Origin of the sequence: Saprospira grandis DSM 2844, from assembly GCF_000275825.1 — a bacterium.
Taxonomy (GTDB): Bacteria; Bacteroidota; Bacteroidia; order Chitinophagales; family Saprospiraceae; genus Saprospira; species Saprospira grandis_A.
Genome location: NZ_JH719942.1, coordinates 1428575 through 1486245 on the forward strand (window position 1 = coordinate 1428575; position 57671 = coordinate 1486245).

Annotated in this window: 44 protein-coding genes (1 of these 44 cut by a window edge); 15 read left to right on the plus strand and 29 right to left on the minus strand. The window is 47.1% G+C overall.

Annotated elements, in window-relative coordinates; genetic code table 11:
• A partial coding sequence (locus tag SAPGRDRAFT_RS06525) for a transposase (protein WP_002658151.1) occupies positions 1-670 on the plus strand: 670 nt, incomplete at its 5' end.
• Positions 671-884: 214 nt separating this feature from the next.
• On the opposite strand, the gene SAPGRDRAFT_RS06530 is transcribed toward SAPGRDRAFT_RS06525, so the two are convergent.
• Positions 885-1334, minus strand: a complete 450-nt coding sequence (locus tag SAPGRDRAFT_RS06530; RefSeq protein WP_002658154.1) for a T9SS type A sorting domain-containing protein — start codon at positions 1332-1334, stop codon at positions 885-887.
• Positions 1335-1545: 211 nt separating this feature from the next.
• A complete protein-coding gene (locus SAPGRDRAFT_RS06535; protein WP_002658156.1) occupies positions 1546-3132 on the minus strand; it encodes a hypothetical protein in 1587 nt (528 codons plus the stop codon).
• 499 nt (positions 3133-3631) lie between these two features.
• Between SAPGRDRAFT_RS06535 and SAPGRDRAFT_RS06540 the strand changes: the two genes are divergently transcribed.
• Positions 3632-4258 carry a hypothetical protein gene (locus tag SAPGRDRAFT_RS06540; protein WP_002658158.1) on the plus strand — a complete coding sequence of 209 codons (627 nt, stop codon included), beginning with the start codon at positions 3632-3634 and terminating at the stop codon, positions 4256-4258.
• On the opposite strand, the gene SAPGRDRAFT_RS06545 is transcribed toward SAPGRDRAFT_RS06540, so the two are convergent.
• Complete coding sequence (locus tag SAPGRDRAFT_RS06545) at positions 4255-5541, minus strand: 1-acyl-sn-glycerol-3-phosphate acyltransferase (protein ID WP_002658160.1); 1287 nt, start codon at positions 5539-5541, stop codon at positions 4255-4257. The genes SAPGRDRAFT_RS06540 and SAPGRDRAFT_RS06545 overlap by 4 nt on opposite strands.
• Positions 5542-5630: 89 nt before the next feature.
• On the opposite strand from SAPGRDRAFT_RS06545, the gene SAPGRDRAFT_RS06550 reads away from it, so the two are divergent.
• The 4 genes from SAPGRDRAFT_RS06550 to SAPGRDRAFT_RS06565 all read left to right on the plus strand — a co-directional run bounded on the left by SAPGRDRAFT_RS06550 (position 5631) and on the right by SAPGRDRAFT_RS06565 (position 8970).
• Complete coding sequence (locus SAPGRDRAFT_RS06550) at positions 5631-6656, plus strand: M90 family metallopeptidase (RefSeq protein WP_002658162.1); 1026 nt, start codon at positions 5631-5633, stop codon at positions 6654-6656.
• 255 nt (positions 6657-6911) lie between these two features.
• On the plus strand, positions 6912-7319 hold the full coding sequence (gene rbfA, locus SAPGRDRAFT_RS06555; RefSeq protein ID WP_002658163.1) for a 30S ribosome-binding factor RbfA: 408 nt from the start codon (positions 6912-6914) through the stop codon (positions 7317-7319).
• A 12-nt stretch (positions 7320-7331) separates the two neighbouring features.
• On the plus strand, positions 7332-8582 hold the full coding sequence (locus SAPGRDRAFT_RS06560; protein ID WP_002658165.1) for an ABC transporter permease: 1251 nt from the start codon (positions 7332-7334) through the stop codon (positions 8580-8582).
• Between the two features lies 1 nt (position 8583).
• Positions 8584-8970 carry an SET domain-containing protein gene (locus SAPGRDRAFT_RS06565; RefSeq protein ID WP_002658166.1) on the plus strand — a complete coding sequence of 129 codons (387 nt, stop codon included), beginning with the start codon at positions 8584-8586 and terminating at the stop codon, positions 8968-8970.
• Between the two features lie 190 nt (positions 8971-9160).
• On the opposite strand, the gene SAPGRDRAFT_RS06570 is transcribed toward SAPGRDRAFT_RS06565, so the two are convergent.
• The 14 genes from SAPGRDRAFT_RS06570 to SAPGRDRAFT_RS06645 form a co-directional block, all read right to left on the minus strand.
• Positions 9161-10105: a hypothetical protein gene (locus SAPGRDRAFT_RS06570; RefSeq protein ID WP_002658167.1), complete on the minus strand. Its 945-nt coding sequence runs from the start codon at positions 10103-10105 to the stop codon at positions 9161-9163.
• A 201-nt stretch (positions 10106-10306) separates the two neighbouring features.
• Positions 10307-10921, minus strand: coding sequence for a hypothetical protein (locus tag SAPGRDRAFT_RS06575; RefSeq protein ID WP_002658170.1), 615 nt, complete (start codon positions 10919-10921; stop codon positions 10307-10309).
• Positions 10921-11664, minus strand: a complete 744-nt coding sequence (locus SAPGRDRAFT_RS06580; RefSeq protein ID WP_253271282.1) for a redoxin — start codon at positions 11662-11664, stop codon at positions 10921-10923. Before SAPGRDRAFT_RS06580 ends, SAPGRDRAFT_RS06575 begins: the two co-directional genes overlap by 1 nt.
• Positions 11665-11995: 331 nt before the next feature.
• Positions 11996-14008 carry a hypothetical protein gene (locus SAPGRDRAFT_RS06585; RefSeq protein WP_002658174.1) on the minus strand — a complete coding sequence of 671 codons (2013 nt, stop codon included), beginning with the start codon at positions 14006-14008 and terminating at the stop codon, positions 11996-11998.
• 202 nt (positions 14009-14210) lie between these two features.
• A complete protein-coding gene (locus SAPGRDRAFT_RS06595) occupies positions 14211-18683 on the minus strand; it encodes a CHAT domain-containing protein (protein WP_002658176.1) in 4473 nt (1490 codons plus the stop codon).
• A 204-nt stretch (positions 18684-18887) separates the two neighbouring features.
• On the minus strand, positions 18888-21755 hold the full coding sequence (locus SAPGRDRAFT_RS06600) for a TonB-dependent receptor (protein WP_002658178.1): 2868 nt from the start codon (positions 21753-21755) through the stop codon (positions 18888-18890).
• 534 nt (positions 21756-22289) lie between these two features.
• On the minus strand, positions 22290-23501 hold the full coding sequence (gene hflX / locus SAPGRDRAFT_RS06610) for a GTPase HflX (protein ID WP_002658182.1): 1212 nt from the start codon (positions 23499-23501) through the stop codon (positions 22290-22292).
• Between the two features lie 28 nt (positions 23502-23529).
• Positions 23530-24741 carry a murein hydrolase activator EnvC family protein gene (locus SAPGRDRAFT_RS06615; protein WP_002658183.1) on the minus strand — a complete coding sequence of 404 codons (1212 nt, stop codon included), beginning with the start codon at positions 24739-24741 and terminating at the stop codon, positions 23530-23532.
• Entirely contained in the window at positions 24710-25654 is a 945-nt protein-coding gene (locus tag SAPGRDRAFT_RS06620; protein ID WP_002658185.1) for a DUF4292 domain-containing protein, read from the minus strand. The genes SAPGRDRAFT_RS06615 and SAPGRDRAFT_RS06620 overlap by 32 nt, the downstream gene beginning before the upstream one ends.
• Positions 25647-27362: a tetratricopeptide repeat protein gene (locus SAPGRDRAFT_RS06625; protein ID WP_002658187.1), complete on the minus strand. Its 1716-nt coding sequence runs from the start codon at positions 27360-27362 to the stop codon at positions 25647-25649. Before SAPGRDRAFT_RS06625 ends, SAPGRDRAFT_RS06620 begins: the two co-directional genes overlap by 8 nt.
• Before the next feature lie 30 nt (positions 27363-27392).
• The gene (locus SAPGRDRAFT_RS06630; protein ID WP_002658189.1) at positions 27393-27791 is read right to left on the minus strand and encodes a (deoxy)nucleoside triphosphate pyrophosphohydrolase; all 399 of its coding nucleotides are present in this window, start codon (positions 27789-27791) and stop codon (positions 27393-27395) included.
• Between the two features lie 10 nt (positions 27792-27801).
• Positions 27802-29592 carry a translation elongation factor 4 gene (lepA, locus tag SAPGRDRAFT_RS06635; protein WP_002658191.1) on the minus strand — a complete coding sequence of 597 codons (1791 nt, stop codon included), beginning with the start codon at positions 29590-29592 and terminating at the stop codon, positions 27802-27804.
• A 414-nt stretch (positions 29593-30006) separates the two neighbouring features.
• Positions 30007-31071, minus strand: coding sequence for a glycosyltransferase family 4 protein (locus SAPGRDRAFT_RS06640; protein ID WP_002658193.1), 1065 nt, complete (start codon positions 31069-31071; stop codon positions 30007-30009).
• A gap of 85 nt (positions 31072-31156) precedes the next feature.
• Positions 31157-33055: an OmpA family protein gene (locus SAPGRDRAFT_RS06645; RefSeq protein WP_002658195.1), complete on the minus strand. Its 1899-nt coding sequence runs from the start codon at positions 33053-33055 to the stop codon at positions 31157-31159.
• Between the two features lie 670 nt (positions 33056-33725).
• Between SAPGRDRAFT_RS06645 and SAPGRDRAFT_RS06650 the strand changes: the two genes are divergently transcribed.
• Positions 33726-36692, plus strand: coding sequence for a M16 family metallopeptidase (locus SAPGRDRAFT_RS06650; RefSeq protein WP_002658197.1), 2967 nt, complete (start codon positions 33726-33728; stop codon positions 36690-36692).
• Between the two features lie 305 nt (positions 36693-36997).
• Here SAPGRDRAFT_RS06650 and SAPGRDRAFT_RS06655 read toward each other — a convergent pair whose 3' ends face one another.
• The 4 genes from SAPGRDRAFT_RS06655 to SAPGRDRAFT_RS06675 form a co-directional block, all read right to left on the minus strand.
• Complete coding sequence (locus tag SAPGRDRAFT_RS06655; protein WP_002658198.1) at positions 36998-37759, minus strand: HNH endonuclease; 762 nt, start codon at positions 37757-37759, stop codon at positions 36998-37000.
• A gap of 1 nt (position 37760) precedes the next feature.
• Positions 37761-38438, minus strand: coding sequence for a leucine-rich repeat domain-containing protein (locus tag SAPGRDRAFT_RS06660; RefSeq protein ID WP_002658200.1), 678 nt, complete (start codon positions 38436-38438; stop codon positions 37761-37763).
• A 330-nt stretch (positions 38439-38768) separates the two neighbouring features.
• Positions 38769-40850 (minus strand): hypothetical protein, encoded by a 2082-nt coding sequence (locus SAPGRDRAFT_RS06670; RefSeq protein WP_002658202.1) that lies wholly within the window; start codon positions 40848-40850, stop codon positions 38769-38771.
• 146 nt (positions 40851-40996) lie between these two features.
• A complete protein-coding gene (locus SAPGRDRAFT_RS06675; RefSeq protein ID WP_002658203.1) occupies positions 40997-41560 on the minus strand; it encodes a hypothetical protein in 564 nt (187 codons plus the stop codon).
• Between the two features lie 115 nt (positions 41561-41675).
• On the opposite strand from SAPGRDRAFT_RS06675, the gene SAPGRDRAFT_RS20330 reads away from it, so the two are divergent.
• The gene (locus SAPGRDRAFT_RS20330; protein WP_002658205.1) at positions 41676-41849 is read left to right on the plus strand and encodes a FeoB-associated Cys-rich membrane protein; all 174 of its coding nucleotides are present in this window, start codon (positions 41676-41678) and stop codon (positions 41847-41849) included.
• A 160-nt stretch (positions 41850-42009) separates the two neighbouring features.
• Here the strand turns inward: SAPGRDRAFT_RS20330 and SAPGRDRAFT_RS06680 are convergent, their stop codons facing one another.
• The 5 genes from SAPGRDRAFT_RS06680 to SAPGRDRAFT_RS06710 all read right to left on the minus strand — a co-directional run bounded on the left by SAPGRDRAFT_RS06680 (position 42010) and on the right by SAPGRDRAFT_RS06710 (position 48132).
• Positions 42010-43365, minus strand: a complete 1356-nt coding sequence (locus SAPGRDRAFT_RS06680) for a M20/M25/M40 family metallo-hydrolase (protein WP_002658206.1) — start codon at positions 43363-43365, stop codon at positions 42010-42012.
• A 21-nt stretch (positions 43366-43386) separates the two neighbouring features.
• Positions 43387-45048, minus strand: a complete 1662-nt coding sequence (locus SAPGRDRAFT_RS06685) for an ABC transporter permease (RefSeq protein ID WP_002658208.1) — start codon at positions 45046-45048, stop codon at positions 43387-43389.
• A gap of 1091 nt (positions 45049-46139) precedes the next feature.
• Positions 46140-46457, minus strand: coding sequence for an SCP2 sterol-binding domain-containing protein (locus tag SAPGRDRAFT_RS06700; protein WP_002658209.1), 318 nt, complete (start codon positions 46455-46457; stop codon positions 46140-46142).
• A 51-nt stretch (positions 46458-46508) separates the two neighbouring features.
• Positions 46509-47342: an alpha/beta hydrolase gene (locus SAPGRDRAFT_RS06705; protein WP_002658210.1), complete on the minus strand. Its 834-nt coding sequence runs from the start codon at positions 47340-47342 to the stop codon at positions 46509-46511.
• A gap of 76 nt (positions 47343-47418) precedes the next feature.
• Positions 47419-48132 (minus strand): S24 family peptidase, encoded by a 714-nt coding sequence (locus SAPGRDRAFT_RS06710; protein ID WP_002658211.1) that lies wholly within the window; start codon positions 48130-48132, stop codon positions 47419-47421.
• 152 nt (positions 48133-48284) lie between these two features.
• Between SAPGRDRAFT_RS06710 and SAPGRDRAFT_RS06715 the strand changes: the two genes are divergently transcribed.
• The 3 genes from SAPGRDRAFT_RS06715 to SAPGRDRAFT_RS06730 all read left to right on the plus strand — a co-directional run bounded on the left by SAPGRDRAFT_RS06715 (position 48285) and on the right by SAPGRDRAFT_RS06730 (position 49797).
• A complete protein-coding gene (locus SAPGRDRAFT_RS06715) occupies positions 48285-48602 on the plus strand; it encodes a helix-turn-helix domain-containing protein (protein ID WP_002658213.1) in 318 nt (105 codons plus the stop codon).
• Positions 48603-48639: 37 nt separating this feature from the next.
• On the plus strand, positions 48640-49095 hold the full coding sequence (locus SAPGRDRAFT_RS06720; protein WP_002658214.1) for a MarR family winged helix-turn-helix transcriptional regulator: 456 nt from the start codon (positions 48640-48642) through the stop codon (positions 49093-49095).
• A gap of 351 nt (positions 49096-49446) precedes the next feature.
• Positions 49447-49797, plus strand: coding sequence for a DUF3276 family protein (locus tag SAPGRDRAFT_RS06730; RefSeq protein ID WP_002658216.1), 351 nt, complete (start codon positions 49447-49449; stop codon positions 49795-49797).
• Between the two features lie 219 nt (positions 49798-50016).
• Here the strand turns inward: SAPGRDRAFT_RS06730 and uvrA are convergent, their stop codons facing one another.
• On the minus strand, positions 50017-52809 hold the full coding sequence (gene uvrA, locus SAPGRDRAFT_RS06735) for an excinuclease ABC subunit UvrA (RefSeq protein ID WP_002658218.1): 2793 nt from the start codon (positions 52807-52809) through the stop codon (positions 50017-50019).
• 386 nt (positions 52810-53195) lie between these two features.
• Between uvrA and SAPGRDRAFT_RS06740 the strand changes: the two genes are divergently transcribed.
• On the plus strand, positions 53196-53777 hold the full coding sequence (locus SAPGRDRAFT_RS06740; RefSeq protein ID WP_002658221.1) for a sigma-70 family RNA polymerase sigma factor: 582 nt from the start codon (positions 53196-53198) through the stop codon (positions 53775-53777).
• 317 nt (positions 53778-54094) lie between these two features.
• On the opposite strand, the gene SAPGRDRAFT_RS06745 is transcribed toward SAPGRDRAFT_RS06740, so the two are convergent.
• Positions 54095-54712: a Maf family nucleotide pyrophosphatase gene (locus SAPGRDRAFT_RS06745; protein WP_002658222.1), complete on the minus strand. Its 618-nt coding sequence runs from the start codon at positions 54710-54712 to the stop codon at positions 54095-54097.
• A gap of 299 nt (positions 54713-55011) precedes the next feature.
• Here SAPGRDRAFT_RS06745 and SAPGRDRAFT_RS06750 point away from each other — a divergent pair, with 299 nt between their 5' ends.
• The 3 genes from SAPGRDRAFT_RS06750 (at position 55012) to SAPGRDRAFT_RS06760 (ending at position 57340) form a co-directional block, all read left to right on the plus strand.
• Positions 55012-55470, plus strand: a complete 459-nt coding sequence (locus tag SAPGRDRAFT_RS06750) for an SRPBCC family protein (RefSeq protein WP_002658225.1) — start codon at positions 55012-55014, stop codon at positions 55468-55470.
• Positions 55471-55560: 90 nt separating this feature from the next.
• A complete protein-coding gene (locus SAPGRDRAFT_RS06755) occupies positions 55561-56343 on the plus strand; it encodes a lipoprotein signal peptidase (protein WP_002658227.1) in 783 nt (260 codons plus the stop codon).
• A gap of 151 nt (positions 56344-56494) precedes the next feature.
• A complete protein-coding gene (locus tag SAPGRDRAFT_RS06760; RefSeq protein ID WP_002658228.1) occupies positions 56495-57340 on the plus strand; it encodes a carbonic anhydrase in 846 nt (281 codons plus the stop codon).
• A 187-nt stretch (positions 57341-57527) separates the two neighbouring features.
• Here SAPGRDRAFT_RS06760 and ftsY read toward each other — a convergent pair whose 3' ends face one another.
• Positions 57528-57671, minus strand: the final stretch of a protein-coding gene (gene ftsY, locus SAPGRDRAFT_RS06765) for a signal recognition particle-docking protein FtsY (RefSeq protein ID WP_002658230.1). 825 nt of this gene lie beyond the right edge of the window; only the last 144 of its 969 coding nucleotides appear in the window; the start codon falls outside the window, past its right edge — the gene reads right to left on this strand; its stop codon occupies positions 57528-57530.

Here is a 57671-nt window from a genome sequence, read left to right on the forward strand (position 1 = left end):
GACCCTATTAAAGGTTCCAAAATCTTCAAAATATATAATTGGCGAACCTCGACCAGAGCCAATGTATATAAATGTTATAGAGGCTTTTGACCCTACTAAAGCTTTCCCTAATCCCTATCTAAAAAAAGAAGATCGAGAAGAAGAAGGAATCTATTGGCGGCTGTTTACCAACGAGTCTGTAGACACAGAAGAAGAGCTTTTAGATTTACTTAACTGCTATCAACAGCGGTGGAGAATTGAAACATACTTTAAATATTTAAAATCAGATGGCTTTGATATTGAAAACATATGTTTAAGAGATGGAGGCGCCATCCGCAAAATGATACTTATGGCAATTAGTGCATCAGACAAGATCCTTAGGCTACGAGAGGCCGGATTAAACCAAGATAATGAGACTTCAGCGCTTACTATTTTTACTAAGAAAGAGGTTGATTTTCTCGAGACTATTTTTGTAGAACATCTAGACGGAGAAAAAAGAAGCCCTTACAATAGTAATCCATTTAACTCTAAATCAATGGCTTGGGCCTACTGGGTCATAGCCTCGCTCGGAGGCTTTGATGGTATTGTAAAGAAAATAAAACATGCGGCTTCCATTAAAAAAGTAGAGAAAGGACTTGAGCGTTTTTACATTATGTATGACACGGCCAAAATGCTTGGACAGATCACATAAAATAAAAGTGGGTAATAGAAAGGCTTTGGGGCTCGCAGGTCTGCTCGGCCCTGCGGCGGCTGCGCCGCCTTGGTCTGGCGCTCCGCGCCACCCCGCCGCATCGCTAGGCCTGCGGCCCTTCGGGCCTGCAAAACCGCAAAAGGACCAAGTATGAGCACAAAAAAAGGGCAGCAGAACAAACTGCTACCCCTTATACATTTCAGACGACAGGAGATTACTGACGCTTGATAGTTACTTTGCGGTTAAGCTCAGCACCAGACTCATCAGTGATCTGGAACATGTAAGTTCCGTCATCAAGAGTTTCTACATTAAGTGCATTGTAGTTGCTACCTTCATTAAGGTCCATCACACGGTGGGCAGCCAACTCATAACCTTCTTCATCGAACATTTTCATGGTTACGTCCTTCTGCTCTTCAGATTTTAGAGAGAAAACGAAAACATCATTTTCAACGGGATCATCAGAAGCGATCATCTCGATGTTCATTACTTTGGCTACTTTTTCAGCGGCCATAAGGCTAGTGTAGATAGTAGCTACAACTTCTTTGTCATCACCATTGTCCATAAGTAGAACAACAGCTACCATTTTGTCCTCATTTTGAGGTGCAGCAAATGCGAAGCTATTAAAAGCGAGCACAAATGCAAGTACAGCGGTTAGGATTCTCATAATGCATTAGTTTAAGAATGATAAAAATAGAATTCTACATTAAATGTAGGGGGCAAAAGTCAGATTTCCAAATATTTAGGTCACCTTAACCCATAATTAATTTCTATTCATCTATCAATAACGGCATTTAGCCTAAAATATTGGCCTTTCTGACGTAATTCTACTTAAAAGAATGCAAATCAGGCTATTTATCTATATAAAGTTTTGAATTTTAACCTTCTGATGAATCGCTAGGCAAATTGCGCAGGGCAAAGTTTCGTCCATTTTCGTACATAAATTTGCGTATAATTTCTTCTGGACTGAGGTCAAACATCAGGGCCTCTACTTCTTCTTTAGTAAAGAGATCAAAGATAGCTTCTGGTTCTTGCAAAAAGGCATAAAGGTCTTGGGCCAAAAGGGGCATATCGGCGGAGCTAGCATAGCATTCAAAGGGGGCAATCATGCCGTCAAAGTCAGAGCCTAGGGCCAATATATCCCAGGCCGAGGGTTCGTTTACGGCCTTTACGGTAGCAAAAACATTGGCCATAATGACCTGTACATAGAGTTTTCTTCTTTGGGCAGAGCCTTCTACGGTTTCTTCTACGGCCTTTTTGGCCTTATTGCCCATCAGGCGGTATTTATCGAGCATGATGCCTACAATACCCTTAGACTGATGAATTTGGCGAATATCCTCATCCGCTAGGCTGATGGTCCAGCGATTGAGGTAGGCATGTTTATTTTTGGCCTTATTGTCTTTGCGCTTAAAGGCCTTATCATGAATAGAGCAGCCAGCTACAGTAGAATGCGAGCTAATGATGCCTACGGTATCTCCTTGGCTGCGGAGTTCTTCTAGATAGCTATAATACCAAAGGCGGGCATCTAGGCTCATATGTTTTACATCGACTAAAATGCGGCGACCATTTTCTTGGTCTAGCATTTTCTTGATCACTTTTTTGCCCAAGGGGGTCAGCCCATCTCCTACTCCTTTTTTGCCTCCAAAAACAAAGGTTTGTAGTCCGCTAAAGGTTTTGGCATGCCCCGAAAGGCCATTCCAGAAAAAGTGATTGATGTTCATACTCAGAATAGGCTGCTCCAAATAATCTTCCTGTCCTTCTGTTAAGGGCAAAACCCCTTTCATGCGGTCTACATTCTTTAAGTAGAACTGGGCATACTCTTCTGTTTGAGAAATGTCATTTTCTTCTAAGGAAAGACCCAAACTATGCCCCCCTTCTATATTTAATACAATGGCCAATTTATGTTCATCGGCCAAGAGTTCTTGCAGATGCTCCCGGCTTTTGGCCACCTCATATTGCTTGGGTATGGCGTGCATATAGTAATTTTGGCCCTCTGCTTCTAGCACATACTCAATATTGGCCCGCAAATCTTCATAGTAGTTAATCTGGGCCTTACGGCAAGGCATATCCTCTATCTCTACTCCTGAGACACAGGCCATGGTCCCCTTGCCCTTTTTCTTTTCATTCAACAAACGCACATGCATCATTCCCTTCTCTAAAGGCGTAAGCGATAAAAAGCCTAGACCCACATTTCCCTGCATCAAGCCCTCAAAATGGCATTGGGAATAGCGCGGAACCTCCTTAGAGCTACTCACAAATAATTTAGATAATTTGCCCTCACAATTATGATTGATCGGCTCCCAAATACTATAACTGCAAACATCCAGAGAGTTGAACGGCTTGAGCGCAGAATGTAAGTGCACATCCGTATAAGGAAAATCTAAAAGGCTAAAAGATGCCGCCTTTTGCGCCGATAAAGAAAGCCCTAGCAGTAAAAAAAGGGGGAGAAAAAAGACTTTTTTCATTTTTTGATTGTACGTTTATTTAATTTATAAAATTGTATAAAAAAATAGTAGTGCTTTTGGCGCTACTAGTTGTTTCTAATATAGGCATTTTTATTGGGTAATCAACTAATTGTCAAAATTTTGTTATCGTATACAGCTCTATTTTGCGCACTACAAAGGGCCGAAGGCCCGCGGCTGAGGGATAGATAGCAGTGGCCCGAAGGGCCAGACCCAGCTTTTTGAGCAAAGCGAAAAAAGCGCAGGGCCGAGCGAGTAGCGAGCTGCGACATAGCCCGACCCGCCCGAAGGGCGGGGCAGCCCCAAATAAAAATAAGGAATAAGCAGGTTTTATCGAACCTATCGCCCCCTCTTTTCGTCTATATTAAAAGACTTTGTACGATCGTTTAATTTACTAAAGAAAACTTAACTTTTGGTAAGATATTTGGTCTAAATAAAGACCAGATTGGCCCCTTATTGGGCCTTATTTTTTAGCTGACAAGTAGTTTTACGCCCTAATTTTATGTTCAACCTCAACTATCAAGCGCCCAGGCCTATTCATGTTCCGCTAACGGTTAACCGGCAGCGGGCGGTTTTGGAGCATTATATTCAACCCGAAACCAAGCTAGAGCAGATTCTCTTAATGGATCCGGCTTGGCTGCGTGGTGCCTTTTGGGGTAAGCCTCGACCTGGCCATCCCGAGGGGCAAATTCTTTTTCATATCCAAGATATTTTGGCCAATATCAATGCCGTGAATTTTTCGGCAGATGTGCGCCAAGATCTTCGTTTGGTTGCTATTATTCACGATACTTTTAAGTATTTGGAGGAAAACCAGCGCCCCAGAAGAGATTGGTCTAAGCATCATGCGGCAATTGCTAAGCGCTTTGCCAAAAATTACTTGAGCGATGAGCGGCTTTTACAATTGATTGCGCTGCATGATGAAGCCTATTATGCCTGGAGATTTTGGCAAAAAGGCCGAGAAGATGAAGCCGAGAATAAACTGGCCCAAACCTTTAAGCAGCTTGGAGCAGAAAATAAACAGCTCTTCTACAACTTCTTTAAATGTGATACTTGGACAGGCAATAAGACGCAACAACCCATTGCTTGGTTCGAAAATAAAGTGAAGGATATTGATACTTTTCAGTTCTAAAGATCAAAATCTTGACGCAAGGCCTGCAATAGCGATTTTCCCCGCTCTTGCAGGCTTTCTTTTTGGCTAGCGCCCAATTTCATCCAGCGCAATTTGGCCAAAAATAAAAGGGCCACATCTCGCATCCGAACATAAAATAGGCTTAAGCAAAGGACCAATACAGGCAAAAGCAAACCTAGGCCACCAAAGTAAATCAAGCCCAAAACACTCCAAATTAAGCTGTAGGGCAGCCAACAAACTAAGGCTAAGGCGATGGCCATAGGGCCCCAAAAATGCTGACTTTTGGGCGAGCGAATAAAGTGCGCCCTCAGGGCCCGAATAGCCGTAAATAAGGGCCAAGAAAGTAGCCCGCCCGCCAAATAGAGCGGTAAAAACAATATAAATAAAACGGGGGGAATTGGATTTTTCTGAAAAATGGCCAAGGGCAATTTATGCTCGGCCAAAGCGCCAAAATAAGCTCGACAAGCGGCCAAATGCTGCGCTTTTTTCTCTTTCTCCAAAGCATTCAGTTGCTCGGTTAAGCGCTGATCTTCGGCCAAAGCGCCCGCATCGGCCTGTAGGAAGCCGCTGGCTTGGCCCTGGCCCTGACGGGCAAAACTGTAGAGGTATTCGGCCAGTTCTTCATCCTCTTCTCGCTCTATCCAAATGACTTCTTTGGCCAAAGCCTCTCGCATGGCATAGGTCAATAATTTGGCCCCTCTTTGCGGGTCTTTTTGGTAATCTGCTTCAAAATCTCGGACCGAAAAGCGCTCGCCAATGCTAATTTTGACCTCGGCCCGCCAGTTTTTATGATGGCTAAAATTGACCCCAATGGGCAAAACTTGTACTTCTTGGCCCGCTGGTAGTTGGGCCAAAGTAGAAAGTGCCAAACGTGCCGTGCCCGTCCGAAAATGCCGCAAGCGCTTTTCCATCACGCAATTTCCCTCTGGCGCAATGAGCAGCGCCAAACCCTCTTTTAAATAAGCCTGAGATTGCTGTATGGTCGAGGCATTTTGATCCAACTTCCGCAGCCCTTCCTCGGCCCGCATGATGGGCAAAATGTGAATTTGCCGATAAAACCAACGGGCCCAAGGATTAGTAAAAACCGAAGCCCTGGCCCAATAATAAATAGAGCGGGGCAGAAATGCCCCCAAAATGAGCATTTCCGTAAATGCGGTCGAATGATTGACAATAATCAATAAAGGCCCATTTTTGGGCAAGCTCTGCTTTTGTCGCCAATACATCCGGCGAAAAAAACCAAAGAGCAATAATCGAACAAACTGGCGCAATACGGTATAAATCATAAACTAGATATTGGAGGGCAAAACTAGCAGTTTTTAAGCTAAAAGCGGTATTTTCAAGCCAAACTCCAAGCCTCATCTTAGATTTGCCTATGCTACTCTCTGCCAAAAAAATCCGCATCAATCAATTGCTATCCCTAGCCATTGTACTTATTATTAGCGCGACCTTTCATCTATTTACCTTTGTTAGTGCCGTTACTCCCGAGATCTTAATTATACTCATACTGACCAACTTTGTCGTCAGCTATAATATATATAGCATTCTGACCAAAAAATACCGAGAGCGGAAAAAGCTAGAAAACACGCCTTTTCCCGAAAAATGGCGGGAGATTTTAGAGGAATATGTGGCCTTTTATCGTGCGCTTTCTGAAGTAGATAAGCGACGCTTTGAAACCGAAATCCAAATCTTTTTGCATGAAACCCGAATAACGGGCGTCAAAACAGAGGTAGATGACCTCACTTTGGTCCTTGCTGCCGCCAGCGCCGAAATTCCCGTTTTTAGCTTTCCCGATTGGGAGTATGAAAACCTGGGCGAAATCCTTATTTATCCAGCTGCTTTTGATAAAAATTTTCGCACCCAGGGCCATGGCCGCTCTGTTTGGGGCATGGTGGGCACGGGCGTTATGGAGGGCATGATGATTCTCTCTAAACCGGCCCTAATTTCTGGCTTTCAAAATTCTGGCGATAAGCTCAATGTGGGCATTCATGAGTTTGCTCATTTGCTAGATGCCGCCGATGGCAACTACGATGGGGTGCCCGAGGTCTTTTTGCAAAACCAATATTTGGAGCCTTGGCTAGAGGTCATGCACAAAGAAATTGAGAACATCAAGGCGGGCAAATCGAATATGAATCCTTATGGGGCCACCAATAAGGTAGAATTTTTTGCCGTGGCCAGCGAATATTTCTTTGAGCGGCCCGAAGTTATGCAAAAAAGAGAGCCCGAGCTTTACGAGCTGATGCAAAAGATTTTCCAACAAGATACCAAACAGCATTTTCGCCTAGCGGCCCAAGCCATGATGGGCTATAATGGGCGCAAACTGGGCCGCAACAGCCCTTGTCCCTGCGGCAGTGGCAAAAAGTACAAGCAATGCTGCCTTAAAAATGCTCGTCAGTATTAAGAGCGTTTGGGGCTTTAAGCTTCTGAAGGATAAAATTAAAAAAGCTGCCCGCTCTTTTTTACCTTTGCGTTTGGCCCATTGGCCAGGCGTTTATTGGCCTAGCGCTGTGTAGGGGTGCCCCGCAGGGGCAGACCGAGCTGGCGAAGCCAGCGAAGGGCCGAGCGAGCAGCGAGCCCCGCAACATAGCGGCGGCCAAGGGAGGCCAAAGGCCGCCCTGGCCGCAGGCCCCAAAACCAGCATAAAATAATAATAGAAATGGAACAGCAAACGATAAAACAGCGGCAAGTAGCTGCAATGATTCAAAGAGAATTTTCTGTGGTCCTCCAAAATGAAGGCCGCCTCATTTATGGCGATGCTTTGGTGACCGTTACCCGGGTGCGCATGAGCTCTGATATGGGCATTGCTTATGTTTATCTCAGCGTATATAATAGTGTATACAAGCAGGAAGTCATTAAGGAAATGTGGGAACATTTGGTGCGTTTGCGGACCGAATTGGGCAAGCGCATTCGCAAGCAGGTGCGCCGCATTCCTCGCCTCAAGTTTTTTATTGATGACACCTTGGACCAGGTGGAAGAGATCGATAAGCTCTTTCAGCAAATCAATGGAAAACAAAATACGATGCGTTCGATGAAAGAGGCGCAGCAGGACCGTGAAGAGGACTAAATTCCCCAACTTATGCGTTTAGCCTTTTGGATTGCCCTGCGCTATATTTTTTCTAAGAAATCGACCAATGCCATTCATTTGATCTCTGCCATCTCGGTTTTCGGGATTGGCCTGGGGAGTATGGCCCTATTGGTCATTATGTCGGTCTTTAATGGCTTTGAAGAATTGCTCCAAAGCCTGATGAATAGCTTCAAACCGGAGCTGTTGGTCTCGCCTATAGCGGGCAAAGTTTTTTCTCCAGAAGAAGAGCAAATTTTGCGTTTGCAAGATCATCCCGATATTTTGGCCCTTAGCCAAACCTTAGAAGAAATTGCCCTTTTTGAGTATGAGGGCCGGCAAAATTTGGGCAGTCTAAAGGGGGTGGACCCTAGTTTTTGGCAGGTCTTGAGCTTGGATACCTGCATTGAGCGGGGCAAGCGGCCTTTGCCCAAAGACTTTGCCGATGATAGCCAGCCAGTGGGCTTGCTCGGCGCTACTTTGGAGCATACCTTAGGGGTTCGGGCCCTGCGCGATCGGCCTGTAAAGATTTTTATGCCCAAAAGAGAGCTCAAAAAGTATACAGCCACAACGGGAGAGCCCTTTCGCAAGCGGAACTTTTATCCGGGGGCCATTTATGCAGTTCGGCAAATTGACTATGACAATATGGCCATTTTGCCCCTGGCTTTTGTCCAAGATGTATTGGCTTATAAGGCGGGCGAAATTTCGGCTCTAGAGCTGCGCTTGCGGCCTGGCGCCAATGAGCAGAGCGTTCAAGCTGCCGTTCAGGAGATTATGGGCCCAAAATTTAAGGTCCAAAACCGCTACCAACAAGACGAGGCCTTTTATAAAATCACCAATATGGAAAAATGGGTGGGCTTTCTGATTTTTGCCTTCACCCTCCTTTTGGTCGCCTTCAATATGGTGGGCGCGCTTTGGATGCTGGTCCTAGAAAAAAAGGCCGATATTGCCCATTTGCAGGCCATGGGCGCCCAAAAATCGCTTTTGCGCAATATCTTTTTGGCCGAGGGCTTTTTGCTTTCTGCCTTTGGCCTTGTTGGCGGCTGCCTGATGGCCATTTTGCTTTGTGTTTTGCAGCAAGAGTTTGGCTTGGTGGCTCTAGAAGGGGCCGGCAGCAACTTTGTGGTCCAATCTTACCCTGTGAGCATGCGCCTAAGCGACTTCCTGATTGTCATTATTACCGTTTTAATTATAGGAACTGGGGCCGCTTATTTGCCCGCTTTGCGAGCAAGCCGTATTAGTTCTGGACCAAATCAAGCCGATTAAGATGCAACGATTAGACTTTATCTATTTTAAGGATAGCCCCAAGGGGGGCCGAGGCGTTTTTACCGCCGATTATATTCCCAAAGATACCCTCATCGAGATCTGCCCCGTCCTGGTCCTCTCCAATGACGACCGAGAAAAGATTCATCAGACCTTTTTGCACGATTACTATTTTTTGTGGGACAAAGAAGGCAAACAGGCCGCTATTTCCCTGGGTTACGGCTCTTTGTACAACCATTCCTATCAGCCCAACGCCTATTATCAGATGAATAAAGATGGCCAATCTATTGATGTTTATGCGGGCGAGGATATTGAGCCCGGTCAAGAGATTTGCTTCAATTATAATGGCCAACGCTTTGATGATAGCCCGCTTTGGTTCGAGGCAAAGTAATAGATTAAAGATTTGGGGCCTCAGCAGCTAAAGCTGCTGCGCTATGTTGCACAGCTCGCTACTCGCTCGGCCCTGCAGCCCTTTGGGCTTTGGTCTGCGGCTGCGCCGCACTGCTCCACAGCGCTAGGCCAACAAAAAAGCGAGCTCAGCCAAATGGCTGAGCTCGCTTTGCGTTAATGCGGCTGGGCGTTTAAATTGGACCAGCGGGTAATTCATTGGCTGGGCGCAATTGTATTCGAATCAGGCTATTCACATTTTCGTCTAGCTTCATCTCTTCTTGATAGGGCTCAATGAGCGCTTGAGTCCGAATGCGGCCCAAGGGATAATTTTGTCCATCTTGGCGATAAAAACCCACAATTTGTTGCAGCAAATCGCCCATCAAGAGCGCCTGCTGATGTGACTTTTCGCCGAGGAGCTCTGCCGACTCAAGGCCTCGGTCCAAAGCCACCGCACTAAGATCGACTCTCAACTCACTTTGTTGGATTTTAAGCTGTACATCTTCGGGCAAACTGACCCACCATTGCTGCATGGTTTGCAAATTAGCTTGACGAATGCTAGCCGTAGTCAAATAGACCTCACGATCAAAACTCTTCAAGTCTGTCGATACCTTTTTTAGGATATGAATAGAAGTAGAGCCCTCTGTGCTGGCCAGTTCGGCTGTTTTATTGAGCAAAGTAGTATTTACTTTAAAGGTCATTTCTGGGCTACTGCCAATAATTTCTTCTAGGGCCTCACCGGTTTGCTCAATTTGTGGGTCCGTTTGTTCGGGCTGCATTTTGGCCTCATCGGTAGAGCTTAGCTGCGTGACCAGCTCTAATTCTACCTCTTTTCTTTGGATTTGCTGCTGCACATTTTCGGGCAATTGCTCCCACCAGTTACGCAAAGCGGCCAAGCGCTCTGCCGATAATTTCTTTTGGCCCAACTCTTCTTCCTTCATGGCAATTTCAATAGAGTGCTCCTTCATTTCTAAACGAAGAGAGACACTATCGGCTATAGGGCTAGGCGATAAAATTGGGCGTTCTACCAACTCCTTTTCTGTAGGAATTTGACTAAGTGCTGCTGCATCTTTCATTTCTGGCTGGCAGCTATACAGACAGAGCAAGAGGAGGACAAAAGGTCCGTATATGTACTTCATAGGTGTAGGGCGTTGAGCAGCTAAGGTATAAAAATAAAGCCTCTAGTTATTAGGTATACTACTAGAACGTAGAATTATTCTTAATTGCTTAGTAGATAGGCAATTTCCTTAACATTTTCTTCAAAAATATTGCCATGGCCTTAAGCTTTCCCTTTAGTCAATAGATAATTCCTTTATATTCGACAAAAAGGTAGTTTTCGACTATTTAATAGTTTTTTTTGCCAATAGTGTCAGGAGGTTCAGCATAGCTTTGGCCCATTTCAGGTCCTCTGCATCTAGCAAAATGGCAGAGGCTTCAAATCGGAGTTTATTCGCCTCCCATTCAAAGTGCCCTTTCCACTGCCGCTCTAGGCGCAGGAGTTGATGGATCAGTTCTTCATCGAGTAGTTGGTGGACAAAAGCCTCATTTTCTGAGCGGAGCAAGAACTGTTCATCTAGTTTGGCCTCTCCTATTTGGATATCGATCCAGCCTAATTCTGCTTGAATTTGGCTAAGCAGGGTTTCTTGGCCCAAATAAGTTTTAGGCGCAGTTTGGGGCAGCTCTAGCTCGGCAAAAAACTGATAGCTATCGGCTTTATTGCTGCTACGGCTATACTGTTCCATATAGAGTGGAAAGCCGGCCAGTTGGCCTTTGGCGGCTAGGCGAAAAAAGGCCTCATCTTCCTCTGCGCTTAGGCTTTGGAGGGCATATTCGTCGAGCAGAAACTGCCATTGTATTTGCATGGCCTTTTCTTGTCTTTTGTTCCAGTGGGCTAGCAAAAAATAGCTTCCCAAACCGACCAAAAGCAAACTGGCTAATAAGGCAAACAACAACATTATTGATTCATTTTTTTGGCAGAGCAGGCGTATTCTAGTTGATTGTATCGAATTTTAGCTCGACCAAGGGTATTGGCATCTCTAAGGTCTGCCGAAATATAAACCAGTTCCTTTCCTGTAAAGGCAGAAAGTCTAATTTGGTCCTTTTGGATAGTGCCTTCTAAGTGAATGGGGCTTTTGCTAATGCCTGATTTGAGCTCGGCATAAACCGTATTTTGGTCTGTTTTCAGGCTAAGCTGTCCTGGAATTAGATTTTCTTCTTGGTCCAAAATATCTAAGGCCCAATTTCCATTGATATCATGTGCGGGTTCCATATGCAGATCCTTAAAGCGATGTGGGCGGCTAAACTTAGCATATAGTTTAATGGGGAGGTCCTTACCTTTGGCGGCGGCGCCTTTCACCATATAATTACCTTCCATCAGGTCTACTTCTCGAATAAGGCGGAGGTAGTTTTCGGTTTCTTTGAAGTGTACAAAGAGGGTATCGCCCCAAAAGCGGAGGCTATCGGCATAGACGCTATCGTCTCCATTATAGAAAAGCAGGCGGGGTTTATCGACCTCCTCGCTGCTGATGGCTTTAAAGAGGACAGGCACTCGCTCGGCATCTTCTCCTTCTCCAAACATAAAGACCGCTCGCCAGCCGCCGGGTGCAATTTGCTGAAAGCCTTGGCCATTTTCGATAGCAAAGCAGGCGGTTAATAGAAAGCTGAGCGACAGGCTCCCGAGGGCCCATATTTTAGACATATTTTTCATCGGATAGTTTATTTTTTGATTTTAACATCAAACTGCCTGCAAAGTTAAAGAACTAGCGCATAGTTTAGGGAGTTTATGCGGCTATTTTATGCCTTTTTGGTCTAGGAAGGCGGCGAAGCCGCCTGCGAGCGCAGCGAGCCATGGCCCAGCGCTGCGGAGCGGGTGGCCGAAGGCCAGACCGAAGGCGAAACGAAGTGGCGCCTGAAGGGCCGAGCAGACCTGCGAGCCCCGCAGCATAGCGGCGGCCGCCCGCCCTATTTGGGGCGGCCGCGGGCCCCAAAAAAAAGAGAAGCACTTAGTGAAGTACTTCTCTTTGAGTTATCTATTGGTTACAGCTTTTGCAGCATTTTTTATAGTATTTATTGGAGCTATAAAGGCTCACAATGGGAATATCGACGGCGATAAATGCGCCCCAGCGCCAGCCGCTAGTTTTATCGATATTGAGGCTAGCATTGGTTACCTCTCTGAGGTTGGGGCCCAACTGAGCGCCCACCCCAATAGAGAGTGGATATTTGGGTACTCCATAAATGAGGTAAGCGCCGGGAGCAAAGACATTTTCCATCTTTAGCTCGGGTAATTCGCTCACATTATCTTCGCCTTCGCCCTCAAAGCGGAAGGTAGTCAGGGCGCCAAGGTCGATAGCCGAGGCCAAAATACTGATCGAGCCAGCGCCTTTGAAGCCCCAGTTGAAGCTTACGCCAACGGGAGTGGCCAAAGAGTAAAAGCTGCTTGCTCCGATACCGTCTAAGTGTTCTTGGCCGGCAGAAAGGCCCACATAGGCATTGATGGCCACGCTAAAACGAGAGTATTTCTTGATCGCAGAGCCGCCGGGAGGCAAGGCAAAGGCTGAAATAGCCTGGCTCACTTCCTTAGAGGATTTGGCCTGTACCGCCGTAGCGATAAAGCTACCGTACTTCATCAAATTTTTGCGTTCGCAAGCATAATCGTCTTGGGGCAAGAGTTTTTCGATAATGACCAAAGTGTTAATCACGGCAGAAGTATAATGCTTCTTGCGGATATTGAGGCCCAGGGTATTGAGGTCGCCCACAATGCCCAAATAGCGGTCTACAATACTATCTTGCTCGGTAGTGGCGCCCACCAGCTGCTTCTTAAAGTTATAGCCTTCATGCAGCATATTCGAGACTCCCTGAGTAAAATGGTAGTAGTCATCAAACTCCAGTTCCTTCTGGCTTTCGTCTAGGGTAGCGCCTCCTTTGGCACGGCGGCGGGCATTTTTTCTGGCGCGAATATCCTTAGCAATGCGTTGTACATTTTTGCCTTCATCGACAAAGCGCTTGAGGTTATTGACCAGCGAGCGCATCTTAAGGTTATCGCCACGGAGGTCCAAAAGGCTTTCGCCCAATGTTTTCTCCTCATCAATTTGATAATCTTTTCCTTTTTGGTAGAGTAGGCCAAAGAAAATATCATTGAAAGTAGTATCGCGAACAAGGTCCACCACCTCATTGGGCGTCACCCAATAGCCCGATTGGTCTTTTTGCTCCAAGGCCTTAGAGAACAAGCCCAATAGCTTGAGGTTGCGTTGCATCACGGGCACAAAAGCGGCGCTATCATCCTCTGGGGTAAGGACGTGCAAATAGGCATCTTCAGCCATATAGCTCACAATTTGAGCGGGAGGAGTTTGCTCTTGTAAGAGCTCGCCCACCTTAAAAAAGTCGCTCATCATATGGCGCTGCATGGGGCTTTTGATGCGAGAAGAATTTTGCACAAAATCATCTAGGTGGTAGCCTAGGTCATTGAGGTCGGTCAAAAAGCTCTCTCTCAAGACCTCCCAAAAGGCATTAAAGCGGTAAATGTCCTTATCAATTTGGAGCAAAACGGCTGAAGTAGTGGGAAAGAGGTAGCGCATCTCCTCAGATTCTTCCACTTTTTTCTGAAAATCCTTAAAAAAGGCGATCGTCAATTCTTGTTTGGTCCGATTGACCAAAAAATCGGTTAGGCCCATAATAAAGGTAGAGCCAGGCATGCCCAAACCGCTAGCGGCTCCGGCCAAACCACCAAGTGCTCGCTGTCCGTCACCCTCTACGCCTCGGTCTTCCTCGGCCATCACTAGGTCCAAATAGGGCGAAATAAAGGGGTTGTCTTCATAGGCTTCTAGTACATCGGCCTGGCTAGCCGACTTAGCTAGGGGGCGGTCCAAGTTATAGGCCAACAACTTAATGAGTTCTGATTGTGTTGATTTTGTCGTCATCAACATCCCGTCTTCATCAATCATTTCCCGAATTTTTCGGGCGTCATGAATCATCTGGGCTTCAAGGGAAGGGCTTAGGGTAAAGAGCAGCAAAAGGGCTGCAAAATAATGGAGATAGGGTTTCATACAATTGAAATTAAATATGATGAATGTTTGTTTTGGATGTACTTTTGGGGCCTGCGGCCAGCTAGGCTTTGCCTAGCTTGGCCGCCGCTATGCTACGGGGCTCGCAGGTCTGCTCGGCCCTTCGTTTTTTTTCGCTTTGCTCAAAAAAACTCGGTCTGGCCTTTGGCCACCCGCTCCGCAGCGCTAGGCCATGGGGCGCAGCTTACTCGAGCAGAATAAAGGCCGCCCAATAATAGGGGTTTCTATACTGTGCTCTCATTTCGTCTTGGGCCAGTCGGAAGGCTTTATGATAATTGCCTAAGGATAAGTAGTGGCGATAAAAGCGCTGCATTAGCTCAGAGGTCTGGGCATCTGGCACCTTCCAAAGGCTAATGATCAGGCGTTGGGCGCCGGCCATCTTAAATGCCCGTTGGAGGCCCATAATTCCTTCATTGTTATCAATATCGCCTCGGCCTGTTTCACAGGCCGAAAGGACCACCAATTCCGTTTGGAAGAGATTGAGGTTAGAGACTTCATAGGCACTAAAGATCCCATCGGCTAGGCCCTCGATGGGGGCTCGGCCTTTCCAGACATAGTTAATATTGGTGAGGGCCAAGCCCGAGCGGAAGAGCGGATTTTCGATTTCGGCCAAGCGTTCTTCAAAGGTTTTTTCTTGCTTCTTTTGGGCTAGCGCCTTGCGTAGGTCTGTTTCTACTTTTTGTGCGGGGAAAAAATAGCCATGTGTGGCTACATGCAAAATATTGGGCTCTTCTCGGTTGATATGCTCTACTACAGTTTCTTCTAGGGCATTGAGGCCCATAATTTTATTCACGCCCCAGCTTTCGGTCTGAAACTGTTGGGCAATTTGGTTCACCTCTTTTTCTGTTCCTTGCAAATAAAGGAAGTCTTCGCCACGGCTAGCGCCGGCTTTGGGGCTGGGTAAATTGGCGGCTAGGGCCTCTTCATTGAAGGTTCCAAAGTCTGGAATCTCAAAGTCTCCCTCTTTAATTTTATTAAAAGGCAGCTCTACATTTTGTGCTTCGGCTACTACTTCTAGTTCGGCTTGGCTGAGGTCAAATTTCACTCCACCAATCAAAGAGATTTTGGCCTTTTGGCTAGCGGTTTGTTCTCGGAGAAGGTCTCGCATAGCGCTATGATAAATAATATCGTGGCGGTCCATGAGGCGAAGGCGAGAAAAATCATCTACTCGCAGGGTGGCAAAGGCAATTTTGGCCAATAATCCGGTAGGGCAGAGATGGATGGTTTTGGCTCCTTCCAGCTCTTTTTCCATGGGTTCCCAGAGCATAAAATAGAGATTATTGCTCTCTAGATCATCTGTAATATAGTTGAGTCCAGCAGGAGATACTTCATTTTGCAGGCTCATGGCCAATTCGCTTTCTAGACAAAGGGGGATCATTTTGGGTCCTTCCCATTCGGGGCGCATGAGCATTCCATAATACTGGGCGCTAATATTTCCATAATCATCGCTTCGCTCTAGGCGCAAGAAATCGACAGCGGCCTCATTTTCTCCTAATTTCTCTTTGAGTTGGGCCAGATTGAGTTGTTGATTTTCTTGTTCAAAGACCTCTCTTAGGGGTTTAGAGTCTCGGCTAATTCGTTCTTCTAGGTCCTTAATTTCTTTTTCTAGGACCGTTAGTTGTACGCCTTCGGCCTTTCGTTCTTTGGGGCTAAGGCTGAGCAGGCGGGCCACCTCTTTTTTGAGATTTTGCATTTTCTCAAAGTTATTTTGCAGCACCACATTATCGGAAGCATAAATAACTTGGCGGATATTGCTACTCGTTTCTAGGGCCAAGCCCTTTACTCTAAAGTGGGCATTTAGGGCTATTTGGACCAAATTGGGCTGAGGGTTTTGGGCCACAAACAAGAAAAAGGCATTGAGTCGTTTGGCCAAGGGGCGCAAAAACTCTAGGCGTTCCTCTTCGGGCAAATCATTATAGCTATCTTCTAGGCGTTTTAGGTCAATATCCAAAGCTTTTAGATATTGGACCTCTGCTTTTTCTAGCTGTTCTCTTTTTTGGTAAAAACTGGCAATTTGAAGATGAAGGTCGGCCAATTCTGTGGGGTCTTTTAAGCCCTTAAGGGCCATTTTCTGATATTTTTTGGCTTTTTCGTCTTCATACATGAGGTCATAATAAAGGGCCAGCAATTGTTGTAGAGAGGCGTCGTATTTAAAGTCGAGCAAGCTAGACTGTTCCTCATAGGCCATAATTCGTTTAAAGATATCATTGGCTTGTTCATACTCTCCTTCTTCGAGCATAGCCTTCCCTTGGTGGCGAAGGATTTTGATATAATTCAGGGCATCCTTAAATTTTCTGCTGCGGTTAATCTGGCCTTGGCTTTCGAGTTCTAGGAGCAAGACAAGTGCTTGGTCAAAATAATCCTTAGCCTCTTGGTATTCTTCTAGGGCTTGTAGTGTTTGGCCAAAATCATCTAGAATTTGGACCAAAAGGCCGTTAGGCTCGGCTATCTTTTGTTGGGCTGTTTGCAGGGCTTCATAGGCAGCAATATAGCGGCCTGTTTTGCGATAAATACGGCCTAGGCGGTAATAGACTTCGGCTTCATTAACTACTTGTCGGTCAAATTCATCGGCATCGGCTAGGCGGAGCAGCATTTTTTTATAGAGGCCCTCGGCCTTTACATAGCGGTCATTATCATAATGCCAATTGGCAAAATCCTGATAGGCCAACAAGTAGCGGCCCATATAGGCCTCTAAATCTTGCAGTTCGAAGCCTTTTAGGCGGCGTTCAAAAAGTTGTTGGCTACTAGCCACCTCCCAGCGGTCATCCTTAAGGAGCTTATCGGTAATTTTTTCTAGTAGTTCTACATAAAAAATAGATATACCCTCTGTTTTCTCATAAATCATGAGTGCTTGTTCGTAGGTGGTTAGGGCTTCTTCAGCCAGACCGTTCTTTTCGCTATCTTCCTGATCATAGAGATAGCGGGCCTTCATGGCCAAGATATCGGCATACTCATCATTGTAGATACCGCCCTCTTCTTTGCGAATAAACTCTAGGGTGGCGGCGGTTAATGCTCTATTGCTGGCCAAAGATAAATGGGCTACAGCGGTCTTATAAATATCATCATAGAACATTAGTGGGCGTTCTTCTAGAATAGGAATAATGGCCTGAACGAGCGCCTCTTCATCCTTGGGTTTTACTTCTCGGATAGCCTCCTTAATATACTTGAAGCCTTTCTCATAGACCAGAATCCCGGCTTTAATCAGTTGGACTCCTGCGGCTACCTTAGAAAAGGGAAGTTTGGGGTCTTCATCAAAGCCAGCAATGAGAATTTTGGTCTCTTCCTCCATAATAGCGCGCCAGGGTTGTGGGATTTTAGCCAAGTAAATCTCTTCGGTATCGGGGCTATCATCGGGGATATAATCATCGGCCATTATGGCGTCAAAATCGATCTCATCGAAGTCTTTATCTAGGGCGGCAGACATTAGGTCCTGAAAGGACTGAAAAGCGACTTCCTCGTCTAGGTCCTTAACGGCTAGCAGGGCCATTTTTAGGCGGACATCTAGTTCCTCCTCACTAACATCCCCATTATTTTCTTTCTGAATGATTTCTAGCTCCTCGGCTAGGCTGCGGCGTTCTATTTCTCCATCGCTATAGCGCTGGCTATCTTTGATATACTTAAACTGATAATAGAAAGTGGCTTTGCGGCCGCCATGATATTTTTTCAGGTCTGCTAATACGGCATTTACTTCTTCTGTAATATTGACATCGGTAAACTCATAGGCATAGCCTTGGTCACTAGCATCAATGAAGGCCTTAAACTTTTTATAGAAGGTTTCGCTATTGGTTTCATGCTTAGCGAGTAGGGCACGGACCTCCATTTCTTGGGCAAAAAAGCGTTGCATTTCGGAGGGCATTTTTTGTTCAATGCCTCTGGCTTCAGCCGCTAGTCCTTCTTCTTGTAGGCTAAGAATTTGTTCCCTTAGCTGCATATAGGACTGAAACTTACTTCCGTAATAGAGGGCAGACTCACTTTCGATCAAAAGGGCCTTATAGAGTAATAGGCTAATATCTTGTAGAATAAGTCGTTCGGTTTTATTCTGTGCTTTTGTTTCAATCAGGTCTGATAAATCTTCAAAGTTTTCGCCTCTTTGGCGTTCAAAGGAGCGTTGGAGCAGGACCAATTGGCGTAATTTTTTGGGCAGGAAGGCCAAAAACTCGGTTAAATCTTCTTCGGGATGGTTTTCTTCTAATTGTTGGGCGATTACGACGGCCATATCATGTGCGTCATAATCTACAATAGTGAGGTAACATTTCACCTGTTCGCATAAGGCTTTGAGGTGGGCCAGGCTATTTTCTCCATCGGCATATTTGGCCTTTTCGATTTGGTAGTTGCTATAGAGGAAGCAAGCTTTTTCATCTTCTAATTTGGCCAATTGGCTTTGAAACTTGTTGGAGGCTTCGCCATATTCTCGGCCCAAGACTCTTAGGGATTGGGCCACCAAGCTATCGGGTTCATCGCTTAGGTCTTGGCGATAATAGAGCAGGGCCAGTTCCATGGCTTTTTCGGCATAATTGGGATGTTCTTTAGAGTTGAGCAATTCGACTTCTGCCAGGGCTTTTCGGGCTTGCATTACGGAGTCGCCTAGGTTGTTTTGGCCCAAGAGGCTCAGGCTCAACAATAAAAGGGGGAGAGCTAAAAGTATCCGAGAGGTCATAAGGGGGGGGGATTTTATCTAGAGCGATATATGATTTAGCGGGCCAAGGATGGGCGCCAAGAGTTAGCTAATAGTTGAGCGGCCTAGGGATGGGCAGCAGGGCCGCCGAAGGCGGCAGACCAAAGCGGCTTTGCCGCTGCAGGGCCGAGCGAACAGCGAGCTGCGAGACAGCCCGCAGCAGCTTGCTGCTGAGGCCCCAAAAAATTACAGCTTATAATAGAAGCCAAAATTGAAGCTACGGCCCCAATTGAACTGCCGATAAGCGTACTCCCTTGCCTTGAAGGTTTGGGTTTGCAAAAAGGGGCTATCTAAGAGGTTTTGCACTGAAAAACGGAGCTCAAAATGCTGGCCTAGGGGTTTATTCAGATGAACATCTAGGTTGGGGCGAGGCTGCTCGATAATGTCTGGGGTATTGCCATAAATGACATAAGCTAGGCGTTCGCCTTGGACCTGCAGGCCGAGGTTGGCCTCAAAGTTTAACTTTTTATTTTGATATTGCAAGAGAATGCTCAAATTATAGGGTGATTGGCCAAAAAGCGGGCGAAAACTAGGGGCATCGGTTCGTTCTAGGCGCATAAAGTCTAGTTCTTCCTCGGTAATTTTGGCTCGGGCATAGATGTAGCTAAAATTGAACTGCATCCACCAGGCGCTCCCCCATTTGCCCAGCATGCCTAGTTCTTGGCGCAGTTCAATTTCCATGCCTAGCAGATAGCCCCAAGGAGCGGCTCGAAACTGCATTTGGTCGCTAAAGCCAGGCCTGAGGGTAGCCAACTCAATAGGATTTTGTAGGTATTTGGCAAAAAAGCCCCCGGCCAAAAGGCTGCGTTGGCCCTCATAATTCTCCCAGCGGATATCGAGATGTTGTAAATGCGTAGGCTGTTTGGCCAGCTCCAAATTGCCCGTAATTTGGTAGTCGCCCATATAGTCAAAAGAGGTAAAGGCCGAAAGTTCTCGCAAAGAAGGGCGGGCAATTGTGGCCGAATAGGCCAGGCGAAAAAGCATATCTTTGTCTAGTTCGTGCCGAAGTGACAGGGCAGGCAAAAGGACGGGATACATATTGAGCCCATCTACCGAAATGCTATCTTGATCGAAGCCTGTATAGGCGTTGATGACGCCTTCTAGGCGGAAGCCCGCCTCTAGCTGTGTTTTTGGCCCGAGGGTCCAGAGACTAGAAGCATAGCCGCCCAAAAGGAGCTCTAAGGCCACATAATTATTGGTAGAATCATAGGCATTTTCGATGAAGATGCCTGGGACAAGGCTGTTTGTGCTATCGGACCAATTGATGTAGTTGCTGCTTTGAATATAATTGGCTGCTCCCCCGCCCGTATAGGGTAAATAGCGAGTAGAATAGTACAATTGGCGTTCATCAAAGTATTGGTATTTGGCGGTACCTCTAAATCCCCAGCTCAGGCTTTTGAGTCGTTTTTGTTTATACTTTCGCTTAACATTGAGTTGTCCTTCTCCGCTAAAGGCCTGAATCTTTCGGTAAAAACGGCGGGGGTCTCCTCCTGCGCCCTCAATAATGCTGTAGCTTTGTTCTTCTCCGCTAAAGGTATTCACGCTATAGACCTCATTAAAGTAGCGGAGGTCGGGTTGGTTATTATTGGAGAGGCTAGCCGAGAGGGTCCAATCAATTTCTAGGGCTTCATTTTGGCGGAGATGCCGGCCCAAAAGCTGCAAGGCGGCAATATTCTTCTGTTCAAAATCCCAGCTCTTTGTGCGGTAGCGAGTATCTTCACCTAAGCCCGATGCAAACTGATATCTTCCGCCCAGACCTTCTAGTTCCCGATAGCTTTTTTGGGCTCCAAAGTTATCCATAATCACCAAAGAGATGCGGTTGCGGCGGCTCTTATAGGAGAGCGTAAAAAAGAGATTAGCTCGAGTTTGTTCCTGATAAAATTGGTCGCTGAGCTCCAGTTGATTTTCTAGCTCATAGTTGGCGGCATAGTCGCCAACTAGGTGATGCATAGCAGCGTAACCGTCCTCATACATCATAGAAAAGCGCTTGAAGAGTGCCACAAAAGCGTAGCTAATCGAGCGGCCTTTTTTAAGGTCTTTTCGGCGGCTGATAGAGAAATTGAGGCCCAGATTGGGGCCGGGCATATTTGTTTGTGTACTAAAGTTGGCCGGAAAAGTCAGGCTTCTATTGCGCAAGGCTAGGGTGAGGTCTCTAGAAGAGGGATTATCGGGCAGGTTCAAAACATCAGAAGGCAGGCTTCGGCTGCCATCATCCAAGCCGATAAAATCTAAACTGCCCCCCTCATAGCTTATAAAGTTGGGGTTGAAGCTCGATAGCTGATGTAAGCCAAAATGAATTTGTGCCTGCAACTGCTGTTGTTCTGGAAAGCGGCGGGTTTCTATATTGATAATGCCGGTGCCCGAGCTTGCCAGTTGCTCTGCCGAATAGCCTTTTTCCAAAATAATATGGTCTATAATTGTGGTTGGAAAAAGGTCCAGTTGAATTAGGCTATTATTAAGGTCCAAGCTGGGCAGTTCGGCCCCATTGAGTAGGGTTTTCACATAGCGCCCTCCTAGTCCTCGAATAAATAGTTGGTTGTTGTTTTCTACATGAACTTGGGGCAGTTGGCGCAAAGCTTTACTGAGGTCTTCATCGCCAGAGTGAAAGACAGATTCGGCGGCTAGGGTTTCTATAATTTGCTGGCTACTTTTTCTGCGCAAGAGCATACTTTGAGCCGAGTAGCGATTGAGGTTCTGGCTCTGATGGTTCTCCTCGGCCTTACCGCCCAAATCTATATCGGGGTTGCCCAAGCGGAAATAGGCCAAGCGAATGCCGCCCTCCCGAATTGTCATGCCCTTTATTTCTTGTTTGGGCGCCTCCGGATGGGTGCAAATTAAATTATATACGCCCGCAGGTACCGACAAAATGACAAAGTTGCCATCTAAATCGGTTTGTACTTCTTTGAGTTGTTGCCCATTTTGCTCCAATAGCAGTAAAGCCCCAACCAAAGGCTTGGCCGCCTCGGCATCACTAACTTTACCCCGAATAGAGCCCGTTTGGGCCAATAGACAAAAACTCAAAAACTGAAAAAGAAAGAGGAGAGGGTATTTCATCGCAGTTGTAGTTTCCACAAAGGTACATAAGCTATAATATAGTATCCTATTCTATTTCTATTTTTTTGGGGCCTCCGCCTCGCTACGCTCGTCGGCGCTACGTTCCGCAGCTCGCTGTTCGCTCGGCCCTGCGCGGGCTGCGCCCGCTGGGTCTGGCCTGACGGCCACTGCTGCACATCGCTAGGCCTGCGGCCCTTCGGGCCTGTAGAATGGATATATAGACCTGCGGGTTGAAACCCGTAGCCCATCAAAACCTTTTTGAGCCCATACACAAAATTTTAAACAGTCTCCATGGCCCAAAACTGCCAAGCCGCCGGAGAAGACCGCCAAAAGAAAGCCGAAAAGATGAGCGGCCCAGCGCTGCGCAGCCGTGGCCCGCAGGGCCAGACCTAGGAGCGAAGCGACGCAGGGCCGAGCAGACCTGCGAGCGGCGCAGCATAGCGGCGGCCAGCTTTGCTGGCCGCGGGCCCCAAAAAAAATAGCAAGCAGAGCCAATATCTACTTGCTATTTATATGATCCCTTAAAAAAGGCGGTTAATACCAAAAGTTCTTTTTGTGCGGGTAGCGCTCTATGTACAGCTCCCCGATATGTTGAGACAGGCTTTCTTTAAACTCCTCGATGCCCTCCTCTTCGGTAACGGCCATAAAGGTGGCTTTATTTTGGGTTTTCTCCTGCCATTGCTTTCTCAGTTCGCTTTCGAGCTGCTCTCTTTCTTCATCCGTCAAGAAACCATCAAAAACCTCTGAGCGGTAGCGGTCCATTTTATTGAAGACATAGAGGCAGGGAATGCTGCCCGCGCCCAGCTCCTTGAGGGTTTGCTCTACCACCTGAATATGGTCGCGATATTGGGGGTGCGAGATATCGATCACATGGATGAGCAGGTCACTTTCTCGGACCTCATCGAGGGTAGACTTAAAGCTTTCGACCAAATGGTGGGGTAGTTTTCGGATAAAGCCGACCGTATCGGAGAGCAAGAAAGGCATATTGCCCACCACCACCTTACGGACCGTAGTGTCGAGGGTGGCAAAGAGTTTATTTTCGACCAAAACCTCTGATTTTCCGAGGCGGTTCATCAGGGTAGATTTTCCGACATTGGTATAGCCCACCAAAGCGGCCCGGATCATGCCTTGGCGGCTTTTTCTTTGGGTGCTGGCTTGCAGGTCGATTTTGGCCAACTTCTTTTTGAGCAAAGCAATGCGGTCGCGGACAATCCGTCTATCCGTTTCAATTTCCTTTTCTCCAGGTCCCCGCATACCGATACCTCCTCTTTGGCGTTCGAGGTGGGTCCAGAGCCCTCTCAAACGGGGCAAAAGGTATTGCATTTGGGCCAATTCTACCTGCGCTTTGGCTTGGGCGGTTTGGGCATTAGAGGCAAAGATATCGAGGATCAGGCTAGAGCGATCGACAATTTTGCACTTAATTTCCTCTTCCAGAAAGCTAGTTTGCTTACCGGTCAAATCATCATCAAAGATGACCAAATTGATCTCTTTATCTTCTACATAATCTCGGATCTCCTCCATTTTCCCTTTGCGCACAAAGGTTCTACGATCGGGATGATCTAGGCGTTGGGTAAATCGTTTGACGGTTTTTGCCCCGGCGGTTTCGGCCAAAAACTCTAGTTCATCCAAATGCTCATGCACCAATTCCTCGGGCTGATCGGGTAAAATAACGGCCACCAAAACGGCCTTTTCGATGCCCAATTTGGGCTGAAAATTCTTTTCTCCTAAGTTCCACTTCTCTGACATACTATATAACTTCGAGTTCGTTCAAAATCTAAGGGCGTAACCACTGTTGTGGGTTCAGCTTTTTCTTGCCCTCCCATAATTCAAAATGCAGGATATAGGTTCCTGATTGCGGGTCTTTGCTCACTTCGGCCAATTGCTGGCCCGCACTTACTTTTTGTCCAGCTTTTACTTTGGCGTTTTGGATATGGGCGTAAGAGCTGTAATAATTGGCATGTTGGACCAATATTGCTTTTCCGCTGCCGGGTATCTCAAAAAGGCTGACCACTCGTCCATCGGCAATGCTTCGGACGCTGGCCTTGGCCGCTGTTCGATAATCTACTCCATTGTTTTCTAAATATACTTCTTTAAAAAGAGGGTGTCTTCTTCGGCCAAAGGCCGCAATGATGCTACCACTTACGGGGGCCGGAAGTTTCCCTTTTTTAGCTTTAAATTGTTGATTACTACTTGTTTTGTAGCTATTGCTACTGCCTCCATCTTCATAGACTCGGGCTTTCTTTTTGGCGGCGAGCATTTGGGCCTGAATAGCGGCTTCAATGTTTCGGTTGAGCTGTTTTTTCTGCCGTTCTTTGGCTTTTAGGGCCTGCCGCAGGCTGCCTTCTTTGCGCTTAAGCGATTGGAGTAATTGGTCCTTATCGCTCAGTTCTTCTTCTAGATGTAGCTGCTGTTCTTTGGTGGCTATTAGCAGTTGTTCCTGCTCAATGCGCTTCTTTTCCAATTGGGCCAATTCCTCGGCTTCTTTGTCGGCTGTTTTTTGCAAGAGCAGGGCTTGCCGCCGCCGTTTTCCCTCCAGCTCTTTGAGGTAAATGCTTTGGCGATAAGAACGGCTCCAGCCACTAAAACTCAACCAATTTCCCCAATACGAGCTGGTCTTTTTGGTTTTGTAGAGCTCTACCAACACCTTTTTATAACTGGCCTTAAAAGCAACTACTTGGCCTTGCAGTTCGGCCAGTTTATCCTCTCGCTCTTTGGTTTCGGCGGCCAATTGGGCCTGTTCTTTTTCCAAAACCGCCAAGAGTTCTTGCCGCTGCTCCAATTGCTTTTGCAAAGAGGCTAGTTCCTCTACGGTTTGGCTTTTGTTGCTGGCGGTTTGGTCCAATAAAGAGGCCGTTTGCGCAATTTGCTGGCTTAGGCGCTTGCGTTTGGCCAATAGCTCGGCCCGACTCTGCCCGAGCAAGGGCAGGGTCCACAAACATATCAATAAACAAATGCTACTGCTTATAGCCGTTAATCCATTGCTCATAATGATCGGGCACCTTAAAACGCATGCGCTGCGGCTCGTTTAGTTCTACTTTCTTCAAATCAATTTTCAAATATACGGATTTTCCCGCTGCATTTTGGGCCTCCAAGATCTTTGTAAAGGCTAAATATTTACCTCCCAACTCCTGATAGTCCTCAAAAGTAACGGTCATATATTCCGCTTCCGTCCGCTGAATACGGCTTTTCCGAATCCGATAATCGGCATCCAACCAAAGCTCTAGTTGCCCATCCTTTGGCAGAGGGCTCGTCAAATGATAATACTGACTATCCTGCTTTAATTTGAAATCTAAACGCTCCAGTAAAATCGGATTCCCCAAAAGCAAATCTTGTAGTTCTCGCAAACTCAAACTCACCCCCAATTGCTCTTCCAATTGGCCATAAGGCTCTGCCCGATATTCATTGGCCTGCCGATTTAAGGTCTCCAAACGGTCTTTAGAAATCTGCAACCGCAAACCCTCCACACTCACTTTTTTAAAGGTCATCCAAATCAGGCTATCTCGCCGCATCCTCATTTTCAGACTAAAAGAAAGGTTTTCTTCTTCGGTTTTCAGTTTGCCCTTACCCTTGGCCTCCAACCACTCAAAGTCCAGATATTGGGCCTTTAAGCGATTAAGCAGCTCTTTTTTTGTCCGCTCTTCGGTCTTTTTGGCCATGCGCTCACCAGATTTACAAGCGCCCAAACTAACCACTAAAAAGAGGAAAAGTAGGAATTCTAAGTACTTTTTTTTGGGGCCTCCGCAGCAAGCTGCGGCGCTACGCTGCGGGGCTCGCTGCTCGCTCGGCCCTTCGGCGGCTTCGCCGCCTCGGTCTGCCCCTGCGGGGCACCCGCTCCGCATCGCTAGGCCAATGCCGCCCAAGGCGGCTAGGGCCGTTTTTCTTCGCACAGATTTACTCATATAAGCTTTTGCTTTCAATTTTCCGCTCTAAAATGCTAGAGACACTACCCAGTTCTTTGGCTTTTTTCCAAGCCGCAAGGGCGCCCTCCAAATCTCCCATTTTAAACAACAAATCGCCATATTGTTCTTGCAAAAGCGGATTTCGTTCGCCCCCATTGTCAAAGGCTTTTCCAAACTCTTTTTGAGCCCCTCTAAAGTCGTTTTTCAAATAGGCCAAACGAGCCGCAATACCCAAATAAAGCGGATTATAGGCATCTTCTTTCAGTAAACTTTTGCTCATTTCCTCCACCTCATCCAAAGATTTGTTTTGGGCCAATAAGCTTTGGCAATAGCTGGCCATAGGCGCAGGCGCCTTGGGTAAAATGGCCCGAGCTTGCTCAAATTGCTTTTCGGCTTCAGCATATTTCTTTTGTCCAGCCAAAGCTTGCCCCAAGGCCGCCTGCGCATGCGCCTTAAGCTGCTGCTGGTCAAAGGCCCGCTCAATGGCTCTTTTTAGGCTTTTGCCTGCGGCTGTATAATCTTCTAGTTGGTTTTGGGCCAATCCCTGATAGTAATACCCTAGGGCTTGGGCGGGAAACAAACTCACACATTCCTGGGCCGTTTTCAATAAGGCTTGGCTATGCTGTAGACGGTTGTAGCTAGCCATCAATTGCCCCCAAATGGGCAGCTGGTTTTTGTTTTGGACCAAGGCTTCCTCATAAGCTTGGGCGGCTAGACCATATTTTCGCTCTTGGCTCAATAAATCACCATAGAGCAAACTCGCCTGCGCATAGCCCGGATGCTGCTGAAGAATATTTTTGGCCAAACGCTGCAAACTTGCTCCATCAATTTGGCTATTGCCCGACAAATAGGCATTGACCAAGGGTTCTAAGACTTTAATTTTGGCCAAAGGCGGTTGCCCTCCATCCGCAAAAACCTGCTCTAGAGCCTTTAAGTAGCGAGGATAATCCCCCTCGGCCCGAAAAACCTCGGCCATGGCAATATTCGCATCGGCTTGTTTGGGGTCTAGGGCCAAAACTTCTTTATAGCTGGCTCTAGCTTCTTTTTCTAGGCCTAGGCGCTCTTGGTATTGGGCCAAAAGCAAATAATGCCCAGCAGAGGGAGGCAGCTTCTTTTGTAGTTCTTCCAACTCTTTGAGCGCCTTTTTGTCCTTGCCCATTTGAGCATATATCTTATGGCGCTTGAGGTAGTAATCGGCTTTTGGGCCCTTTTCTTTTTCTAGGCGGTCATAGACCTTAAGGGCCATTTTTTGGTCCTTATCTCGGAGCAAATAGAAAATCCAATCATGAAAATAGCGCTCTTCTTTATTCTCTTTGACCAGATCTTCATAGAGTTTGGCCGCCTCCTTATGTTTGCCCTGTTTACTTAGTGCTTTGGCATAGGCCGTCAAATAAATGGGTTCTTTGGGGGCTAACTCATAGCAACGGGCCAGGGCCTTCAGGGCCTCTTCGGGCTGCTTAAGCTCCTTATAGATTTCGGCCATTTGGTAGTAGGGCGCAGTTAATTTAGGCGCCTTTTCTACAATTTCCTTATAGCGGGCTAATGCCTCGCTGCTATTGCCCAAAATCTTTTCTCTAGATGCCTCAATAAATTGTTTTTGCAAAAGTATTTCGGCTTCTTCTGGCCGCTGCTCCTCTGCTTTTTGTGCTTGGCCCAATTGGCTAGCCAAAAGTGCAGAAGACAATAACATATATTTGAGTATAGACATAAGTATAAAGATTTTTAAAGAGAGGACGCCTTAATCCAACTGCTCCAACAAGGCCTTGGCGATGGGAATATCGGCCTGAGAGAGGCTATAGGTTAATAGCTCTTGAGGCAAAACCCAAGCCAGTTGAGCATGCTCCAAAGCTTGGGGCACTCCTTGAGCAGAGTTGATCCAATAGGCCCGCAAACGAATTGTTTTTTGGGGCTTATAAGGGTGTAGGCTTTCCATAAAGAAAGAACCAATTTGGGCTTGAATGCCAAACTCCTCCTCCATTTCTCGGGCCAAAGCTTGGGGCTCAGTTTCTTGGGCCTCTAGCTTTCCGCCTGGAAACTCCCATTGGCCAGCAAATGATTGGCCAGCAGCTCGTTGGGCTAAAAAAAAGCGGCCATCTGCTCTTTGCCAGATGGCCGCCACAACTGTGATGATTTTCATAAACTTAGGCTTAATCTCCTAATTTGAGAACGTCGAGGAAGGCCTTTTGAGGCACCTGAACATTCCCCACCTCTCTCATGCGTTTTTTACCCGCTTTCTGCTTTTCGAGGAGTTTACGCTTACGGCTAATATCTCCACCATAACATTTTGCGGTTACATCCTTACGGAGGGCCGAAATGGTTTCTCGAGCAACAATTTTGGCCCCAACAGCCGCCTGAATAGCAATCTGGAACTGCTGTCTGGGCAAAATCTCTTTGAGGCGTTTACAAAGACGGCGACCAAAAGCAGCGGCCTTATCTCGGTGAATTAAGCTAGAGAAGGCATCTACCGCCTCGCTATTGAGTTTGATATCGAGTTTGACCAAATCAGAAGCCCGATAATCAATGGGGGTATAATCAAAAGAGGCATATCCTCTAGAAATTGTTTTTAGCTTATCGTAGAAATCAAAAACGATTTCTGCCAAGGGCAATTCAAAGGTAAGCTCTACCCGGTTGGTGGTAAGATAGACCTGATTCTTAATCATCCCCCGTTTTTCCATACAAAGGCCCATAATTGGTCCAATATAATCTGGAGACGTAATAATTTGCGCTTGGATATAAGGCTCTTCTACCCGGTCCAAAATAGTCGGTTCGGGCAATTCTGAGGGGTTATTCACGATAATCTCCTCCCCTTTTTTGTTGTAGGCAAAATAGCCTACGTTGGGTACGGTCGTAATGACGTTTTGGTCAAACTCTCGCTCTAGGCGCTCTTGGATAATCTCCAAGTGCAGCATCCCTAAAAAACCGCAGCGGAAACCAAAGCCTAATGCGGCTGAAGTTTCGGGGGTAAAGATGAGAGAAGCATCATTGAGTTGTAGTTTTTCGAGGGCATCGCGAAGGTCCTCAAAATCGTCATTATCAATAGGGAAAATACCGGCAAAGACCATAGGTTTTACTTCCTCAAAGCCCTTTACGGGGCTGAGTGTGGGATTTTCTTGCAAAGTGAGCGTATCTCCCACTTTAATATCGCTAGAATCCTTAGTTCCTGTAATTACATAACCTACCGCCCCTGCAGATAGCTCTTTTTCGGGTTGTTGGATCATTTTGAGTACGCCAATTTCATTGGCTTGCAAGTTCTTTTTATTGCTAAAGAACTGCACCACATCATTTTTGCGAATCTTGCCATTAAAGATGCGGAAATAAGCAATAACGCCTCGGTATTTATCAAATACAGAGTCGAAGATCATAGCTTGTAGGGGGGCATCGGGATCGCCTTTTGGGGCGGGAATGCGGTTGATAATTGCCTCAAAGATTTTGTCTACGCCTTCGCCTGTTTTACCGCTAGCGCTCAAAATATCATCGGGATCGCAGCCCAGCAAATCAATTACCTCTTCTGATACTTCTTCGACCATAGCCGAGGGCATATCAATTTTGTTGAGGACCGGAATAATTTCTAGGTCGTGCTCGATGGCCAAATAGAGGTTAGAGATAGTTTGGGCCTGTACGCCTTGGGTGGCATCTACTAAAAGTAGGGCGCCTTCACAGGCGGCAATAGATCGAGAGACCTCATAAGAGAAATCTACGTGGCCGGGAGTGTCGATGAGGTTGAAGATATAGGTTTCTCCCTCATGTTCATGTTGAATTTGGATAGCGTGGGCCTTGATGGTAATCCCTCTTTCTCTTTCGAGGTCCATATCATCTAGGGCTTGGCTTTGCATTTCACGTTCAGAGATGGCGTTGGTCATCTCGAGCATACGGTCGGCCAAGGTACTTTTTCCGTGGTCGATATGGGCAATAATGCAGAAATTGCGAATATTTTTCATGTAATCTACTTAGTCTCAAAATGGAAAAAACGGGCAAATAGGGCCGTTTTTTTAATGAAAATCATCAAAAGGTGTTGGTCTACAAAAATAGGGGAAAACTATGGCATTGAAGAATTTTAGTCTTGAAATTGCTAGAATTCGGCGATTCTGGCCCTTCTGCGCTTTACAGGCCCGAAGGGCCGCAGGCCACAACAAGCCCTTTAGGGCGCAGTTCGACGACCAAAGGGAGTAACCGATGTGCAGCAGTGCGGCGCAGCCGCAGACCCAGGCCGTCAGGCCGCAGGGCCGAGCAGACCTGCGAGCTGCGACAACCAGCCCCCTATAGGGGCGCCAGTTCGACGACCAAAGGGAGTAAACATAGCGCCGCAAGGCGAAGCCGCAGCGGAGGCCCCAAAAACTACTAAATTTATACCTTTAGAGCTGCTTTTTTTGCTTGCGATTGATCAGATAAAAGGAAAAGCTGGTGAGTAAAACGGCAATTAAAAGCAAGACTAGAAGGAGTTCTAGGCTGCCCAAAAACTGCAACTGAAAGGCGATGCCAATGAAGAGCAGATTGACGAGGGCCAAAATGGCGGTAGCTTGCATATGGCTACAGCCGAGATCGATGAGGATATGATGAATATGTGTTCGGTCGGGTTGGAAGGGGGATTTGCCTCTCATGGCTCTGAGGCTAAAGACCCTGAGGGTATCAAAAAGGGGGATAATCAGGATAGCGATAGCTACGGCTGGCACCGATTCCACATAATAATGCTCATGTGGCAATTTATTGCTTTCGATAAAAGAAACGGCTAAAACAGAGAGGGTGAGGCCCAGCAAAAGCGAGCCTGTATCGCCCATAAAAATCTTGGCGGGGCTTGCATTATAATAGAGAAAAGCGGCCAGCGAGCCCAGCATAGCAAAGGCCAAGATGGCCAAATCGAGGCGGCCAAACTGATAGAACCAAAGGCCCAGCGTTCCGCAACAAATAATGCCAATAGTAGCCGCCAAGCCATTGATGCCATCAATGAGATTGAGGGCATTGATAATGACCAGCATACTGAAGGCCGAAAGCGGGGCCGCCAAGGCATAGGGAATATCATTGATGCCAAAAATACCATAGAGGCTACTGAGATAAATGTCTGCTTTGAAGACCAAAATACAGGCGGCCACAATTTGGCCCAAAAACTTTTTGACGGGACTGAGCGGGATGATATCATCCTTGGCCCCAATCAGGAAAATGATAATATAGGCACAAAGGACATATTGTACATAGCGGTGGGCGGGGTAGGCCGCACTATCGAAGGGAATCCAAAAGGTAATTGAAAAAATAAGGCCTGCAAAAACACCTAAGCCGCCAAGGGTGGGAATGCTTCGGCTATGCGAACGGCGTTCTCCAGGTTCATCGCAAAGATTCTTTTCTATAGCGATTTTAATAATGGAGGGAATCGCAAAAAAGGTAATAATAAAGGCCGTAATGAAGCTCGGGATGAGGTCAAACATAAGTTATTGGTTGGTCCAAAAAAAAGCAGAAGCGCCCGCAAGGGAGATGCTTCTGCTTTGTTCTTTTATCAATTAGATGGCCATTTTAGTAGGCTCTCTGTACGCGAATTTCTGCGCGGCGATTTTTAGATTTGCTGCCCTCTACATTGGGGGCAATGGGGTAACGCTCTCCATAAGCATTAAACTTGAGGCGGCGATCATCTACGCCTGCACCACTGATATAGCGGAGGATAGATTTTGCCCGGCGCTCCGAAAGCTCTAGGTTATAGACTTCTGAGCCATCACCATCGGCATGGCCGGCTACCTGTAGTTCTAAAATGGCACAGCGGCGCATGGCTTCTACAATGCGGTTGAGGGCGCGAAGAGAGTTGGCATCGGCTTGGCCAGCATCATAATCAAAATAGATAGCGGCCCGAAGCTCGCTGAGGTCCAATTGCTGGCAGTAGGCGGCCTCTTGAGGAGTTAGCTGCTTGACAGGTGCATAACCCGTGAGGTTGCTATTGGCAAACTTATCGGAAATGGGATTACCGAGGCTGATGCCTCCTGTACGTGCGCCAGAAGGATCGGGATTAGAGCCCCAAGCCCAGAGGTTGTTTTCGGTATCTACTTTCTGTCCATTGGCATAAAGGAAACCATCATCGCCAATGTTCATGACTTCATCATTCTCATTCAGGATTTGGCCTTTTTCTAGGCGGTAGCCGCCTGTAGTGGTCAATTTTTCTTCTGTTTTGGCATTCATGATGTTTCCATCTACATCAATTTCTAGGACATTGCCAAACTTATCTTGGATCGTTTTCCCCCCATTGGTGGTCGTATAGCCTTTTTCATTGAAGTCGCTTTGCGTGCGTACTGCATCCACCAAAGCCTTGAGGCTATCGAGTTGTTTTTTAGGCATGGGGCAACCTGCATATTCATCGGTGCCATAATAATCGGGGCACATATCTAGGGCATCTTGCACGCCATCACCATCGGCATCGGGGCAGCCATTGGCCGTAAATGAGCCAGACTCATTGGGGCAAAGATCATCCGCATCAGCAATGCCATCGCCATCGGCATCCTCGCCGCCGCCCATACCATCGGGGCAACCATTTTCATTCTCAGAATAGATATCTGGGCAATTATCTTCGGGGTCAATAATGCCATCATAATCGCTATCTGCACAACCTTCTAGGTTGGCAAAACCGGCTTGTTGTGGACATTTATCATCAATATCCTTGATGCCATCGCCATCGCTATCGGGGCAACCCATTGTCTTTTGAGAGCCATAAATATCGGGACAAAGGTCATTTTCATCAGGCACGCCGTCATAGTCGCGGTCGGGCGCTTTGGGTCCATCCTGTTTGGCCAACTCAATAAATTCTGTATTATCCGTTTTCTTTTGCGTTTTGCCCAATTGCACGGTCAAGCCAACAGAATGATGCAAAACACCAATCATTTCTTGGCCATCAGGCAAGAGAAAATGCGGATTGTAATTCGATTGGGCCGTAATGGTTAGGGGCGTTTTGGGCAGATGATAATGAAAACCCAGGCCAACCGGCACATACAGGCTCCAACTGCCAAAATCACCATAACTGCTTCCGCCAACACCCACTTTAAAGAAGGGCACAAAAGCCGAGTTTTTATCCATAATGCCTCCGTCTAAACGGAAACGCAGGGCCATTTGGCCCGACAAAAAGTTGCTGCGGTTGCCATAATTCCCCTGATCTGCCGCCAAAGCCGAGGAAGAATCTAGCGGATGGGCCAAACGAGCAAAATTGGTCTCCACGCCTAGGTCAAAGTAACTGCCAATGCGGCGCATCAAAGAGAGCTCTACGCCCGTCCCATACTTTTCGGGGGCAAAAAGATCGGTTCCTTCTAGGGCATAAAAACTATAGGCCCCCGGATAAATACCAAGACCCCAAGGATTTCGAGCAGACTGTGCTTGCAAGTTGCTGCCATTGTAGACCAACAGGGCCAACAACAACAAATAAGAAAACTGTTTCATAAGAATAGGTATAGCTATACTTTTTAAGGTTTGAAGAGGCGTCCCTCTCCCAAGGTTCGAAGATACAAAGCTTTTTGCGGATTTGCGGACTCGCAGCTCCTTTTTTACATTTCCCAAACCGCTGAAGTACTCCTTTTTAAGGCCCTAAGTCTTTTGTCTTTTCTTGTTTTTTGGGGCCCGCGGCCGCCTAGGGCGGCCGCCGCTATGCTGCGGGGCTCACAGGTCTGTTCGGCCCTTCGCTGGCTTCGCCAGCTCGGTCTGGCCTGCGGCCACCCCTCCGCAGCGCTGGGCCTGCTCATCTGTTGTTTTCCACTTAAGTTTGTTCTTCGGCCCTCCTTTTATGCCGTTCTGAAGATATTATCCGGTTTCATAGCGATCAAGCTCATTCGGCCAAGCTAATCTGGCCTAGCGATGCGGCGGGGGGGCCGAAGGCCAGACCAAGCTTTTGAGCAAAGCGAAAAAGCGAAGGGCCGAGCAGACTTGCGAGCCCCAAAGCGTAGCGCCGACGACCGAAGGGAGGCGGAGGCCCCAAAACACCCCCTTCTCCTCCAATAAAATCTATAATTGATCTAATAAAAGAAAGGGTATTTAAAGAGCCTTAGAGATATTTGTATCTTTAGCTAGTAGAAAAGTGAATACTATTATTTTACCCTTAGAATTAGACTAGCCTATGTCCTCAAAAATTAGCATCTTTAGCTGCCTACTCAGTTTATGTTGTCTGAGTTGGAGTTGTAGTCCATCAGAAAAAAAGACAGAAGAAAAAGAAATGACAAAGTATCAATACGAAACAGTAGAGAACGACCCTTTGGGGACCAAAATCTATACCCTCAAAAATGGCCTGAAGGTCTATATGAGCGTCAATAAAGACGAGCCACGTATCCAAACCTATATTGCCACCCGTGCAGGTTCTAAAAATGACCCCGCCGATGCAACAGGTTTGGCCCACTACCTAGAGCATATGCTCTTTAAAGGCAGCTCTAAAATTGGGGCCTTAGATTGGGAGAAAGAAAAGCCCATGCTCGATGAAATTTCGGTCCTCTATGAAGAGCATTTCAAGGCCGATCCAGAAGCCCGCAAGGCCATCTATAAAAAGATTGATAGCCTCTCATTTGAAGCTGCAAAATTAGTAGCCGCCAATGAGTACGACAAAATGATCTCTCAATTGGGGGCCAAAGGGACCAACGCCTATACCTCTTTGGACCAAACCGTTTATGTAAATGATATTCCATCTAACGAACTAGAGCGTTGGATGAAAGTAGAGTCAGAGCGCTTTGGCGAATTGGTTCTCCGTCTCTTTCATACCGAGCTAGAAGCCGTTTATGAAGAGTTTAATATTGGGCAGAGCAATGATGGCCGCAAGGTGTTTCAGGCCTTTATGTCGGGCCTACTCCCCAACCACCCTTATGGCACACAAACGACCATTGGAACCAGCGAGCACCTCAAGCGTCCCTCTATGGTTAAGATCCATGAGTTCTTCAACACCTACTATGTACCTAATAATATGGCCATCGTTTTGGCTGGAGACTTTGATCCCGACCAAACCGTAGAACTGATTGAAAAGTACTTTGGGGGCTATGAAAGCAAAGAGGTTCCCCAATTTGAGAAAAAACCTTTGCCCGAGCGCAAAGAAATGATCGTCAAAGAGGTAGTTGGCCAAGAAGCCGCTGTTCTCGATATGGGTTGGGTGGCACCTGGCGCAGGTACAGATGAGGCCCTAATCGCAGATATTGCCATGGGCATTTTGTCTAATGGTAAGGCCGGTTTGATTGACCTTAACTTGGTCCAAAAGCAAGCCGTAGGAAGCAATAGCATGGCCTTTTGCTGGACCGCCAACGATTATTCTTTCTTGGGCATTTATGCCTACCCCAAACCCGGCCAAAGTCTAGAAGAAGCCAAGGAATTGGTCTTGGAACAGGTTCGCAAACTCAAAGCTGGCGAATTTGAAGACTGGATGATTGAGGCCGTGATCAATGATATGGAGTATCGCTACCAAAAGTCATTGGAAAGCAACCGTGGCCGTGCCGGCCAAATGCTCGATGCCTTTATTAGCAATCAGGATTGGGCCACCGTAAGCAATAAGTTTGCTCGCATGCGCAAATTTAGCAAGCAACAAATTACCGACTTTGCCAAAACCTATATGGGCGAAGATAATGGTGTAGTGGTCTTCAAAAGAGAAGGCCAAGATGATAATATCTCTAAGGTAGACAAGCCTAGCATTACCGCCGTAGAGCCCGCTAAAGATACACTTTCTACTTTCCGCCAAGCTTTTGAGGAAATGCCTAGCCAAAACCTCAGCCCGCAGTTTGTCGATTTCAAAGAAGCCATTCAACAGAGCCAACTCAAAGGTAAGCTTCCTTTTGACTATGTACAGAACAAGACCAACGAGACCTTTAGCCTCTATTATATCCTTGAGATGGGCTCACAAAATGATAAGGTTTTGCCTATTGCCGTGCGTTATCTTCCCTTCTTGGGCACAGATAAGTACAGCCCTGAGCAACTGCAGCAAGAGTTCTTCAAGTTGGGCCTCAGCTTCGATGTATACACTAGTGGAGATGTTAGCTATGTGACCCTTCGCGGTCTCGATCGCTCTTTCCAAGAAGGTGTAACCCTCTTTGAGCACATTTTGGCCCATGCCAACCCCAATGAGGAAGCGCTCAAGAATCTAGTGGCCCAAATCAAAAAGGACCGCCTAGATGCCAAAAAAGACAAGCGCCAAATCCTCAATAATGCCATGTTTAACTATGCTCGCTATGGCGAAAAATCGCCCTTTAGAGATATCTTGAGCTTTGAGGAAATGGATGCCTTGACGGCCAAGCAATTGGTAGACAAAATCAAGAGCCTGACCCAATATGAGCATTCTATATTTTATTATGGTAGCCAAGAGCAGGCAGATATTGCCAAGGTTTTGGAAATGGAGCACAAAATTGCCGATCAGTTGCTTGCCTGTCCCAAACGCCCTGACTTTAAGGAGCTGGCCACCGAAAAGGACCAGGTTATCTTCGTTCCTTTTGCGGGTATGCCTCAGGCCGAAATCATGATGGTGTCTAAGGGAACCGAAGGCTTCAATCTAGAAGAAAACATCATGTCGCAGCTCTACAATGAGTACTTTGGTGCCGGTTTGTCTTCTATTGTTTTCCAAGAAATCCGGGAAAAGCGCGCTTTGGCTTATTCTGCTTATGCCTTCAACAGCTCGCCCGTTCGTGCCGATGATTCGCATTATTTCCGTGCCTTTGTTGGTACACAATCAGATAAAATCAAGCAGGCAATTCCGGCCATGAAAGGCATTATCGAGGAAGTGCCTGTGGTAGAGGATCAGCTCAATAATGCCATTGGGGCCATCCTCAAAAAGCTAGAAGCCGACCGCCTCAAGGGCTCTGATGTTTATTGGACCTACCGCAGCAATAAAAAGCGCGGCTACACTCAAGACCTCCGCAAAGACAGCTATGAGTTCTTCTCTGGCCTCAATGTAGAGGGCAAAGGTGGCCTAGAGGCCTTCAATAAATTCCATAAAGCAAAGATCAAAGACCGCAAATACACGGTTTTGGTCCTTGGCGATAAGAGCCGCATGGATACCGATTACCTCAAATCATTGGGCGATTATAAAGAGCTCTCTGTAGATCAGGTATTTGGTTATTAAACTGTTTTTGGGGCCTCCGCTGCGGCTTCGCCTTGCGGCGCTACGTTTTGGGGCTCGCAAGTCTGCTCGGCCGTTCGCCAGCAAGCTGGCTCGGTCTGGCCTTCGGCCACCCCGCCACATCGCTAGGCCGACGGCCCTTCGGGCCTATTCTAGCCGTCGGCCCGCCAGATCGGTTACTCCCTTTGGTCGTCGAACTGCGCCCTAAAGGGCTTGTTGTGGCCGACGGCCCTTCGGGCCTATGCTGGCCTAGGTCTGGCCCCAAAAGCTAGCCCCCAGTTTTGCATCTGCAAAGCTGGGGGCTTTTTTCATCCCTTAAAAATATCTTTTCGGTGTATCGCTAAAAAATCAGGATTGGGCAAAAAACGATGGGGTAATATTAGACGCTTTTCTTTATAAGGCAAAAAAAACTGTTTGGCCCATAAGCTGTTTTCTTCTTGCTCTAATTCTTCAGATAACAACAAGCAATAATTTTCATCAAAGCTAATCAGGCCCCGGTCAAAAGCTTTATCATGCAAGCTGTTTAAACATAATCCATTTTGTGGATTGAGCCGTTCTTTTTTGGCCCTAGCCCAAGGGACAATATGACTCGCTACCAATAATTCTAATTGAGATAGGCCCGTCAAACAACAGCGGTAGTTATAATTGCTCAGGACCATCTTTCGGAATACCCCCTGTTTTCGCCTTTGCTTTTGCCAGCCCCAAATATCCTCCCCCAACTCAGAAGAGGGCGCTTGCTGAAGTGGCCCAGTTGCAGTGGTCTGTTGGCTTAAAAGCTCATCGGTCTGGGCCATCATCTCCTCCCAGTTTTCCTGAAAGGCATTCCAAATCTCCTCTTCTAGTTTAGCTCCATTTTTCAACCCACTAATTCCCTGCGCTTTTAGGGCCGGATCCAGACGACCAAAGTTGCCCAGCTTCATTTTTACCGCAGAAGGTTTACGGCCAATTAAGCTTGCACACGCTTGGACCAAAGGATGCTTATCTACAATCTTGGCAAAAGGAATTTGACAATAATAATAGAAAGCAATTATGGTTTCTTCTCTACTCCATTTACGTCTTTTCTCTTGCATACTAAAACTCAAATTTAGAGCTCAAGCGCCCCCAACGCAAGCCCACCCTAGCCGGTAAATGGGCCAAATTAGCCGGGAGTTGGTAGGCAAAGACGCTGGGGTCTAAGGCCAAGGTTTTTAAATTGGGGAGCTCGGCTAGCCAAGCAGGTAGTTCTAGGAGATAGGGGTTTTCGGCTAGGTCTAGGGTTTCTAGGGCCAACATATGACGCATGCTCTCGGGGAGCTCCCGCAATTGATTATTGGGCAGCAAAAGGGTTTTCAATTTCTTGAGCTCCCCAATACTTTGAGGCAACTGCTGCAACTGATTGTTTTTTAGGCCCAAACTGCGCAAGGCCTGAAGCTGGCCCAGACTTTCGGGCAAAGTTTGCACCCCCAAAGCATGCAACTCCAAAATCCCCAAACGCTGAAAAATAGCGATGACCGCAGGCAGCTCTAACAATTTATTTTCCTCTATACTCAAGGCATAAATTTGCTGACAAGCAGGCAACAACTGCTCAAAACTGGCCGCTTCCCATTGCTGTAAGTTAGGGCGGCTCTCGCCCAGGGCCAATAACTGCTTAATTCCCTGGGCCAAGGGCTCCAAAGAAATTGCATTGGCCTGCGCCAATTGTAGGCCCAATTCCCAGTTGCTGGGCAAAGGACTACAAAATAGCTGTAAGAGTTTATCTATTGCTGACATACCTATTTTTCTGCGTTCTACAGGCCCGATAGGGCCGCAGGTAATAGCCAGATTTAATCACACTCACTTTTATAGTTTGCAGCAATTTTCGGCTAGTCGGCCCTATTTTTCTCGACCGTAGCGAAGGCTATGCCCTTAAAAAATAGCTGGCCTAGCCAAAAATTCATAACAAACTATGGCCAAAGCAGCGCAATTAAATCTGGCTGAGGGGCTGTAGCAGGGCCGCCGAAGGCGGCAGACCGAGGCGCTTGCGCCGATGGGCCGAGCAGACCTGCGAGCTGCGCAATGGCCCGACCCGCCCGCAGGGCGGGGCAGCCCCAAATCATTATTCTAGTAACCACCATGATAGCGACGCAAGAACCACTCAAGGCTCAAGAGGCCAAGAATGAGGAAAAAGATCCATTTGAGGTGGATGAGGCCCTGCGTTTTTAGGCTATCAAATAGGACGGGTTTGGCGAGGCCCTTTTCGTCAATTTCAGCCGCAAGTTGGTCCAACTGATCGCTAAAGTAAAGCTTGCCGCCCGTTTGCTCACTCATGGCATAAAGCAAATCATGCCGGGCTTGGGTCTCAAAGCGCTCTAGTTGCAAGGCCTGCACACTAAATTGCCCCTCGGCGGTGAAGGACTCGCCATTGTAGCTAGTGTTGGCCTTGAAGCGGTAGTTGCCCTCAGGAAAAATACCCGCATCCAAGGCATAGGCCTGCTTATCATTTTTGGCCAAGGTGAAGTTAAATTCCTTGCCCTCTTCATCATAAATATTTAGAAAGGCATCGGGTTCATTGACCCGCTCATAGCTGCTATTATAGAGCTCTGCGGCAAAGCGGATGCGCTCATTTTCACCATAAACGCTTTGGCTGGCCATCGTTCTAAAGCGGCGCTTGTCGGCCTTAACGCTAAGGTATTGAATCGTTTGGCTAATCAGCTCATCAAAGAGATCAAAGTTTTTGTGCTGCACATAGTCAAAGATGCGCCACTTCCAAAGGCCTTCGGCGGCCAAAACGCCCTGCCGCAGATTGCCCTCCTCGCCAAAAAGGAGCAAGGGATAATCTGTACTCACGGTCCCAACTCGCTGCTTGAACAAAATATCGGCATCGCCACGGGCCGTAAATTCGCCAAAGGGGGCCTGCATAGGCGGCAACTGTGCGCCTACATCAGCCCATTTTTCATTGATGGTGAAGGCCCTAAAGTTGGGCGATAAAATGGGGGTTACCTCATTGGCTTGCCCATTGCCCAAAGTGCGGATATTGAGTAGGTTTTGTGCTTGATTGTAAGCCGCAAAATCAGTCTGCGCCCCCACTACAAAAGCATGAGGAACCTTATCTTTTTTCAAGGCATTGAGCTGGGCCGTAATAGGATAAATAGCCGAGGGCAACTGATGCAAAAGGACCAAATCATAATCCTTGAGCCGCCCCTTGAAATCCTTGGGATAAGCCAGCTCTAACTCATAGTTTTTGTTGCCCTCTACCACCCGACGAAAGACCCCCAAATCGGGATGCGGCGAATGAGCCAACAACAAAATCTTTTGGCGAGCATCCAGGACCTCGATATAAATTTTCTTGCGGTTGTTGCTTTTGCTATACTCGCCTTCTACCGGACTCAAATTCAGCTCATAACTTTGTAGGCCCACTTTATTGGCAGGCAGCTCAAACTCAATGGTCTGGAAAAAGTCTTTTTCCTTAATGTTAATATTCTCTTGATACAAAACCCTTTGGCCCTGCCGCAACTCTAGACGGCTTAGTTGGCCCGCACAGTTATTGGCCGCCACATCTAGTTGCACGCTAAATTTATCGCCCAAATAAGCAATTTGGTTATTATAGACCTCCTTAATGTAAAGGTCTTTTTTAGGCAAACTATCGCCCAAAGCAATGGTATATATAGGCGTATTGAGTTGGCCCGCAGCATAAATGGGGTTGTTGCCTTGGTTGTAAATTCCATCAGAGGCAAGAATGACGGTGGCCAAATCCTGATTGCCATAAAGGGCAGAAAGCTCCTGCATCAGGGCCGATAGGTTACTACTGGGGTCGCTAAAGTTAAAATCAATACCTGGCCGCACCTCCTGCCCAAAGGCGTAAGTCTCTAGCTCATAATCGGCGCCCAGTTTTTCTTGCAGGGCACGAATTTGGGCGGCATATTGCGCAGAATCTACCTCATCGGCCAAAGAGCTAGACTGATCTTGGGCCAAGACCACAATAGGTTTCTTTTGCTCCACAATTCGGTTTCGCATGACCGGCTCTAAGAGCAATAAACAGATAATGAAAACAGCCAAAAACCGCAGCCCCATCAAAAGCGGATTGAGCCAGCGAGTCGCCTCGCCAAATCGACGGTCTTTAACGTACAAAGCCGCAGCATAAGCCGCAGCCGTAAGCAAACAAAAAAGGATAAAGTAGGTCGGATATTGAAAAACAATATTCACAGTGTTCTATATTTTAAGTGAAGCTAGGCAAGTAGATACTTTTGTATCTCTTGGGGCCTCCCGCAGCAAGCTGCGGGCGGTTACTCCCAATGGTCGTCGAACTGCGCCCTGAAGGGCTTGTTGTGGCCGACGGCCCTTCGGGCCTACTATTTAGCCGCTTGATTATAATCGGCAATGAGGCGTTCAAGATCTCGCTTTTTGTACTCCTTTTGCTGAATTTTGGCCACAATTTCTGGCTGATCGGCCAAATAGGCGGCCAGTTGTTTGCGAAAACGGCGAAAAACCACTTCCTCCATGCTCCCTTTGCGCTCCAAATAGGTTTGGGTGTAGCCAATAGAGCCCTCTGTATTATAATATTCATAGAGCTTTACTTTGACCTTGCCCGGATTGAGCCGGCGCATAAAGACCGCATAACCAGCATCTAGCTTATGGCGGCCCTTGGGTTGGTATACCTTTGACTCAAAATAGTAGGGAGCCCCTGCGGCATGCCAAGATTTAATATCTTTGGCCTTGTAAACTTTGGTTTCGCCCGTTTCGGCTTCTTTAAATTTGACCATGACCGAGCTTTTGCCCGGGGTGAAGCCGCCCACAACTTTGCCGTAGAGGGTATCATAGCTAATAGTAATGATAAAGTCTTGGGGGGCATCTTGGGCCCATAGGCCCCAAAAAGGAAGGGCCAAAAAGAGCAAACTCAATAGGGATTTTAACATAAAATAGCAGTTTTAGCGTCTACCTTAAACGGTTTTGCGCCCTTTAAGTTAAGAGGATAGGCAGGATTTTACAACCCCCTCTCTTTTTTTAAGGGTTCTATAAAAAATTTAGTGCATGCAAATACAAGATTATATTGTTTGGGCCATTGGCCTTTTGGCCCTAGCCTATTTAGTCTGGCATTTTTGGCCCAAACAGAAGGCCCCAGGCTGTGCCGGCGGCTGTAGCGACTGCCATCAGGTAGATTGGCAGGCCCTGACCGAAAAGGCCGAAAGAGAAATGAAGGCCTAAGTCTTAGCCAAGGCCCTCGGCCCAGCGCTGCGGAGGGGTGGCGCATAGCGCCAGACCAAGGTGGCAAAGCCGCCGCAGGGCCGAGCAGACCTGCGAGCCCCGCAGCATAGCGGCGGCCAAGCTAGGCAAAGCCTAGCTGGCCGCGGGCCCCAAATCCTTATTAAAACAACAGACTTTCAAGTAGCTGTTCGTAAAATTGTAGGCCCCGCATGAAGTTGTCTAGGCCCAAACGCTCATCTTCTTGCTTAGATAAGCGCAAACGCTCTGCCGCATCGAAGCGCCAAGGCGAAAAATGATAATATTGCTCGCAAAAAGGCTGCAAACTAGCCCGATAACAGCTCGTTTGGGGCAATACCTTGGGCAAGACTAAGGTCTTGGGGAAAATTTGACGGACATGCGTCTGTAGTAGTTCATAGGCAAAACCTTGCGTAAGGCTGAGTGTGCTATCGCCCCAGCTTCTCTGCTCAACCGAATCGGCATACTGCCCAAGTTCGCTAAAATCAGCCGCCTGATAGTGCGGGGCCAAAGGCTGCTGTAGGCGTAAATAACCCGCTTCTTCCTCCTTAATGGCGACCTCATTCTTCCAGGCCGATAATATGGGGCCTTGGCCCAAACTACTGCTGCTCCAATCGCCCAAATAGAAGCGATTGGCCCAAAGAAAACGCTTAGCAAAAGGCAACTCTGGCCCTAAGTATGGATAAATAGCCTGGTAGGCCGCCTGCTCCTGGCTCCAGTCATAAGTTTGGCCCTCTAGGTAATGTAAAGCGGCCTTCAATTGACTTTCATCAGCCTGCCAAACCTTTGTTTCTAGGGTTTGGGCCTCCCCAATGGCCAAGGCCGCAATGGGCGCCGAAATACCCAAATCGTTTTCGGTATAAATATCAGATTCTGGACCTAAAGCCAGCTCAAAACGAAGCCCTTTGCGCTTGAAGTAACGGGCCGCTCGCTGAGCAGAAGCCCGATCTTTTGGCCCCATGAGCAAGTATAAGCTGCGCTCGGGCCAGCTATTTTTAGCTAGCTTCTGCTGAAAGACCTCTAGGTAGGCAATGGCGTTGGCCATCCCTCTTTGACTGCCCAATCCCCAAATAAAAGCATCTTGTTGCTCGCCAGAGTAAGGGCCATGGGTCCAAGCCGGCAAGTGATCGAGATCCGGTTCCTTAAACTGTATATAACTAACAGCCAAAAAGGGCAATAGCCGCAAGTCTCGGCCCTTCCAATGCAAAATTGTCAGGTTTTCGCCCAAAACAATAAGCTCGGTATTGGGGTGCTTAAGCAAACTAGGGTAATAACGGCGCAAAAAATCCTCCCAGCTTAAGCTATCCAGTTGCTGCTGCTTGGGCGAAGGCCGCTTGATGGCCAAACTCAGGCGTTTGGCGGCCTTTTTTATAGAAAAAGCCGCCTTTTGGGGCGCTGGCGGATAAACTTGCATTGAACGCCAGCTTAGGGTATTGAACAATAAGAGTAGGAAAAAGATACTGGCCATAAAAGCCAGCAAAAGCAACAGTAGTTTTCGCATAGGTCGTCTGTTTTTTGGGCGCTACTTAAAGCGGATAGCCTTGAGGGGGGCAATACTAGCCACCAACCAAGAGGGAATAATCAAGACCAATAAGGTAAGCAACAAGGTCCCTAAGTTGAGCAAAAAAATAGGCCAAAATTCTAATTGGACCGGAGCCACCGAGACATAATAAAGGTCCTCGGGCAAACGAATCAAGCCAAAGGTTTGCTGCAAGTAGCAAAGCCCTATCCCCAAGAGGTTGCCCCAAAATAATCCATAGATAATAATTTGGCCCGCCTTATACAAAAAGAGTTGCCGAATGCTCCAGTTGCTAGCCCCCAAGGCTTTGAGCAAACCAATCATGTTGGTCCGCTCCAAAATGAGGATCATCAAAGAGGTGGTCATATTGATAATAGAAACCAAAATCATGAGCAAAATAATAATGCGCTCGTTCATATCAGTCAAATTGAGCCAATCAAAAATATTGGGCTCTACTTCCTTGATGGTATTGGCAAACTGATCTTTGCCCATAAGGGTGTTGTAGTTGATATACTCCCCAAAAGCATCGAGATCGTCTATGTTCTCTACAAAGACCTCAAAGCCAGAAACCTGCTCGCTCAGCAAATAATTGGGGCCTTGTAAGGCCTGCCAAGGGACAAAAATCGTTTTCTCCCAACGCAAATTGGCCGGGGCCTGATAAATGGCCCCAATGATAAAGCGATAGACGTATTTCTGCTCGCCAAAGTCAAGATATTCTAAGCCAATGGTATCGCCCAGAGACCAGCCTCTGGCTCCCGCCAAAACCGAGGAGACAATTACAAGCTGGCTACTGCTGTCTGAAAAATCTGGAATCTGCCCCGCTTTGAGGTAGTTCTGAATGGCAGTTCGGCTTTCTGCAAAGCTAGCATTGGTCACGCCCTTGAGGTAGAGGTTTTCTTCATGCAACTCTAAATCTGGCCCGTAGTTTCGATAGGGCCGCCAGTTGTTGAGCTTTTGTATTTGACGCAGATCAACCAAGGCAAAACGACGGTCGTATTCCTCTAAACCCGTCTTAAATATCCCCTTGATTTTATATTTGCGCGCCTGAGAACTTCCATTTTGTACAAAGTAAATCCGAAAATCATCGCCAACTTTGAGGCTAAGCCGCCTAGCAGTCACCTCCGAAATAAGAATCTGATTGGCGTTTTCTTCGCTTTTGGGGGCTAGCAACTCTCCTTCTAAGAGGTAATTTTTCAGAAAGCTCCAGTCGTAGTCCTCCCCCACTCCACGCAAAATGATTCCCTCAATTTGCTGATCGGTTTTAATGATGCCTTCTTTCTGCGCAAAGGCCTGTATATGTCGCAGTCCCCCTTGGGTTTGCCGTTCTTCTTCTTGGATCTCCCCCCGCCAATTGCTCGCCTGCTCTATATAATATATAGGTCCCCGCTGCCCCAAATCGGGATAATAGATTTGGTCTTTGTTCATCGGTTGGGCCTCAAAGGCATAGCTAGAGGGCGAGCTGCTGCTCGTAATATGAATGTGCCCCCAAAAGCCAAAGACTTTTTCTGAAATACTCGTTTTGAAGCCTCGCACAATGGCGGTGGCCAAAATCATGACGGTCACCGAGAGGGCTATGGCCAAAATGGCGATGCGCATAATGGTCTTTGAAAAAGAGGGGCCTGCCCCTAACCCTAATCGACGGGCAATAAATATGGCAATATTCAAGGAAAAGGATATTTTTTGATGTTTTCTTTTGGGGCTGCCCCGCCCTGCGGGCGGGTCGGGCTGTGTCGCAGCTCGCAGGTCTGCTCGGCCCTGCGCAAAAAAGCGCTTTGCGCTTTTTTGCTAGGTCTGGCCCTTCGGGCCACTGCTGTCCATCCCTCAGCCGCGGGCGCTTCGCGCCCTTCTGGACCAAAACGCCCTGCTTAGGGCTGTACCGCCCAAAAATACAACTTTCTACTAAAGTCAGTCTAACTCAAAGGGCCGCTCTTTAAAATTTTGTCTCTTCTATTGATAAATCAATGAATAATAAGGAATGAACAGGCCCTTTTGCTTTGGCTAGGGGAAATTCCCCCTAGTCATCTGGATCGTTACATTTGGCTCTGGCGTGACGCCGGAGCCGTCTGGATCGTTACATTTAGCTCCGGGGATTCCCCAGAGGCATCTGGATCGTTACATTTAGCTCCGGGGATTCCCCAGAGGCATCTGGATCGTTACATTTAGCTCCGGGGATTCCCCAGAGGCATCTGGATCGTTACATTTAGCTCTGGCGTGACGCCGGAGCCATCTGGATCGTTACATTTAGCTCCGGGGATTCCCCAGAGCCATCTGGATCGTTACATTTAGCTCTGGCGTGACGCCGGAGCCATCTGGATCGTTACATTTAGCTCTGGCGTGACGCCGGAGCCATCTGGATCGTTACATTTAGCTCTGGGGGCATCTAAATTGTCCCATTGCTTTTTTCGGGGACTCCCCTACTAGCGTTGGTCCAGAAGCGATTAGGCGCTAAAATATGAAGCGAAGCCTTTTTTCATTCTAAAATTGGGGGCCAAAGCAGCAGGTCCAGAGAGAAAAAGGCCGTTGAGCGGCCCAGCGCTGCGGAGGGGTGGCTGAAGGCCAGACCAAAGCCGCCGCAGGCGGCTGCAGGGCCGAACAGCCCTGTGAGCCCCGCAGCATAGCGGCGGCCAGCTAGCCTTTGGCTAGCTGGCCGCGGGCCCCAAAATTTAAACAAAAAGAAAAGCAGAAAGGGAAAACATAAAAAAAGCCAGTACGCTAAAAAAGCATACTGGCTTTGGGTCCAGAAAATGGACAATAGGCTACATAAGGCCAAGCACCTTAGCAAACTTCATCATTTCGCTGAGGTTGCTAATCTTGAGTTTCCCGGTAAATACCGCCATTTGGGGATTCTGCTTACCAGAAAGGATCTTGCTAAACACGCTATCAGAAGTTTTGATCACGCATTTGGGCTCATCTTCTAGGCCTTCGATCACCTCTGCCTTACCATCTTTGATACGGGCAGTGAAATTGCCTCCTTCTTCTCCGGAGATGAGGAAGTGAAACAAACTTTCTTTTCCCTCAATAGCTTCGGGGTTAATCTTAGCGGGAAGGTTCAATAGGAATTCGCGAACATTCATAGTTATTCTATTTTTATTTAGGTACTGCTATATTTTGGAGCAGGTGGGCCACTACAGTTGGGCCTGCATCCACTGCCAAATATAAGCAAAAAGTTCATCTTGAAAAGCTTCATTGTGCAACTCATGGTAGCCAGCCTCCCAAAGTTTGAGTTGGGCGATGGGATTGGCCTCGGCAAATTGGCGGCTACCGAGGGGCGAGCAGATACGGTCGGCATTGCCGTGGACCAGCAAGGCGGGCTTTTTCAGTTGGGGGGCGGTTGCTAGGGCTTTTTGTCCCCATTCGATCATGCCAATGGCGGTTTCTGCGGAGATTTTGGCATGCACCAGCGGATCATTTTGATAAGCTTGGATAATCTTGGGGTCTTGGCAGAGGGCTTCTAGCTCTAGGCCATTTCCCTGCGAGAAAGCGGGATAAATCTTGCGCATCAGTTTACCTAGAAAGAGTTGGATGGCTGGGGGCTCAAAAGCTAGGCGGAGCGCCGAGGAGGTAGCGATCACGCCCTGAATAGGCACCTTAGGGTTTTGGATCATATAATTGAGGACCAGATTGCCGCCCATAGAGTGGCCATAGAGGAAAGTGGGCAAGCTATTAAACTTGCGTTGGCTTTCCGCCAGTAGTTGATCAATCTCCTTAAAGAGGTCCTCATATTTGGGCGTATGGCCGCGTTGGCCTTCAGATTGGCCATGCCCGATGCGGTCGGAAGCCAGCAGGGCCCAGCCTCTTTGCGTAAAAAAGTGGGCGAGATGGGCATATCGGCCAATATGTTCGCCTAATCCGTGGACCAAAAGAACCACTCCTTTGGGCGTTTGCGTATTGGGAAGCCAGCCTTGGCCAAAGATCTTTTTGCCTTGGGCATTCTTCCAATGAAAGTTATAGGTTTGCATAGTTCAGTAAGTATAAAAAAGGACCTAAAGTAAAATTACCTTAGGTCCTTGAAAGATAAGAAAAACTAGCGGAAGATTAAGCCAGGCCGTGAGCGGTTAGGCGGGCCTTCACTTTTAAGATTTGGCGAATCTCCTCTAGATCGACTTGATAAGGGCGATAGACCTCATTATCCGAGAGCAGCTCGAGGCCCACCACTTGATTGCTATCGCTGTCTTTAATTCGGCGGATGCGTTTAGTGACCACCGTGTCGGTAACCACCACATAGACCCCATTATCTCGGGGCATTTGGTTACGTTCTAGGGCTTCGCAGATCACAAGGTCGCCATTAGTAATATGTGGGAGCATACTATCCCCGCTAATTTCGAAGGCCAGCAGGGGGCCTTCTAGGCCAGGGACCGAGAAGCGTTTGAACTGCTCTAGGTACTCCTTACTATCTACCGCTAGGGCGTAGCCTGCCGAGGCCTTATCGGGCACTAGGGTAATATTATTACGGCCCTGGATAATCTTTTCGGCTAGAGAGTGAGTAGGAATTTCGTCGCTATCGCTATTATAGAGTTGTTCGCTACAGCCAAAAACAAAATTGGCGTTAATATCGAAATGTTCGACCAGCAAGTTAATTTGCTTAACGGTCAGGCTGCGATCTCCTTTAAGGACATTATTGATCACATGATTGTAGGTCTCCAGTTTATCGGCAAGATCTGATTTTCCTTTAATTTTATTACTTTTGGTCAGCTCGTCATAGATAAGGCCGAAGCGTTGGTTGACAATATTTTTACTGAAGTCAGTCATATAGCTATAGAATTCGTTTGCGCCCAGCCAACTAGCAACATAAAGTTGTAATTAATAAAATACTGGCCAAAGGAGCAACAAAAAGTTTTAAATACTTATGTTTCAAACAATTAGGCCTTAAAATTAGTATTTTTGGCAAAAAATAAACGCATATGTTTGGATATTTTTCGATAAAAAACAATTTATATCCATTTACTTTTGGGTTTTGCCTTCTTTTTGTTGCTTGTATATCGGAGTCTGCACCAAAGATGGATTGGCCCAACGACTTGGGGGAGCAAATTCGATTGGAGCGGCAGCGGCGGGCCTGGAGCCAGGAGGAATTGGCAGAGGGTTTGGGGATATCCTTAGAGAGTTTGCGTTTAATTGAGGCGGGGCGGGCCACGCCTATTTATGAAAAGCTAGACGAGATAGAAGCCTTTTTAGGGATCAAAATAGATAAAAGCCAGTTAGACAGTTTAGCAACTTTTTAGGCTTAAAATTGTCTAATAACTAACAACTTAAAGCAAGATGAAAATAGAGGAAGAGATCAACCAACAACGTCCATTTAAAAGTATGTATCATAAGGTAGGAGTCAATATTTTGTTTACGGCCTCTTGGCTCAGTAAGCTACAGACCGATGTTTTGAAGCCCTATGATTTATCGGTGCAGCAATTTAATATTTTGCGGATTTTGCGGGGGATGCGGGGCAAGCCGGCCACCGTCAAGTTATTGACAGAGCGCATGATTGACAAGACCTCTAATGCTTCTCGTTTGGTGGAGAAATTGCAGCGCAAGGGTTTGGTTTTGCGAAAATCTTGCAAGCAGGACCGTCGGCGGGTAGACATTTACATTGAGGAGGAGGGCTTAAAGGTATTGGCAGAGGCTTCTGCCCAACTAGAGGTCCAGATGGCAGATTGCATGAGTCATTTGGAGCAAGAAGAGGCTGGGCAGCTTAGTAATTTATTGGATCAGTTGAGAGGTTAGGATATTTTTTTGGGGCTGCCCCTTCCGCCAGCTTAACAACCAGCGCAAAGCGGTACCGCTTTGCGAAGCAATACAAAATGAGGGTTAAAACCCTCATGAATTATCGGCCGGGTCGGGCTGTGCCGGGCTCGCAGGTCTGCTCGGCCCTGCAGCCGCCTGCGGCGGCTTTGGTCTGGCCTTCGGCCCCCCTATCCATCCCTCAGCCGAGTCGCTGCGCTCCTTTGCGGCGGCTTTGCCGCCTGTTAATCGCAAAAAGGGCAAGAATGCTAAAGCTGGCTTTCTTTTTTTTGGGATAAAAAAATTACATTTGTTCGCAAGATTTTCTTTTTACGCAACCAAAATTTGTAGGACGTGGGATTTGACAAAAAGGACCAGCGCTTCGAGAGTGTTTTCTCGCGCAAAGTAAAAGCGGGCAAACGCCGAACGTACTTCTTTGATGTACGGCAGACCAGAGGGAATGATTATTATGTGACCATTACGGAGAGTACGCGCCGTTTTGAGGATGACAGTTACTCTAGACACAAGATTTTCTTATACAAAGAGGACTTCAATCGTTTTGTCCAGAGCTTAAACGATGTGGTTGATCATGTTAAAACGGAGTTGTTGCCAGACTACGACTACGAAGAATACAGCCGTCGTTATGAAGAAGGTAGCGAATGGGAATTTGATCAGAACGACAACTCTGATGGAGAGGGCTGGTAGGCCTTGCTCCCAACAAAAAACCCCCTTTTCTGATTTAGAAAAGGGGGTTTTTTGTTTTGCGTTTAGCAGGGCGCAAAGCGCCCGCAGGCTGAGGGATGGATAAGGGGGGCCGCAGGCCAGACCGAGCCGCTGAAAGCGGCGAAGGGCCGAGCGAGCAGCGAGCCCTGACACAGCCCGACCCAGCCGCAGGCTGGGGCAGCCCCAAAACAGCATCCTAGCTTAAGACTTCATTACTTCTTTGAGCTTTGCTCTGAGAAAATCGGCGGTATAAGAGCCTTCAATTTTGAGCATTTCTTCTGGGCTACCTTGGAAGAGGAGTTGGCCGCCATTTTTGCCGCCTTCAGCGCCAAGGTCAATAATATAATCGGCAGATTTGATGACCTCCATATTGTGTTCGATAACGATCACGCTATGGCCAGCCTCTACCAATGCATTAAAGGCATCTAGTAGTTTTTTGATATCGTGAAAATGCAGGCCGGTGGTGGGTTCATCAAAAATGAAGAGGATATGTGGCGTTCGGCCTTCGTCTTTGCCTAAAAAAGCGGCCAGTTTTACCCTTTGGGCCTCTCCACCAGAGAGCGTACTAGATGACTGTCCGAGGCGGATATAGCCCAGGCCGACATCGGCTAGGGGTTGGAGTTTGCGGACAATATCTTTTTGGTCCTGAAAAAAGAGCAGGGCTTCCTCTACCGTCATTTCCAAGACATCATAGATCGATTTATCATTATACTTTACGGCTAGCACCTCTTTTTGGAAACGTTGGCCATTGCAATCTTCACAGATCAGGCGAACATCGGCGAGGAACTGCATAGACACGACTGTTTCGCCTTCGCCTTTGCAGCTTTCGCAGCGGCCCGCCTCTACATTAAAGGAAAAATGCTTGGGCTTAAAATTTTGCATTTTGGCCGTATGCTGTTTGGCAAAAAGCTTACGGATGGCATCATAGGCCTTTACATAAGTGACGGGATTGGAGCGAGAAGAGCGGCCAATTGGCGATTGATTGACCATTTCGATTTGGCCAATTTGCTCATAATCTCCTGTTAGGGACTTAAAGGCGCCAGGTTTTTTCTTGCTATCTTCTCCAAGGGCTCGCAAAAGCGCAGGATATAAAATGCTCTTGACCAGGGTTGTTTTTCCGCTACCGCTCACGCCTGTTACCACCGAAAAGCTATGCAGGGGAAAATTGACGTCAATATTCTTGAGGTTATGTTCTGCGGCACCTTCTAGGCGGATAAAGCTATGGGGTTTTCGGCGATTATCGGGCAAGGGAATACTCATGCGGCCGCTCATATACTTAGCGGTGAGGCTATCGGCTGCGGTGCTATGAATTTCGGGATAGGGACCAGCAAAAATAATTTCTCCGCCATGCACGCCCGCAAAAGGGCCTACATCAATCAGGTAATCGGCTTGGGCGATAATATCCTCTTCATGTTCGACCACCACCACGGTATTTCCCAAATCGCGCAACTTGCGCAAGACCTTAATCAGGCGGTCTGTATCTCTGGGGTGCAGCCCAATGCTGGGTTCATCTAGGACATAGAGCGAGCTCGTTAGGTTGCTGCCCAGCGTTCTGGTAAGGTGAATACGTTGAATTTCTCCGCCAGAAAGGCTAGCCGACAGTCGGTCTAGGCTAAGATAGCTCAGGCCAACCTCCAGCATAATATTCAGGCGGCTTTTGATTTCTTCCAGCAGGCGGTCGGCAATTTCGGCCTCTTGTGGGCTTAGTTCTAGTTTATCGAGGACGTCCACCAACTGATCGATGGGCATTTGGACCAATTGGCCAATATGGTAGCCATTGATTTTTATGTAGAGGGCTTCGGGGCGAAGGCGAGTTCCATGACAGGCGGGGCAAACTGTTTTCCCTCGGTATCGGGCCAACATCACTCGGTTTTGGATTTTGTAGGAATGGCTTTCGAGGTCCTCAAAAAAGCCATTGATTCCCGCAAAATGCTTATTTCCCTCCCAGAGGTCCTTCCGTTGTTGGGCATTGAGTTCTCGGTAAGGGCGGTGGACTGGAAAATCGAACTTATCCGCTACTTTGAGTAATTTTTTGAGCCAGCGGCTGGCCTTATCTCCACGCCAGCAGGCCACGGCATCCTCAAAAATGGATTTTTGTTTATTGGGAATTACTTTTTCCTCATCGATACCTAGGGCTTTGCCATAGCCTTCGCAGGCGGGGCAGGCGCCCAAAGAGCTATTAAAATTAAAGAGTTGGGGGCTGGGTTCTTCAAAGCTTTGGCCGTCCAGTTCAAAGCGAGTACTAAAGCTATGCAACTGGCCATCTAGGCAATCAATAAAGCAACGGCCAAGGCCCTCCTGAAAGGCAGAGTCAACGGAATCTGCAATTCGTTTATTGTTTTCGGCATCGTCTTTGTTTATGACAAATCGATCAATCAGAAGATAAGGAACGGCCTCCGTTTTGGGCAGTTCTGCTTCTAAAAGTTCTTGTATTTTACGTGTTTTGCCCTCCCATTGCAAGCGAGTATAGCCTTTTTGGAGGAGTAGATCTAGGCTTTGTTCTAGGCTTCGGCCTTGGAGCAAAACAGGAGCGAGTAAAAGGACCTTTTGGCCATTTTCTAGCTGATGTAAAAAATCAATCACATCGGTTACCGATTGCTTCTTAACTTCTTGGCCAGAAATTGGCGAAAAAGTATGTCCTACTCTAGCAAAAAGCACTCGGAGGTAATCATAAACTTCGGTTAGGGTGCCTACTGTAGATCTAGCGTTTTTATTGCCCACTCTTTGCTCAATAGCAATAGCGGGACAAAGGCCGCTAATTTGATCTACTTCGGGCTTTTTCATCCGCATCAAAAATTGTCGAGCATAAGAAGATAAACTCTCGACATAGCGGCGCTGCCCTTCTGCATAGAGGGTGTCCATGGTCAAAGATGATTTTCCCGAACCCGAAACGCCAGTCACTACGACCAACTGATGATAGGGAATTTCTACATCTACGTTTTTAAGGTTGTTGGCATTGGCCCCCTTAATGCGAATTGATTTTTTTTCTCTCATCTTGCAACCTTTCAGGCAATTGTGCGTAATCTTAAGGAAAACTAAAAAATGGGTCCTCGCTGCGGCAAAAAATAATGTCCCACAGCTAATTATTAGGCCCACAAAGATAAAAAACAAACTTGGACATAGGCCAATTCCCTAAATAATGAATTATATTTGCGCCTAGCCCCCAATACTCCAAAAAAAATAACCTTCTCCTCTAATAAGAAAAAACAAGCTTTGCCTATCGTACAAAGATTTACACCTTTAGTTCAAATTTCCTAGTTCTTAAACATGCGCCTTGGGCCACTCCTTAAATCTGTTCACTCCTTACCTTATGGGCATAGTCTGCCCAGAACAGCCTGTCCTAGGACTGCATACTCTTGTTGTACCTAAAAAATACTGCCATGACCTGTAAATCTGCTCACGATCGGGACCTTATCCGTAGCTATATGCAAGGAGACGAAAAGTCTTTTGAAAACCTATTGAACAAGCATAAAGCTAGAATTTATACCTCTATCTATATGTTTGTCAAAGATAAGGATCTAGCCAATGATCTTTTCCAAGAGACTTTCATCAAAATTATCGACACTTTTCGCTCTGGCCGCTACAATGAAGAAGGCAAATTTCTTCAATGGGCTTTGCGCATCTCTTACAATCTTTGTGTCGATCATTTCCGCAAGAATAAGCGCCGGCCTACGGTGGCCGCCAGCGATGATTTTGATATCCTGGACATCCTTAAAGTCAATGAGGATAATCAAGAAACTCGCATCATGAAGCGCCAAACCTACGATAAAGTCCGCCAACTGGTCGATTGCCTACCTAAAGAACAACGCGAGGTCATTATCCTCCGCCATTATGCCGAGCTTTCTTTCAAAGAAATTGCTCAGCTCACCAAAGTAAGCATCAATACGGCTTTGGGCCGCATGCGCTATGCTTTGATCAATATTCGCCGAATGATTGAGGAACGACAGATTTCACTTCAATAAGTCTTATCTTATGTTTTGGTTACAGTTTTTTTTGCCTTTTTTTTCAAGGGCTATAAAAAAAGCGACTTGCTGCTGAGCGAGTCGCTTTTTTTGTTGTTTTTGGGGCCTCCGCTGCGGCTTCGCCTTGCGGCGGTTACTCCCTTCGGTCGTCGAACTGCGAACTAAAGTTCTTGTTGTCGTTTCAGGGCTCGCAGGTCTGCTCGGCCCTTCGTTTTTTCGCTGCGCTCAAAAACTCGGTCTGGCCTTCGGCCACCCTTTCACATCGCTAGGCCGAGGCGCTATGCGCCTTTGCGGCGGCTTTGCCGCCTGTAGGAGCGCTATTTTTTTTGGTCCAAAATAGTTTGGTAATCGCAAAGGGCGGCAAATAGTTGTTGGCTGGGTAGGCCCACAATATTAAAGTAGCTGCCTTGAATGCCTTTAATGCCAATCAGGCCGATCCATTCTTGGATAGCGTAGCTGCCGGCCTTATCAAAGGGTTGAAAATGAGTGACGTAATACTCAATTTGTTGGTCGGTCAGCTCGGCAAATTCTACTTTAGAGCTGCCCACAATATTGTAGCGTTTTTCTTGGGCCCAAAGGCAAACAGCGGTACGGACCTCATGCGTTTTGCCCGATAAGGCCCTTAAAAAGGCCTTGGCTTCTTCTGTGGATTGGGGTTTTTCGTAGCTATTTTCGGCATCAATGACGGTAGTATCTGAACAGAGGAGGAGTTGTTCGGGTTTCTTTAGTAGGTGCAGCACCGAGCGGGCCTTTTTTTGGGCCAAAAAGAGGGCGATATCGGCTAGGGGGAGAGTAGGGGGATAATCCTCTTCTACATTTTGGGCAATTTGCTGAAAGCGCAGGCCCATATCTCGCAGCAGTTGTTGTCTTCTGGGCGATTTGGAGGCTAAAAGGATTTCTAGTTTGGGAAAAAACAAAGGAATAGAAGCAGACATAAATATAGATATGATGGTCCAATAAAAGGTTTTGCAGGGCCGTCAGGCCCGCAGGTCACAACAAGGTCCTTAGGCTGCAGTTCGACGACCAAAGGGAGTAACCGATGTGTAGGGCTGGCCAAAGGCCAGACCAAAGGGCCGTCAGGCCCGCAGGCCTAGCGATGTGCAGGGGTGGCTGTAGGCCAGACCGAGCCAGCAAAGCTGGCGAAGGGCCGAGCGAATAGCGAGCCCCGAAACGTAGCGCCCGCCGAAGGCGGGAGGCCCCAAAATAATCAACTCATCAAGTAGAAAAAAAAGAGATGCAAATTTTATTAAAAACGAAGGTAGAGCAGGCCCCCAAAGAAGTGATGGCGGCTTTTGACCGAGAACTATTTATCCAGCTCAAGCCGCCGGGAGTTGGCTTAAAGCTGTTGCGTTTTGATGGCAGTGAGACGGGAGACCGGGTAGAAATGCAATTAAATTTTGGCTTATTTAAGCAAAACTGGCGGGGGCGGATTACGGATCATGGCGAAGAGCGGGGTGGATATTACTTTGTGGATGAGGCCGAGGGGGAAGAGCTGCCTTTTTTCTTAAAAAAGTGGCGGCACAAGCATTGGGTATTGCCGGCGGAGGGGGGAAGTTGGATTGTGGACGAAATTGATTATGAGGCTCCTTGGGGGTTAAATTTATTGATGTATCCTTCGCTTTGGTTACAATTTGCCTATCGGAAACCGATATATCGGAAATACTTTCGTTTGGCGGGGCCGAAGAGGCAATAAAGTTTAGAATTTGGGTTTCTCAAAGCTAGTTATGCAGAACTTTATTATTTTTGTTGAGATAGCATATCTGGAACAGAAAACAAATACATTTTGAAAAGAGGAATACTAGCGAGTCTGTTATTGATCGTCGTTTTAGTGGCGGATCAGTGGCTCAAGATTTGGGTCAAGCTCAACATGCAGATGGGCCAACATTTTAATATTTTTGGCGAGGGGCAAGATTGGGGACAGATTTATTTTACGGAGAATCCGGGGATGGCCTTTGGTTTAGAACTGGGGGGAGAATATGGGAAACTGCTACTGACTAGTTTTCGTTTGGTGGCGGTCAGCATCATGTCTGTTTATCTATATCAGATTATTAAGAAAAAGAAAGGGCGGACCTTAATTAGCAGTGTATCCTTTATTTTGGCTGGGGCCTTGGGGAATATTTTGGATAGTGTATTTTATGGGGCATTTTTCACGGAAAGTCCGATACATGGAGGTTTGGCTGAAGTAACTGCATATGGAGAAGGCTATGCGCCCTTATTGTATGGTCGGGTAGTTGATATGTTTTACTTTCCGCTTTTGGAGGGGGATTATCCGGCTTGGATACCTTTTGTGGGGGGCAAGCATTTTTTATTTTTCCAGCCCATATTCAATTTGGCCGATGCATCGATTAGCTTAGGGGTCTTTTTAATTATCTTTTGTTATCAGGACTTTATGGAAACCGTGGGCAATTTGCCCAAGGAAGAAGAGAAAGCGGTTAAAGAGGAAGCAATTGCGTCTGTAGAGGAGCAAGAAGAGCCTACTATTTCGGAGGAAAAGGAGGAGCCAAAGCCTTCGGTAGAGGAGCAAATTGGTTTGGAGATTGATTTGGAGGAAGAAGATGATGACTAAGTAAGTAGAATATTGTCTATAAAATAGAGAAGCCAGCTAGTTAGCTGGCTTTTTTTATGACAAAAATTTGACTTTGTGACAAAAATCATCGAAGAAGTCTAGGATGGCCTCGACCTTTGTAGTTATCCAATAGCTACAAAAAAGAAAATTTATGAAAACGCTAAGCTACTTAGCCCTATTTGTATTTGGGCTAGGCCTAACGGCCTGTTCTTCTGAGGAGAAGCACATCAACGAACACCATCCAGAAACTGTAGAAAAAAGTCCCGTAAAACTAGAGTCGGCTCTAGAAGAAGGGCATGAGGGGCATCATCATGAGGACTGGAGTTATCAGGGAGAGACGGGGCCAGAGCATTGGGCCGAGCTAGAAAACACCTCTAGTTGTGGGGGAATGCATCAGTCACCCATTAACATTGTGGAGTACAAAACAGACGAGGCACTTCCTCCATTAGACATTCAGTATGCGGATCAGACGATTTTGCATGATGTAATCAACAATGGTCATTCTATTCAGTATGATTTTGAGGCTGGGGACTATATTGTTTTGGAGGGGGAGAAATACTACCTCAAGCAATTTCACTTTCACGAGCCTTCTGAGCACACTATTGAGGGCGTTCGTTATCCTTTAGAGATGCACTTGGTACATGCCAACAAAGAGGGAGAGATTGCTGTTTTGGCGGTTATGGCCAAAGAAGGTGGTCAGAGTGCTCCCTTTGACTTCTTGGAGGCTTATCTTCCTTTAGAGCCGGGTGCGCAGAAAGAGATTGGGAAACCTTTTGATATGAACCTCAACCTTCCTAAGGATAGAAGTTACTATCATTACACGGGTTCATTGACCACCCCTCCTTGTTCTGAAAATGTGCAGTGGTATATTTTCAAGACGCCTATTAACATCTCTTTGAAGCAGGCCAAAGTACTAGAAGAGAACATGCCTGTTCATAATTACCGCAATGAGCAGCCGGTGAATGACCGCATTGTAAAAGCGAGCCGCAATTTTTAATTGAAGCCCTATTTACAACCAAAGCGCAACAGCTAGTTTAGCTGTTGCGCTTTTTTTATTTCTTGGAGCAGTAAAGGGCTAGGCTCAGGCCAAAAATAATTAGTCCAAGTACCGGCTTCAAAAGAAGTGGGGTAGTTGGACTAAAAGCCAGCTCGAACTGGTCAATAGCTGTAAGTAGCAGTATCTACTATTCTTCTTTTTGCGAGAAGAAAGAATCGACAAAGCTGCGTTTATTAAAGGCTTGGAGGTGCTCTATGCCCTCTCCTACCCCAATATATTTAATAGGAATCTTAAATTGGTCGCTAATTCCAATGACCACTCCGCCCTTGGC

Bases quoted from the DNA above. Each gene is read 5' to 3' on its own strand.
- SAPGRDRAFT_RS06560 (WP_002658165.1), top strand. From the start codon at position 7,332: ATGCGTTTAGCCTTTTGGATTGCCCTGCGCTATATTTTTTCTAAGAAA.
- SAPGRDRAFT_RS06600 (WP_002658178.1), bottom strand. From the start codon at position 21,755: ATGAAATACCCTCTCCTCTTTCTTTTTCAGTTTTTGAGTTTTTGTCTA.
- SAPGRDRAFT_RS06660 (WP_002658200.1), bottom strand. From the start codon at position 38,438: ATGTCAGCAATAGATAAACTCTTACAGCTATTTTGTAGTCCTTTGCCC.
- SAPGRDRAFT_RS06530 (WP_002658154.1), bottom strand. From the start codon at position 1,334: ATGAGAATCCTAACCGCTGTACTTGCATTTGTGCTCGCTTTTAATAGC.
- SAPGRDRAFT_RS06620 (WP_002658185.1), bottom strand. From the start codon at position 25,654: ATGAGTAAATCTGTGCGAAGAAAAACGGCCCTAGCCGCCTTGGGCGGC.
- SAPGRDRAFT_RS06550 (WP_002658162.1), top strand. From the start codon at position 5,631: ATGCTACTCTCTGCCAAAAAAATCCGCATCAATCAATTGCTATCCCTA.
- SAPGRDRAFT_RS06760 (WP_002658228.1), top strand. From the start codon at position 56,495: ATGAAAACGCTAAGCTACTTAGCCCTATTTGTATTTGGGCTAGGCCTA.
- SAPGRDRAFT_RS06680 (WP_002658206.1), bottom strand. From the start codon at position 43,365: ATGCGAAAACTACTGTTGCTTTTGCTGGCTTTTATGGCCAGTATCTTT.
- SAPGRDRAFT_RS06750 (WP_002658225.1), top strand. From the start codon at position 55,012: ATGCAAATTTTATTAAAAACGAAGGTAGAGCAGGCCCCCAAAGAAGTG.
- SAPGRDRAFT_RS06655 (WP_002658198.1), bottom strand. From the start codon at position 37,759: ATGCAAGAGAAAAGACGTAAATGGAGTAGAGAAGAAACCATAATTGCT.
- SAPGRDRAFT_RS06580 (WP_253271282.1), bottom strand. From the start codon at position 11,664: ATGTCTAAAATATGGGCCCTCGGGAGCCTGTCGCTCAGCTTTCTATTA.
- SAPGRDRAFT_RS06740 (WP_002658221.1), top strand. From the start codon at position 53,196: ATGACCTGTAAATCTGCTCACGATCGGGACCTTATCCGTAGCTATATG.
- SAPGRDRAFT_RS06720 (WP_002658214.1), top strand. From the start codon at position 48,640: ATGAAAATAGAGGAAGAGATCAACCAACAACGTCCATTTAAAAGTATG.
- SAPGRDRAFT_RS06650 (WP_002658197.1), top strand. From the start codon at position 33,726: ATGTCCTCAAAAATTAGCATCTTTAGCTGCCTACTCAGTTTATGTTGT.
- SAPGRDRAFT_RS06715 (WP_002658213.1), top strand. From the start codon at position 48,285: ATGTTTGGATATTTTTCGATAAAAAACAATTTATATCCATTTACTTTT.
- SAPGRDRAFT_RS06745 (WP_002658222.1), bottom strand. From the start codon at position 54,712: ATGTCTGCTTCTATTCCTTTGTTTTTTCCCAAACTAGAAATCCTTTTA.
- SAPGRDRAFT_RS06540 (WP_002658158.1), top strand. From the start codon at position 3,632: ATGTTCAACCTCAACTATCAAGCGCCCAGGCCTATTCATGTTCCGCTA.
- uvrA (WP_002658218.1), bottom strand. From the start codon at position 52,809: ATGAGAGAAAAAAAATCAATTCGCATTAAGGGGGCCAATGCCAACAAC.
- SAPGRDRAFT_RS06700 (WP_002658209.1), bottom strand. From the start codon at position 46,457: ATGAATGTTCGCGAATTCCTATTGAACCTTCCCGCTAAGATTAACCCC.
- SAPGRDRAFT_RS06705 (WP_002658210.1), bottom strand. From the start codon at position 47,342: ATGCAAACCTATAACTTTCATTGGAAGAATGCCCAAGGCAAAAAGATC.
- lepA (WP_002658191.1), bottom strand. From the start codon at position 29,592: ATGAAAAATATTCGCAATTTCTGCATTATTGCCCATATCGACCACGGA.
- SAPGRDRAFT_RS06595 (WP_002658176.1), bottom strand. From the start codon at position 18,683: ATGACCTCTCGGATACTTTTAGCTCTCCCCCTTTTATTGTTGAGCCTG.
- hflX (WP_002658182.1), bottom strand. From the start codon at position 23,501: ATGTCAGAGAAGTGGAACTTAGGAGAAAAGAATTTTCAGCCCAAATTG.
- SAPGRDRAFT_RS06535 (WP_002658156.1), bottom strand. From the start codon at position 3,132: ATGAAAAAAGTCTTTTTTCTCCCCCTTTTTTTACTGCTAGGGCTTTCT.
- rbfA (WP_002658163.1), top strand. From the start codon at position 6,912: ATGGAACAGCAAACGATAAAACAGCGGCAAGTAGCTGCAATGATTCAA.
- SAPGRDRAFT_RS06570 (WP_002658167.1), bottom strand. From the start codon at position 10,105: ATGAAGTACATATACGGACCTTTTGTCCTCCTCTTGCTCTGTCTGTAT.
- SAPGRDRAFT_RS06640 (WP_002658193.1), bottom strand. From the start codon at position 31,071: ATGTTTGACCTCATCCCGAGCTTCATTACGGCCTTTATTATTACCTTT.
- SAPGRDRAFT_RS06675 (WP_002658203.1), bottom strand. From the start codon at position 41,560: ATGTTAAAATCCCTATTGAGTTTGCTCTTTTTGGCCCTTCCTTTTTGG.
- SAPGRDRAFT_RS06585 (WP_002658174.1), bottom strand. From the start codon at position 14,008: ATGAAACCCTATCTCCATTATTTTGCAGCCCTTTTGCTGCTCTTTACC.
- SAPGRDRAFT_RS06615 (WP_002658183.1), bottom strand. From the start codon at position 24,741: ATGAGCAATGGATTAACGGCTATAAGCAGTAGCATTTGTTTATTGATA.
- SAPGRDRAFT_RS06630 (WP_002658189.1), bottom strand. From the start codon at position 27,791: ATGAAAATCATCACAGTTGTGGCGGCCATCTGGCAAAGAGCAGATGGC.
- SAPGRDRAFT_RS06575 (WP_002658170.1), bottom strand. From the start codon at position 10,921: ATGTTGTTGTTTGCCTTATTAGCCAGTTTGCTTTTGGTCGGTTTGGGA.
- SAPGRDRAFT_RS20330 (WP_002658205.1), top strand. From the start codon at position 41,676: ATGCAAATACAAGATTATATTGTTTGGGCCATTGGCCTTTTGGCCCTA.
- SAPGRDRAFT_RS06645 (WP_002658195.1), bottom strand. From the start codon at position 33,055: ATGAAACAGTTTTCTTATTTGTTGTTGTTGGCCCTGTTGGTCTACAAT.
- SAPGRDRAFT_RS06565 (WP_002658166.1), top strand. From the start codon at position 8,584: ATGCAACGATTAGACTTTATCTATTTTAAGGATAGCCCCAAGGGGGGC.
- SAPGRDRAFT_RS06710 (WP_002658211.1), bottom strand. From the start codon at position 48,132: ATGACTGACTTCAGTAAAAATATTGTCAACCAACGCTTCGGCCTTATC.
- SAPGRDRAFT_RS06625 (WP_002658187.1), bottom strand. From the start codon at position 27,362: ATGTCTATACTCAAATATATGTTATTGTCTTCTGCACTTTTGGCTAGC.
- SAPGRDRAFT_RS06545 (WP_002658160.1), bottom strand. From the start codon at position 5,541: ATGATTTATACCGTATTGCGCCAGTTTGTTCGATTATTGCTCTTTGGT.